The sequence below is a fragment of the Legionella wadsworthii DSM 21896 = ATCC 33877 genome (genome assembly GCF_000701265.1).
GTDB classification, from domain to species: Bacteria; Pseudomonadota; Gammaproteobacteria; order Legionellales; family Legionellaceae; genus Legionella; species Legionella wadsworthii.
Window position 1 is genome coordinate 1 of the sequence record NZ_JNIA01000025.1, and the last position, 57671, is coordinate 57671.

The window sequence follows — 57671 nt, forward strand, 5'->3', positions numbered from 1 at the left end:
GCTTGAGTTTCCCCAAGTTGTCCCCCACTTCAAGGCATATTCCTACGCGTTACTCACCCGTTCGCCACTCGCCATCAGTCTAGCAAGCTAGACCATGCTGCCGTTCGACTTGCATGTGTTAAGCATGCCGCCAGCGTTCAATCTGAGCCAGGATCAAACTCTTCAGTTCAATTCCTGTGCCAGTTTAAAACCAGCTTCTTACTTCTCTTTATATACTTCTTAAGCACTCAAAGTTCTTCAAAGTGCCCACACAGTTTGTCTTCTCTCTTCTTAATGAACCTGCCCCGAAGGCGTGCTGCGTATTCTACTGATTTCCCTCCCTGTGTCAAACACTTTTTTCATTTTTTTTTAAATGTTTACTTTTGCTTATCTACCTTAATCCATATAGATCTTAGGATGTCCATGTTGGACATTTTTTTGCTCATGAGGATTCGTTTTGGCGTGTTTATTTAGGAGATTATTACTGATGTAGGTTGTTTTGCCATTGTTTGGAACGCTCGTAGAGATAAAATGTCATATCAAACTTATTTTTATCATCTTGTGCCGTAAACTGCTTCTCACGACAATGCCACACCGATTCATCTATTTTCGGAAAATAGACGTCTGCTTCAAATTGATGATGTATGCGAGTGATGTATAAACGATCGGCTCTGTTTATCCCTTCAGCAAATATAGCAGCCCCGCCTATGATCATAATTTCTGGAAACTCACTCATTGTATCAATTGCTTTGTTTAATGAATTAAATATGATTACTCCCTCAATAGAGTCTACTTGATGACTCAGTACAATATTTATTCTTCCAGGTAGAGGTTTCCCTATAGAAGTGAAGGTTTTTCTACCCATGATGATGGGTTTACCCATAGTGATGGATTTAAAATGTTGTAAATCAGCGGGAAGATGGCAAAGAAGTTGGTTGTTTATTCCTAACCCATCGTTTTCATCAATCGCAGCAATTAAACTTATCATTGTGTCATCCTAGAAGAGGCCATTGATTTTGCCATCTCAACAGCAGCAAGCATAGAACCTGTATCAAGCAGATTTTTACCAGCCAGCTCCAAAGCGGTTCCGTGATCTACTGAAGTCCTGATTATAGGTAATCCCAAAGTGACATTCACTGCGTTATGAAAATCAGCATATTTTATCACTGGTAAACCTTGGTCATGGTACATCGCGATGAAAGCATCGCAATTTTTTAATTGATTGGAAATAAAAAGGGTATCTGCAGGCAAAGGTCCTAAGACATTCATTCCTTTTTCTTGTAAGAAATTTAACGCAGGAGTAATCACTTCAATTTCTTCTCGTCCCAAATAACCAGACTCACCAGCATGCGGATTTAGACCAGCCACCTTAATACATGGATTTTTAATATGAAAATCTGAAATTAATGAACGATGCACCTGAGTTATCACTTTAATAATTAATTCTGCGGTAATTGCATTGGGGACTTCATGTAAAGGTAGATGTGTTGTCACTAAAGCTACTTTCATTGCCGGACACGCCAACATCATGACTACATCGGTATTGAAGAATTGAGAAAAGAATTCCGTATGTCCGCTAAAAGAAATACCTGCTTCATTAATGACGGCTTTGTGGACTGGCGCAGTTATTATTCCAGAAAATTCCCCGCGTCCACATAGTGTAGCTGCTTGATGAAGTAATTCTATGACGTAGGAAGCATTTCTACAATTAAGGTGTCCGGTCTGGACCTTTTCTGGGCAGTTGATTGAAAGCACCGTTAGGTGCCCTGCTTTTGGTGAAATCACTTTACCCCTTTCGTAGGGGATAAAACAGACATCAGAATTTAGTTCTTTTGCCCTGCTCTCAAGTACTCTTTGATCACCTAGAATGACGAGAGGAAAATCGTAATTTGCTAGAGCCAAGCATAAATCTGGACCAATCCCTGCTGGCTCTCCACTGCTAACGAGAAGTGGCTTCACGCCAATTCCTTCTCAATAATATTGATATAAGCATCAGATCGGATATGCTGTTGCCAATTTTGTACTGCTTCAGCAAATTTTCGTTGCTGTAAAAACTGTCTCACCTGTTGTTTTTTAAATGCCTCTGAATCATCTTCTTGTTTACGGCCAAGCACTTGAATAATATGCCATCCGAATTGTGATTTTACAGGTGGGCTTATTTCATTAACCGCCAGCTTGTCCATAGCTTTCTCAAACTCGGGAACGAGCACCCCCGGGGCAACCCATCCTAAATCTCCACCTTTTACAGCACTCGATGAGTCCAAAGAGTATTGTTTCGCCATCAATGCAAAATCTTTGCCTGTCTTTACTTGTTGATAAATATTAATCACTTGTTTTTTGGAATCTTGTGGCAGCATACTGGGATCTGGTTTTAACAGAATATGTCGTACGTGTGTTTTTGTGATGACATGGTGTTGTTTGTCTCCGCCAATAGAAACAAGCTTAATTAGTTGAAAACCATTTCCTGCCCGTAAAGGCCCAGAGACTTGGCCAGCTTTCATATTCACTACTTCCTTAGCGAATAATTCAGGTAGTTCTGCTAAATGGCGTTCCCCTAAATCCCCTCCTTCAAGGGCAAATTCACCGCTAGAATTCTCTATAGCCAAACGACTAAAATCCTCACCTTTCTTTATTTTAGATAATAATATATCGGCTTTACTTTTAGCCTTTTTTACTTCTTCGGATGTAGGTTCTTCGTTTAGTGGGATAACAATATTTTGCAGATGGTAAGTAAGCGCAGCACGGTTAACAATCCCTCCTTCTGTTTTCAAATATTGTTCCACCTGTTCATTGGAAACCGCAGCTTCTTTTCCAACTGCTTTCTGTTGGAGGTGAGAAAGGATCATTTCTTTGCGTATGTTTTCCCGATAGCCTTCCCAGGTCATGCCTTGTCGAATAATCTCTTCCCGCAATTGGGTCAGCGTTGCGTGATTTGACGAGGCTATTTTTTCAATTGCCTGATTGAGTTCAGTATCATCTACAGTAATGCCATGTTGCTTGGCCATTTGCAGTTGTACATGCACGTCGATTAAATGCTGAAGTACTTGTTTACGCAATATCGAATTTGCGGGGACTTGCATTTTTTGTGCAGCAATTTGTTTTTTTGTTAACTCAACTTGTTTGTTGAGTTCGCTCGCAGTAATCACTCCATTATTAACCACTGCCACCACCTTATCCAATAATTGTTTTGCTTCAGTAACGCCGACTGCCGCAAACAAAATGCATATAAGTGTTATTCTTTTCAACATGCCTCAATCCTTATTCACTTTTTTCGAGCAATTTAGGTTATTTTTAAGCAAAATACAAGCTGCATTGCTTCAACGACCATCTTAAATTTAAGAATGGAATGGATCATTATATCCGGGAACGTACGTATGCAATATACTTCCTGGATCGCTATTTGCTACTGATCCTAAGCCTTTTAATAATATTTGCAAATAAATGTTGTTATTATATTGAGGAGAAAATTCAGAATTCAAACTCTTAAAGGTCCTTCCCCCCAAAATTCGTAAAGCCCAACAACAACTATCATATTGCATTCCCAGTAAAGACAACATACTGTAATTTTTACTGATATTATGACTGTAGGCACCAATAGTGCTCCATCGCTCACTGAGGGGCCATGACACCGATACCAATCCTTGATGCAGGGAATTATTTACCCCTGTTTTATTCAAAATCCTGGTGACATCTCCATTAACAAGATAGCTGTAACCCAAATTAATTATTGCATTCGGTTGGGGTTGATAATGCACATTTAAACCCGCATTATTTGTCGAAGAATTTGCCGGGTTCCATACGTAATTACCTAGAATTTTTAAAGGAGGACTAAAATGATAAACCGCCCTGGAAGCAATTGGTGAAAATCCATAAAAGGGGGATAATTGACCAATTTCCAGAGAACTTGCAAGGCAATCTCCCGTAAGACTACGACAAAGCTGTACTTTTCTATCTCTAAAATACTTAATTTGCCCAATGGAAAAACTGGCCCGCTCAGCGCCTGTACTTTCAGACAGCCAACGGGAAGTCAGTGCATAAGATAATTGATTTGCATCACCAATTCGGTCAAATCCAGAAAAACGGTTGGTTCTAAAAAGTTGGTCAAAGTTAAAAATCATATTTGCCGAATCATATATCGGCAACTGATTTTGGTTATAATACGGAACATACAAATAGAATAAGCTCGGTTCTAAAGTCTGGTTGTAAGACTCTCCCATCCAATTAAAATATCGGTCAAAAAATAATCCAGTTCGTGTACTAAATCGTGGGATAAAACGATTATATTCAGCATGATTATCATTCCAATTATTTTGCACTTGATAATAGTTTTCGACGAATTCTGCTGATGGAGTAATAAATCCCCAATTATTGCGGAGGGGCAAAGAAAGTACTGGATTAAAATGGAACCGGGGTCCCTGGGGCATTTCCACTATTGAAGGATTATTTCCAAAAAATTGGCCTGTTTCCAATGTTTTATTAATGCCGCGTATTTGCCATTTTGATGTGGGCCAAAAAAATTGATCGTATTGGCCCCTAATATTTAAATCAGCATTTCCAGGTAATTCAAAGTAATAGCCGCGGGCATATATTTGAGGCAATCGTTCATATTGATCGGCGATGGGTGTTTCATTAATAGGATGTAATGTTTGGAAACTTTGAACCATTCCTCTAAAAGTCCAATGTTCCGTGGAATAGGTTAAATCAGCTTGACGTAATAATTGCCTCTGAGTAATCAAGGCCAGATTTGTACTGAAATCTTGAAAATAATAATCATCGGAGACTTGTTGCAGATTCAGGTTTAATCTTAAAGCAGGTGTAAATTGAGTGGTGTCAAGAAAACCTATTAGCCATCTATTTGAAGATTTATCTCTAAAGGATGGAAATTCTTCGGAGTGGCTATTTAAAAAATTCCGGTAAGCAGCATCATTCGGCAAAAAGCTGCCGGTGAGAACTCCAATACTGTTCGCCGTTAGATAACGAAATTCTCCACCAAGCATGACATTACGCTTGGTATAAACATGGGGAGTAAGAGTCAAATCATAGTTGGGTGCAATATTCCAATAATAGGGAAGTCCTAAATCAAAACCCCCTACATTGGAATAGCCCGTTAAAGGCATTAAAAACCCAGATTTGCGTTCTTTTGTCGTAGGAAAGCTTAAGTAAGGAACATACAGTACTGGCCATTCATGGAGGCGCAGTTTTACATTTCTTGCGACCCCCATTTTTTTGGTATTATCAATCACAATCGACTTTGCTTCGACATCCCACGCTTTGTCCTGGGGGGAACAGGTTGTGTAAGTTGCCTGTCGTAATAAATAATCCGAATTGGGAAAACGTTGCATTAAACCTGCTCGTCCCCACGCAGGTAGAAGGGCAGCTCGTTTATTGATATTAAAACGATAAAGGACATCTTCAGTTTGGCCAGATTTATCCTTGGGATTTATTGTAGCCTTACGAGCAATCAAAAGTTTATCAGGTTCCAAATAATGTACATTACCCAGGAATTCTATATGAGTAATATCCTTACTCTTGGGATCCCGGTATACATAGGCTGTTTGTGCATTAACGATTCTTTCTCCTTGCTGTATTTCTATATGTCCTGTCAGCTTGGAGGGTTTATCCTGATAAAACGAGACTCGATCTGCCATGATTCTTACTTCGTCAGGGGAAGCAAGCGGAGTCACTGTAAGTGGCTGGTATGATCCAAGACAAATAGGTGAACTTTGATCGGCGTGCCATCCCAAGCATTGGGCAAACTTTGACCTTATTGCATCAGTTAAATCAACATCGCGCGCTATCACACATGCTTGTACTGGTTCATTGACGACCGAAGCAGAGTAAGCGAATGCATGATAAATTAACATGATTAAAATGAGTACTACCGAAAAGATACTCATCAAGAACCATTTAAATGAAATCTTGTTCACGAATGATAAAATGCCTTATTATGCACATTAACTTTGTAACTATCACTTGGGTCATCACATCATTAGGGGGGTTATGGCATCATCCCTCCTGCGATTGAAGACCTGGATCCTAAGTTACAGCCAAAAATAATGTTGGGAAGTATACCATGCATGCACGAGAAAACGCACTGAAAGAATGGTTAAATCAAACGCTGAATCTGAACGATTTCCAGCTGGTGCCTTTAGCTGGAGACGCCAGTTTTAGAAGATATTTTCGCCTCAAATATAATGGCATAACACGAGTTGTTATGGATGCACCTCCTGAAAAAGAAGATCTCAAGCCATTTATCCATATTGCAAAGCAACTAGAAAAAGCAGATGTTCATACCCCCAAAATTTTAGAGAAGAATTTAGAAGCTGGATTTTTATTGTTAAGTGATTTAGGAAATCAACTTCTTTTAAATGCACTCTCTTCTGAGACGGTAAACGGCTATTACGAGCATGCAATAAAAACTTTGTTTAAAATCCAAAACTGCCCGATTGATGCTCCTCTGCTTGCTCCTTTTGATAAGGCCCACATGCTTAAAGAAATGAATTTATGCGTGGAATGGTTTTTTAAAGCATTTCTTGCTTTGGAATTGAATCAAAATGAATACAATCTCATTCAAAACACCATGGAATGGGTTGCAGAAGAAGTCAGTTTGCAACCTTTAACTTTCATTCATCGTGATTATCATTCTCGCAACTTAATGATAGTGCAAAACCAAACAGACTGCTCTTTGGGCGTCATTGATTTTCAAGATGCGATGCGGGGTCCAATAACCTATGATTTAGTATCTTTATTAAAAGATTGTTATATTTCCTGGCCCAGACATAAAGTTCTGGAATGGGTGACGTTTTACTATCATCAAAGTGCTTTAACCCGGGACTATTCTTTAACCGAATTTATCCGTGCTTTTGATCTGTGTGGATTGCAGAGGCATCTAAAAGTTTTAGGAATCTTTTGTCGCTTACATTTACGGGACAACAAACCAGGATATATTAAAGATTTACCTTTGACCTTAAAATATGTGCTTGAATGTACGGAAACTTATGCCGAATTACATCCGTTTTTCCAATTTTTACAAATGAGAGTTCATTTAGCATGAAAACTGCCATGATATTATCAGCTGGACGTGGAGAACGGTTAAAGCCGCTTACTAAGCTTTATCCCAAGGCATTATGCTTGGTTAACGACAAACCTTTGATAGAATATCATGTTATCAATTTAGCCAAAGCTGGTTTTGAGCGACTTGTAATCAATCATGCTTATCTGGGTGGACAAATTCGCCAGCACTTAGGCAATGGATCCCGTTGGGGAATTGAAATATGCTATTCACCAGAACCTCCTGGTGGATTGGAGACGGGTGGCGGTATCGTCAATGCTTTACCACTTTTAGGCAAAAAACCATTCATTACTGTCAATGCAGACATTTTTACTGATTTTGATTTTACACAATTGGATATTGAAAATACCCAAGCGATTCATGCCATACTAGTGAATAAAAATCCTTCTTTGAATCATCATGGTGATTTTGGTTTAATGAATCAATCACAATTAACGAATGCAAATCCGGAGTATACCTTTGCTGGAATCTGCTGTTATCACCCGCAAATATTTGCAAACTGCAAGCAAGGACGTTACTCAGTTGCGCCTCTAATCCGTCAATATGCCCAACAAAAAGAAGCGACTGCAAGTGTTTATTCTGGTCTTTGGTTTGATATAGGAACCATAGAAAGGCTCAATGCGGTGAATTAAAGAGCTAAAATAAATTCAAAAGTGTGTCGTACGCGAGACTTATTTGCCTTGCTGTACAACCCAGCCCCATTATCTTGGCGCAGTACTCTGACTTTGCTGTGGAGTTGGTTCTGGTGCTTTTTCCTCCCCTATTTCAATAGCCCTTTCTACTGCTTTTTGAGCAGCTGCTTTCTTGACTCGATGCTCTTCACCAGGATAATCACGGTGTTTCGATACAAGTGAGGTTTCCACATTTCTATCTGCCAAATATCTTTTGAAATCTTCTGCTGAGTCTTGCATCAGCTCTTCCACTTCTTCTGCGGTTAGGGCTTTATTGTCTCTATTGCCATTGGCATCCGCTCTATAAAAGTAGCCGTTGTCTGTTGCAATCGGTGGATTTTTACTGGCTAACCAAGCATTAAACAAGCGATCTAAGGAGGCAACTGTATCCTCGCCTAAAGGTCCTGCCTGATTGTCCGTCGAAGCATATCCCCGAACAAAATGGCCCTCTCTGCTGATTGCAAAATCGAAGCGAATACCCGGTAATTGTTTTTGGGAGATAGTACCAACAGCTTCCTGGGCAATACCTTGTTGCATTCTCTTGAAGTCAGATTTTTCTGGCATTTCACCAGACCACGGTTTCACACCCTGCTCAAACTTATATTCAACAAATTTAGTAAATTCATCTACTGCTTTTAGGACTTCTTCTGCTACTTTACGAGAAGCTGGGGATTTATTAATAAATTTTGAACTATCTACGATTTGATGGACACGCTCACTTAAATACCGCGCTGCTTCTGGGGAACGTTCTGCATTTTGCATGGCTTTTAATAGATCTTCTCTTGGGGGCAAGGTCACATCTTTATTGGATATTAAGGAAGGGGCTTTATCACCCATATTAAATCTCTCATGAATTCAGGTTATTGCAATGTCTTTATTATAGCAAATCAAAAGAACCAAGTGTAAAACAGTTTCATTCGGTCGCACGTTAAGAATGAGTAAAAACCCGCGTTTACCCGCGGGATTTGAAATTATGAAGAAACATCCTCAGGCATTTTTTTTGATTTCACCTCTCTCTCCCCCTGCATAAAAGGTGATTTAATCTCATCAGTGATGGATTGAAAGGTTTGCTTTTTCATAGAGTCAAAAGAAAATTCATCCACTAAAATTGCATCCCATCGGGCAGCTTCGGTAGCAAGTAGTGCATCCATTTCTTCCTGTGATAGCTCATTCTTCGAAATTTTTTCAGTTAACTTATCCTTGAGTCGGCCGAATTTAACACGTTTCAGATCACCAAATTTTTGAGTCAGCTTGTCCGTTTGGATGATTTGTTGTAATGCGTTTTCTACCCTATCTATAGGCTGTTTGGAGTCCCCGCTGAGATACACCATATTTTTTAGGCGATCACGATATTGATTATTTTGAGTCATCAAACGAGCTAATCTCTGCTCCAGTTTGTCGGAAGGATAACGCATCGTTTGTCCCAGAGGGAATGCAAAAATACGCGCAAAAATGCCCAAAAAGCGATTTGGAAAGTTGTAACACAAGGAGATCATCGCTTTTTGCGCATGATAAAAGCAATAAGAAACGGCCCAGCGAGCATGTAACATATCATCTGGATTTTCATTATTTAATTGTACATTGCGTAAAACAGCCATCGCCATGTAAAGGTAGGACATTCCATCAGCAAGTCTAGCGGATAATCGCTCTTTGCGTTTTAGATCACCCCCTAAAACGATCAAAGATAAGTCGGCCAACCAGGCGTAAGCGTGGCTTAATCGTGCCAATCGCTTGTAATCCCATTTCATTTTTTGTTTCGGTGCGATAATAAATATTCCGCCAGTCCAACCAGAACATATCGCTTTCGCAAAATTCTGCAGGAAGTATTGGATGTGTTTCCAGATAATTTCTCTAAAAGCCGGTTTATCCTGATTGGAAATTGCATAAAATTCATCGCGTATATAGGGATGGCATGCCATGGAACCTTGACCAAAAATCAACAGATTTCGTGACATCACATTTGCTCCCTCCACGGTAATAGATATAGGGACTCCGTTATAAAAATTGGTTAAATAATTACGTGGACCGACCACTACAGCGCGGCCTGCATGAACATCCATAGAAGAATTAACTACGATTCTTGCCAGCTCCGTATTAAAATATTTAGTGATCGCTGAAGCTACTGATGGTTTTTTATGTTCATTCACGGCAGCTACAGTTAATAGCCGATTTGAAGTGATCAAATAATTTAAACCAGCGATTTCAGCAAGCTTTTCTTCAACTCCTTCGAACTGCCCGATTTCCACATTAAATTGGCAACGTACCCGTGCAAATGCACTGGTAGCTAAATAACAAGAAGAAGAGGAACCAGCTCCCAGAGCAGGTAAAGAAATGGAACGACCAATAGACAAACACTCCACCAGCATTTTCCAGCCAGTACCTATGCGTCTCTGTCCTCCTATCACGGTTGTTATAGGGACAAAAATATCTTTACCACGAATTGTTCCATTCATAAAAGGTTGATCAGAAGGCAAATGACGATTGCCGATTTCCAAATTCTCTGTGTCCCTGGGAATCAATACGCAAGTGATCCCCTCTGTTCCTTCGCCCTGCAATAAGCCCTCTGGATCTTTTACGTTCACCGCAAGACCGATTAATGTCGCTACAGGGGCTAAAGTTATCCAGCGCTTGTCTAAAGTGATGTTTAATCCAAGCACCATTTTATTGTCTATTTTTTTCTTCACTACGATTGCCGTAGATTGAATCGATGTGGCATCACTTCCAGCCCCTGGCTCAGTTAAAGCAAAACAGGGAATATCGATACCTTTTGCGAGACGCGGTAAGTAATAATTTTTTTGCTCTTCGGTTCCATAATAATTAATCAATTCTGCAGGGCCTAAAGAATTGGGAACCATTACCGTAACCGCAGCGACTCCAGATCGGCTCGAAATTTTCATCACAATCTCGGAATGAGCGCGCGCTGAAAATCCCTTTCCGCCATATTCTTTAGGAATAACAAGGCCGAAGAAACCATTCTCTTTAATATACTTCCATACCTTTTCAGGTAAATCGCGTGCCTGGCTAATTTCCCATTCATCAATGATGCTACACAAGGTATGGGTTTCATTATTGAGAAATAATTGTTCTTCTTGCGTCAGCTCGGTATATACATGAGACAATCTGTCCCAATCAGGTGTTCCAGTGAAGATATCTTGTTCTAACCAGGTGTCACCCGCATTGAGCGCTTCTTCTTCTGTTTTTGATAATTTAGGAATCGATTTACTGGCTTTATTGTAAAGCCGGTCGGCAATAAAAGCACGCAATGGTTCCAGGTAGACAACAAGTAGCGCCACAATAATTACAAACCAAAGTATAAACCCGATGGTCCAAGGCAAACCAATAGCAAAAGTGGCAACTATTAGATATAAAACACTCCCCAATTCCCATACTAATGGATTCATTGCTCTATAGAGTACGATTAGGGTAAAGATTAGGTAAATTAAAAAGAACAGAATGGACATCATATCAATACCTTCCCTTGCTTTGGATAATAAAGGTGTAGTATATACTCTTTATTTTGAGAGTAGCAATTGAGAATGAACCAACGATTGGTTTGGAATTTCGAATTCACAACAAATGGAAATGCTTCTCTGACGGATTTTGTGGATGTAAAAGACGAACATTTAAAATGGGAAATTCGTTATTTTTGGCCAGAGAATAAAACTATTGTTTTAAACAATATTGATATGGCCTTACTTGAATTAGGAAATTATAAGCACAAAATTAGAGAAGACTATTATTATTTAATCGCTGCTCAAAATTACAATATAAAAAAACGTAGAGATCAATTACTTTACAAACCATTGCTAAAGCAGACAAAACAAGCGGTAGCTTATGGACCAAAAATAGCTCTCGGCGGTCATGACAACTCAGGACTTCCAGATTTAAAAGAAATCAGAGAGCATGTCGAAAAAGAAGGAAAAGAAATTTACGTAAAAAAAGAAGCCTTCATTTATAAATTACCAACCATTCCAAAAGCTAAAATTGAACTCTCACGTCTTGAAGTACACCACAAGATTTACTTTAGTGTTTGCATCGAAGGAAAATCCCTAACTCTGGTCAAGAAGATTTCTAAGCTCTTGCTGGACGAGCCCGTTTCCTGCGATTATGTAACTTTCCTGAAAAATATAACTAAATTATGATGAACACCTTTTTTGCGATTATTTTAAGCTTTGGAAAAATAGGCCTGATATCACTAGGTGGCGGTAATTCCATGTTGAAATTACTGGAATATGAGGCTGTTGATTACCGGCATTGGATTAATCAGGAAGAATTCGTGGCAATGGTAGGTTCCAGTTTTATTTTTCCAGGATTAACTGGTGTGAAATTATCAGCGCTCATAGGGTATAAGGCTGCTGGAGTAACTGGGTTAATTCTTGCAGTTCTTAGTCTTAATTTACCGGGATTGTTCATGGCTTTGTTAGGGTATAAGTGGTTGACCAGCCATAGTGGGCCAGGAATTCGGAAAATAATGGTCGGGGTACAATATGGCGCATTGGCTTTACTTGCTGCGGCGAGTTACTCAGTTGCACAAGGCGTTGTGGGCATGTATTTTTCAATTCCAATAGCGGTATGCTGTTTTATATTTTTCCTTGCTTTGGTTTTTTGGAATTTATCGCCTTTTTATGGTTTTTTAGGGTTTATCGTGGTTTGTTTTTTTCTGGTTCGATAAGGCCTTAAAGCTGGCCATTCGGTAGATGGAATCAGTCCCTGAAAATTTTTCAGGCGTGTTAATTAGAAATATGGAGATCCCCTTGGAAACGGTATTGGATAATCCAGAATATTATATCAATCGAGAATTTTCGATTATTGCATTTAATCAGAGAGTTCTTATGTTAGCGAATGATGAGCGTGTCCCTTTGCTGGAAAGAATGCGTTTTCTTAGCATTTGCAGCAGTAACCTCGATGAATTTTTTGAAATAAGGGTAGCTGGTCTTAAAGAGAAGATTGCCATGTCCCCAGGCAAATTAACCATTGATGGTTTACGTCCTGATGAAGTTTTTAGTCTTATCAGTCAAAAAACGCATAAACTCATTGATCAACTTTACTCAATATTTAATAAGCAGCTTTTGCCTGCTTTGGCAAAAGAAAATATTTTCTTCCTAGACAGGGATCAGTGGACTGATGACATTCATTTGTGGGCAAAACATTATTTTAAACATGAAATTCAGCCGGTAATCAGTCCCATTGCTCTTGACTTGGCACACCCATTACCGCAACTTATTAATAAGAGTCTTAATTTTATTATTTCATTAAGCGGTAAAGATGCCTTTGATCGAAAAATTAATTATGCTGTAGTCCATGCACCCCGATCGATTCCAAGAGTCATCCATTTACCTTCTGAATTATGTGGTGACGCACATTATTTTGTACACCTCTCCTCGATTATTACCACCCATGTAAATAGTTTGTTTCCAGGAATGGAGATAAGCGGCTGCTATTCTTTCAGACTCACACGTAATAGTGATTTATTTTTGCGAGAAGAGGAAATTGACGATTTAGCTAAAGCCGTACAAAGAGAGATTTTCTCAAGGCATTATGGCCATGTTGTGCGTCTTGAAATTGAGAAAAACTGTCCAGAAAACATAGTTGATTTTTTATTACAAAAATATCATCTTCGCCATGAAGATACTTATTATTGTGATGGACCTGTTAACATTCAACGCAATTTAACTGCCATAAATAGCATTGATCGGCCTGACTTGAATTACCCGGTATTTACAGCCCAGTATCCTATATTTTCGAAATCAGAGCGTAATTTATTCAATGTCATTGATGAACAAGACATCCTCCTACATCATCCCTATCAAAGTTTTGATGTAGTCATTGATTTTGTAAGGCAAGCAGCAAGTGATCCGAATGTCCTGGCAATTAGCCAGACTTTATATCGAACGCGCTCACAATCCGTGATGGTTGATGCTTTGGTTGATGCGGCTCATTCAGGCAAGGAAGTTACCGCGGTCATTGAATTAAGGGCGCGATTCGATGAAGAATCCAATTTGAAATTGGCCAATCGCTTACACGCGGCAGGAATTCTAGTGCTTTATGGAGTGGTTGGTTATAAAACCCATGCCAAAATGACTCTGGTGGTTCGCCGCGCACACGGGAAACTTAAGCGGTATGTTCATTTAAGTACAGGAAACTATCATGAGTATACGGCAAAACGATATACAGACTTAGGTTTGTTAACTTGTGAAGCGACCATTACCTCGGATATTCAAATTATTTTTCAACAATTAACCGGTTTAGGTAAAGTGGTCAAACTAAAAGCGCTCAGTCACTCGCCCTTTACTTTACAAAAAACCTTACTGCATTACATTGAATTATGCACAGCAGCGGCATTGAAAAAAGAAGATACCGAAATACTGCTTAAAGCTAATGGTTTAGCAGATAAAACAATAATCCAAGCCCTATATAGGGCATCACAAGCTGGAGTTAAAATTAATTTATTGATTCGGGGGGTCTGCTGCCTTAAACCAGGAATACCCGGGATCTCGGATAACATACGGGTACTTTCTTATATTGGGCGGTTCTTGGAACATCATCGTGTATTCTATTTCCGTATTCGTGAAGAAGAGTATTATTTTTGTTCGAGTGCCGATTTAATGGAAAGAAATTTGTATCACCGTATTGAAATCATGTTTCCTATACTTGATGAAAACTGTAAAAAGCGGATCAAACAAGAAATTATCAAGCTTTATCTAAAAGACAACTGCAATACTTGGGAGATGCAAAGTGATGGCAACTATAAACCAGTAACCCAGGGAAATACTTGTGCCCAGGAAAAACTAATAAAGATTTATCAAGATGAGGAGCAGCGTATTGATTATTAACAGTCTTTATCGCTCTATTTGATCAAATCTTTAATGAGCGATAACACGTTAATTGAGCATTTTGACCCAGTTGTAGATGGCTTTCCGTACCCAAAGGAATTGGAAAATTGATGTAACCATGGCCTATTCCCTTAATTCTTAGTACTGGAACCTGAATGCTGTCTGCAAATCGCTGTAGCACAGGATCTATTAGAGAAGTCCCATTGGGTTCAGTACCTTCTAAAAAATCACCTAAAAGGATTGCTGCTGCGTGGGCCAAAAGATTCGCTTGACTTAAATGCTCCAGCATGCGATCCACGCGGTATCCTCGCTCACCAATTTCCTCGAGTAAAATAATTTTATTTCGACTTTCTATTTGCCAACATGTGCCAATTCCCGCCTGTATCAATGCTAAGTTACCGCCTGTAATTGCAGATTTTATTAAGCCTTCTGCTTTAGCTGACTTATTCAGAGGAATTAAATCTGTATATTGAACGGGTTTGTTATCAAATAAAAGCGCCTTTACAGCTGAAATGGACTCATGAGAAAATTTATCAGGTGCAGCAGCACCATGAATTGTAGGCCATCCCCAGTGCTTCTGAAAATAGAGATGCAAACAAGTAATATCACTAAGACCGATAAAAATTTTATTCTCTTTGGGTCGATGCATGTTCATCAATCTTGGAATGAGGCGTGTCGCGCCATATCCACCACGTACACAAATGACTGCTTTTGATTGTGGATTAAGCAAGGCATTTTTTAGATGCTGAAAACGCATCTCATCCGTGTTCGCACAGAGTAAATCCTTACTAAAAATATCTTCTTGAACAATACAATTTAATCCCCAGGATTCCAATAAATCCTTCAATCCATATAATTGACTGTCTGTACTTCGAGATGAGGGCGCAATGATTTCTATAAAATCTCCAGCACATAATAAAGGTAATTTATTCATTCTTTATTCTCTTTTTAGGATATAAAAGCATCTTATTGGTGAGTAAGCCAAACCCTTCCCTATTTAAATTAATAAGGTTTTGCTCAATTTTCCAGGTTCTTCACATGCGAGACGAGGTAATAAATAACCCGGTAATATTTTTTGTAATTGTCCATAAATGGTTTTGATTCGGTTTAAAGACAAATCAAAATGAGCCGCGCCTTTTACTTTATCCAAGCAATGTAAATAATAAGGTAACACGCCATAGGCAAATAACTGCTGACTTAAATTGGCTAATATTTGCGGATCGTCATTGATGCCGGCCAATAATACTGACTGATTCAATAAATGACATCCTGTCTGCTTTAAATTATTTACAGCTTCTTGTACTGATTCATCCAGCTCTTGGGCATGGTTACAATGCAATACGACTACTTTATTCAAGCGTGTGTTTTTTAAAATTCCAAGAATGCCATCATCTATTCGCTCAGGAAAAACCACAGGAATTCGGGTATGGATACGCAACGTGTGAAGGTGCGGAATTTCTTCCAATTGGTTTATTAAATCAGCAAACACCACATTGGATGCCATCAAAGGATCTCCACCACTTAAAATCACCTCAGTGATTTGCTGATCTTTCCTGAGATAGTTGCAAATTGTTTTAAATCCATTACGCCCAGAATTATTGTCGTGGTAAGGGAAGTGCCTGCGGAAACAAAAACGACAGTTTACCGCACAGACTCCTGTTAAAGTTACTAAAACTCGGCCATGGTATTTATGAATCAACCCTGGAACGGGATTGTTACTTCGTTCATCCAAAGGATCCTGGCTATATTCTTCTCTTTCATCTAATTCCAGGCCCGTAGCCAACACTTGAAGTAAAAGAGGATCATTAGGGTTTCTTTTTTGCATCCGCTTGGCAAAACCTAAAGGGATACGGCTTGGAAATTGCTTTTCTGCATTTCCATTCCCTACTGACAAGGGTAACTCCAGAAAGTTCAATAATTCCCTAACAGAAGTAAAACCTTGCGCCAAATTTTTTTGCCAACTTAAAGACGTATCTCGCATTAATTACACAGACTTGATAAACTGTACGAACTTTAACTAAAACCCAGAAAAATCTCAACTGTGGAGCACTAATGGCAATTTATAGTACTAATGAATTTAAAAATGGTTTGAAGGTAATGGTTGATGACGCCCCCTGTACTATTCTTGATTGTGAATTTGTTAAACCAGGAAAAGGACAAGCATTTACCCGAATTAAAATTCGTAATTTAAAAACAGGCCGTGTGGTAGAGCGAACATTCAAATCCAATGAATCTTTACCCTCAGCGGATGTTGTTGATATGGAAATGCAGTATCTTTATAACGACGGGGAACAATGGCATTTTATGGTTCAAGATAATTTTGAACAATATGCAATTAGCCAAGAAGTTCTTGCTGATGCAGCACAATGGTTAAAAGAACAAGACATATGCATCGTGACCCTGTGGAATAATGAACCCATTCAAGTCACCCCCCCGAATTTTGTCATTTTAGCGATTACTGAAACTGACCCAGGATTAAAAGGGGATACCTCTGGAGGCGGCGGCAAACCTGCGACTTTAGAAACAGGGGCTGTTGTTCGTGTTCCATTATTTGTACAAACTGGGGAATTAATTAAAGTAGATACACGTAAAGGAGAGTATGTAGCTCGCGCTAAAGAATAAGAGAAATCTATGGAATAGAAAAAACAGGTGGATAATCATTCCATTGTCGGTACAAATGATTAGATCCTCATGGATTTACCACGAGGATCTTACGCAAAAAGGGCTTAGGATTCCAAGCGCTTCGATTAATAAACTTGATAAGTATTATACATACCCCAATAACCTACATCTCCTAAATCATTATAACCATAATAATACGCATCAGAATCATTATAATAATCTATATCCCAATAGGGGCTGGTATGGTAGCTGGCAGTATAAACATAATCTGGACTACTGTATGCAGGAGTATAATAGTAAGTCTTGGTGACGGCTGGGGCAGCAGCATAAGTGGTCGTATAGGCAGTGGTACTGGGAGTATAATATACTCGTTCCGTAGCACAGCCAGTGACTAAAAGTATGGTGCCCAAACCCATTAAACCCAATGTTAATCTGTTCATAATAATATCCCTATTTCTTGACATGAATAAGTGCTGAAAGATTAGTAGCGGTGCCAATGACGCCAATGATGCCATCGATTCCAATGGTTCCGGTGGTGCCAACGATGCCAACGGTTATAATGGTTATGATGCCAACGATGCCAATAAGCATAATTGGTTGTTTTTGAAATATTTTTATTCACTGCTGAAGAATCGGTTCTAACAGTAGGATTCTCAACACCTGGGGGTGGCGCCGAAAACGCTGGTAACCCAGTCAGTAAAAATGGGATACTTAAAACCACAGAAATAATTAGTTTCTTCATAATAGCCTCCTGGCTCTTATTGCAATCTAATCACTGTAGGTTAAGTATACTACATGCTCAATTTTTAATCAAAATGATTAATTTTAATTTTGGAAGGGGTACAGGCAATGACTTCCCGTACCTGAGCCCGTTTCTATTTTTCACGGCGGAGGTCTATGGAGAGCTTTAGGCTTCCTGGTCAAGCAGGCTTGCACACCACTCTTCAACTCAACCCCCTTAACTGAAGTCAATTAAATGGTTCAGTCAGGAAGAGTCATCACCTAATTTTAAGAATAGACCAGAAGAAGCTTCATCATTTCATTTTGCGCAAACTTTACTTTTTATTTTCCCTAAACAGATGATTCGCTGAAGCTTGTACCGTAGGCATTATTGTCATTTCTTCAATATCCATATGCTGAGGACGAGTAATACAAAACACAATTGCATCTGCAACATCTTCTGCAGATAAAGGTTGGAAATCTTTATAAAATTCCTTTGCTTTTTGTTGGTCATTCCATCGTACTTCACTAAACTCTGTTTCTACTGCCCCTGGGGCAATTTCAGTGACACGTATCGGGCTACCAAGCATATCCAATCGCATGGATTTAGAAAGTGCATGTACAGCATGTTTTGTTGCACAATAAACGTTTCCATTGGGATAACATTCATGCCCCGCCACAGAACTGATGTTAACTACGTGGCCTCTACCCCGCTCCAACATACCCGGTAATACGGCACGACTGACATAAAGCAAACCTTTGATATTTGTGTCAATCATGATATCCCAGTGCGCTTCAATCCCTTTTTGTAATGGTAAAGTATCTAAGGCCAATCCTGCATTATTTATCAAAATATCTATCGGCTGCCAACCTGGGGGTAAAGAATCTAATTGTTTTTTAACTTGCTCCTGGTTACATACATCTAAAGGCAAAATAAAATGCTTTGTCCCATAATTTTGGTTCAATTCTTTTGCCAAATCTTCCAGACGCCCTATTCTGCGAGCACTTAAAATCAGCTGCGCGCCATGCGCTGCACACAACCGAGCACAAGCTTGACCTATACCGCTTGAAGCCCCTGTAACTAATATAATTTTATCTTTTAAATCATACATGTCAGTCCCGTTTTCTTATCACAAATTGAATGTTTATTACTTTAATCAAAAAAATACAATAAGAAATTTGAATAGGTTTCTTAATCTGCAAAATAGATGGTAAGAGACTTATATTGTTATTTTTTTTGTAGTAATTGCATGACTTCCTCGTCAGATGTCTGTAAAAAATTATTGTACCATAAACCAACTGCATAAAAATTAGCCGGACGCATCGGGCAAATGAGCTCATCAACTAAGGGGGCAATTTCATCGCAAGTTGAACGCGCAGCTACTGGAACTGCAACAACTAACTTTGCTGGAGTTTTTTGTTTTAAAGCGGCGATCGCAGCCCGCATGGTATATCCTGTAGCAATCCCATCATCCACAAGGATTACTGTTTTTCCTGACAATTTAGGAAAAGCTCTTTTACCGCGGTATACTTCTTCACGCCGGGATAACTCCTCTTGCTCCGATTTCTTAATTTTGGCGATCGCTGATTTTTGAATATTTAAGGTATTCACTATATCTTCATTAAGGACAGTAATTCCTCCTGAAGCAATAGCACCCATTGCTAATTCTTCATGTCCAGGAACTCCCAGCTTGCGCACAATGAAAATATCTAGCGGGAAAGACAATCTATTTGCAATTTCATACGCTACAGGAACTCCTCCACGGGGAAGTGCCAATACAATCACATCAGCTTGCTTCGCGTATTTCTTTAAAGAGTCTGCTAGTACACGGCCTGCTTGATAGCGATCAACGTAGTTCATCCCAAATTCTCCAAAAAGGATGGTTCAAATAAGTTTAGTCTATCCTTTTTAATGCCTCAAAGTTTAACCAATTCAATGAGCAACACACCCAGGCACTCAACATGACAAAAAGATTTTTTACGCAAGTAACCCAATTTTTTGTATCAAAGTGTCTTTGACAGCCTGTGCTATATTTTAAAAAGCTGTTCTCACGGAGGAAATAGCAATGAATGTGACTGAAAAAATAATCAAAGCACATCTACTTGAAGGTAACATGGAGCCTGGCAAAGAAATTGCCTTAAAAATAGATCAAACATTATGTCAGGATGCCACCGGAACCCTTGTGATGTTAGAACTGGAAGCAATCGGTCTGGAACGTACCCAAGCTGAAATTTCTGTTCAGTATGTCGATCACAACCTGATTCAAGCAGATAATAAAAATCCTGAGGATCATTTGTTTTTGGCAAGTGCTGCACGACGCTTTGGTTTTTATTTCAGTAGACCTGGAAACGGTATAAGCCATGCAGTTCATATGCAATATTTTGGTAAACCCGGGAAAACATTAACCGGCTCCGATAGTCATACCTGCGCGGCAGGATCTTTAGGAATGATTGCCATTGGATCTGGTGGATTGGAAGTAGCAATGGCTATTGCGGGTTATCCTTTGTATATCAAAATGCCGAAAGTCATGGGAATTCATTTATCAGGTTCTTTACCAGAATGGGTTAGTGCCAAAGACGTTATTCTGGAAATGCTTCGCCGATACGATGTCAAAGGCGGTGTAGGCTATGTCTTAGAATATTATGGGGAAGGATTAAAACATTTGAGCGCCATGGACCGGCATGTAATTGCGAATATGGGCGCAGAATTAGGAGCAACTACCACTGTTTTTCCTTCGGATGACATAACTAAAAATTTTTTAAAAAGCGAAGGCAGAGAACAAGACTGGTTAGAATTAAAAGCGGATAAAAAAGCCTCTTTTGATGAACATGTCGAAATTAACTTATCTCAATTGGTACCTTTAATTGCAAAGCCGACAAGCCCTGGCAACGTCGTTCCTGTCTCAGAAATTGCCGGTGAAAAAATATATCAAGCATATATCGGATCTTCAGCGAACCCAGGTTATCGGGATTTTGCAATTGCAGCTGAAATTGTCAAAGGCCAAACTGTCCATGCCGATGTTTCATTCGATGTGAACCCCACTTCTCGAACTATCTTGGAAGAATTAGTCCAGGAAGGATATTTAGGCAACCTCATTCATGCAGGAGCGCGAATACATCAAGCCGGCTGCAATGGATGTATCGGCATGGGACAAGCACCTGCCACAGAAAAAAACAGTTTACGCACCGTACCTAGAAATTTTCCTGGCCGCTCCGGGACCAAAGAAGATAAAGTCTTTCTTTGTAGTCCAGAAACTGCTGCAGCTTCAGCAGTGACGGGAGTAATAACGGATCCAACCACCTTGGAAATCCCCTATCCTCAAATAAAAATACCCAAAAAACGAATTATTAACCGTGCATGCCTGGAGGAGCCCCTGCCTTTAAAGGAAGCGAAAAAAATTAAACTGGCCAAAGGTGCCAATATTGTTACTTTGCCAGAATTTGAACCAATGCCCAACTCTTTGGAAATTCCCATTTTGCTCAAAGTAGAAGACAATATTTCAACAGACGAAATTTCACCAGCGGGTGCCAAGGTTCTTCCATACCGAAGTAATATTCCTAAAATCAGTGAATTTACTTTTAGCCTTGTCGACCAAGGGTATGCAACGCGTGCTAAAAGTCAAAAGGAAGGACATGTGATAGTCGGAGGAGAAAATTATGGACAGGGATCGAGTCGGGAACATGCTGCATTAGCCCCTCGTTTTTTAGGATTACGGGTTGTCATTGCAAAAAGCTTTGCTCGCATCCACTGGCAAAATCTGATTAATTTTGGCATTTTGCCTTTAGTATTTAAAGATCCTAATGATTATGATCTAATCAGCATGGGCGATATGGTGATCATTAAAAGCCTACCCACAATTTTAGACAATGAATCCTTCAAAATTAAGATAAATGACAAAGACATAGAAGTAGTACAATCTTTATCCAAGAGACAAATAGAATTACTGATTGAAGGCGGGCTGATTAATTGGGTTAAAAAAGACATAAAAAGGAAAGTAAAAATCGAATAGCTCCCATCGATGAAACCGCAAGGATGAGCAGCTCAGTTAAAGATGAAGAAGGATTTCATCACCTTCTTTTCATCTATTTTTGTTAGGGGTTCTCATCACGCGCCCAAATTTGGATAAAAAATAAGCTATACTTCAAATAAATTCAACTGGGTAAAAGAGATGAATACAGTTTATCTTCTAATTCTTTTTATCTTAAAGATTTTAAAATTTGCCGTTTGGTTTTTAATCTTTACGGTTATTTTTGGAGCGCTTTCTCCTTATATAAGCCACTTATCCTCCTATCCTTTCTTACATCCATTTCTTGATTTGGCCAAAGGCATTCATACCGGTGTCAAATATTTTATACCGACTAAAATTGCAGGCTGGGATCTGTGGGCATTGATTTCCGTTATTATTTTATTGTTTATCTCAGCTACCCTTTCCAATTTTATTTTTTCACTGCAAAAAGCGAAAATGAGAGCCAGCTTGAGAGAGTTCGAAAGTAAACCAATGACCGCACAACAGCAAACTTTAGTCAGAAAAATGGAGGAAACTATAGAAGACTCAGGTAAAAATAAAGAAAAAACCAGACAAGAATTACTAAAAGAGTTTGCGCAATTGAAAAAAGAACTTGAAAAAACCGGTAGAGATCTCTCATTTTTAGCAATTGACGTCGTGGATTCAACGAACATGAAACTCGGGGAAGAACCAGTCATCGTAGAACATGATTTCAACCAATACCACGATTTCATTACCAACAAATTTAAAGAAAATGGGTATATCAAAGCAGCTTGGACTCCTGATGGGGTAATGGCTTGTTTTAACACTACCCAGCAGGCCATCGCAGCTGCAAAAGATATTATTTTAAGCCTCCCAGATTTTAATAAATCCATTAAAATGATGAAAAGGGATTTTCATATTCGTTGCGGAATCAATAGCGGATTCGTTTACTATGATTTATCCACTCCTCTAGAAGAATTTAGCGATAGAGTCATTGATATTGCAGGACACATGCAAAAACATGCTGATGTAGATACTGTGCAGATAGCGAAGCACATTGTAAAACCAATTGAATCCTATCAAATATTTGAATCCACTAAAAACATAGTAGATGGATTTGAAGTATGCGAGTGGCGCTCCCAAAACAAAGAAACATAAGAATACTGTTGCCTGCATTCCTATGTGACTTTTTCTGGTTTTATTTTTATTTAAAATTTAGTTTAGGCCCTAAAGGTACAATTTGGGTTGGATTAATCTTTTTATGACTAAAATAATAATGTTGCTTAATATGTAAAAAGTTCACTGTCTCTTGCACTCCAGGATAAGAATACAATTTTTCTAAATAAGGCTGGAGTGATTTATAATCGCTTATTCGCTGCTGGTTGGTTTTGAAATGACTGTAATACACTGCATCAAATCGAATCAAACTGGTAAACAAACGCCAGTCTGTTTCAGTTATTTGTTCTCCCATTAAGTAATTTTGGTGACGCAAACGCTCATCCAGCTCGTCCAGCAAGAGAAATAATTGAATGTAAGCTTCTTCATAAGCTTCCTGTGTGGTCGCAAAACCACAACGATATACTCCATTATTAATCGCATGATAAATACGATCATTTAATGCATCAATTTCAGTACGGAGCGTTTCTGGATAAAAATCCTGTTCATCCCCTGTCAAATGGTTAAACGCTTGATTCATTTGACGGATAATTTCTGCTGATTCATTATTCACAATCGTTTTTTCTTTTTTATCCCATAAAACCGGTACTGTGACTCTGCCATTGTATTGATTATCTGCCTTTGTATACAGTTCATATAAATAATCTAATCCATAAAGTAAATCACCTGTGGCACCCATACCCTTTTTAAATTCCCATCCATTTTCTAGCATGTGAGGGTGTACGATAGAAATATCGATGTAATCTTCTAATTTTTTTATTTTTCTGAAAATCAAGGTACGATGCGCCCAAGGACAGGCAAGAGATACATACAAATGATAACGCCCCTTCTCTGCAGGAAAACGAGCATTTGGTTCACTACTTATTGCTGTATGAAACTGGGTCGGTTCTCGTTTGAAAGCGCCACCAGATTTTGAAGTATCATACCAAACATCATGCCATTGGCCATCCACTAAAAGTCCCATGCTTTTCCTTTTCATTTGAAACTGAGAATAAAAAATAATAGCATACAGTTTTTGGAATCTTTCTAATTTTTTAAAGGACTAATGAATAAAATTATTTGTATTGGGGGCATCACCGTAGATCGGAAAATAACCCCTTCATATTCCTTACACTTGGCTACTTCCAATCCGGTTTCCTCAACCTATACTTTCGGCGGTGTTGCCCATAATGTGGCTAAAAATCTTTCTTTACTAACAAGTAATGTGCACCTATATAGTGTAGTGGGTCCTGATAATTATGGATTTAAAGTTAAGGCTGATTTAAAAAAGTTCGGTATTCATACCCAGAATATTTTTACCTTACCGAACAAATCCACTGCCCAATATGATGTGATTCTCAATCAGAATGGGGAATTGTTTCTTGCCCTGGCCGATATGGAAATTTTTGATCATGTGCCTGCCGATCAGTTTACCCAATCTTGGCATGAGTGGAATCAAAATGAGCTTGTTTTCCTGGATACCAATTTACCCCAAGTCATCATCGAGCAAGCGTTACAAAAAGCACGTACGGAAAATATGAAGCTTTGTATTGATCCCGTATCGGTTGCCAAAGCGAGGAAACTCCCTCCCTGTCTTGAGTCTATTTTTTTAATAAAGCCAGATCGTTTAGAGGCAGAAGCTTTAGCCCAAATTCCTATACGTTCCTTAGCAGATTGCATGAAAGCGGGCCAATTATTATTAGATAAAGGAGTTAAAAATTGCGTGATCAGTTTGGGAAAACACGGCTATGTACTCATTAATGAAAGAATAAAAAAACATGTTCCTGCTTTTGATGTTGATCCCATACTGGACGTGAGTGGCGCTGGGGATGCTTTTATTGCAGGAATTCTTTTTGAATTGCAAAAGGGTTCATCCATTGAAAATGCATGCCAAACAGGGGCAGCTATGGCAGCTTTAACATTACAATCGACTCATACTGTACACGATAAAATAAATCTCGAAGCCATTAAAAATATTATATCCAAATCTGAATTAAGAGAACCGAACCATGAATCCATTTTTTGATTATTCACCCGAAGTAAAAGACGCACTGGATCATAAAAAACCTATTTTGGCCTTGGAATCCACCCTTATTTCTCATGGAATGCCTTATCCCCATAATTATGAAACAGCTAAGGCTGTGGAAGATATTATTCGGGAATATGAGGTAATACCGGCTACCATTGCTGTCATCAATGGAAGAATAAAAATTGGTTTAACCGCCGATGAATTAAGACAATTTGCCTGTAATAAAGATGTATTGAAAGCCAGCCGACGTGATTTACCATTCATTGTCACCAACAAATACTCAGCTGGAACTACGGTTGCTGCAACCTTGTTTTGTGCTGCAAAAGCAGGAATTCAATTATTTGCCACAGGCGGCATTGGTGGTGTCCATCGTGGTGAAGCACAAGATATTTCTGCTGATTTAATTGAAATCGCAAGGACTCCTGTTGCTGTGATTTGTGCAGGTGCTAAAGCAATCCTGGATCTGCCCCGTACTTTAGAGTTTTTAGAAACTTTAAGCATACCGGTGATAGGATATCGCACTCAGGTATTGCCTGCATTTTATACTGATGTGACAAACTATTCTTTATCCAATTGGGTCGAAGATGTACCTTCCCTTGCGTCACTGTTAAATGCTCATTGGCAATTGGATACATCTTCTGGCATTCTCATCACAAATCCTATTCCAACAGAATTCAATATTCCCATGGAAGTGATTGAACCAGCCATAACGAATGCCCTGCAAAAGGCAGAACAAAATCACATATCAGGGAAAGCATTAACCCCATTCCTATTGTCAGAAATTTCTCATCTCACGCAAGGCAAAAGTTTACATGCTAACATCGCATTAATTAAAAATAATGCGCGTCTAGGTGCTGAGCTTGCGCGTGTTGTTGGTTCATTTAGCGAAAAGTAATTGATCCTGGTTGCAAGCAACCAGGGTGTACTTCCAGGACATACTGGCTAAAATACTAAAAAATTTATTTCATCGTTGCCTTTACTGAAGGATCTGAGGGAATTTCTACTTCTTTTTCGGAATGAGTTGATTCTTGTAGCCAATATTTTAAACGTTGAATTCCATGGGCAATTGCTCGGTATACATCAGGAAGAACAGTGATAATTGCATCAAGAAAATCAGTGGCGCCGCCTTTATTAAAACCGTAAATGCAACGACTAAATTCAGCACCTTTTTTACTTAAAGCAATTTTGTTGTCTTCTTTAGAAAAGAAACGTCCTGGCTCAAAACCTAAATTGTACTTATTTTCATAGTCAATTAATTCATTGGCAAAGACATCTTCAACATCATTGGCAATCAAATGTCTTACTTGAGCTTCAGTAAGTACTGGATAAAGCTGGGCCATCATTTCCCGTATGGCCTCATTTTTAGTTAAATCTCGTGCCCTCTCTTTGCGAATTTCACGTTTTTCACCAAGACTCCAGTTACATACAGCCACCAAAAGTGTTAATGATTCATGGTAGTCTGTATAAGCAGTGGCTCGTTTATTGATAAAATAAGCTGCAGCTGCCCAACCTATCCATCCGATAAAACCTATAACAGGTAAAAAAGACAAAGCTGTTGCTGTGACACCAAAGGCGATACATCCCAGGATTTTTGTATCAATACTTTTAAGTTGCGTGGATTTTTCTTTAAAGAGCTGGACGCTTTGATTTAAAAAACGGATATGATGTGTATTACTGATTTGAAAATTTTGGCCTCTTTTAACCTCAATGGCGAGTTGATTGTCGTCTGCTTGTGCCTCTTTCTTGAGAGTAAAAAAGATTTGAGAGTCTAATTGAAGTCGATTTAAATCACTGCTGATACCCAATTGAGGAATTGATGTAGCGGATAAATTTTTTTTTATACCAAAACTCTCCAGTACCGATGCCATTCTTGTTCACTCCTAATCCAAAAAAGGCATTCTAAATTTAATTTTTAACAATAACAATAAATAAAGAAATAAAAGAAGGTGCTTAAAGGGTTCTCTTTGGAACCAATTATGGGTTTAATTAGGTATGGCGATTCTAATTTTTTTTAGAAATTAATTCTCGAATATCCAAGGCGATTTCACGGATGGTTTGAGCCTTGTTGATTTCGTTACGCATATCAAGATCAAATTCATCTTCTAAATCAAAATATAAATTGACCAAATCCAAAGAACGGGGGACTACCTGATCTATAGATTGATCTAAATCAATTTCTTCTGGGGAAATATCTTGTGTCCTTGCAATGAGATGCACAACTCGATGCTCTATGGTTTGCTCCATTTAAAATCCTTTTCTTCCTTAGGGTATATCTCCTTTATATCTCTTTATCGAGTATAAAGCCAGCGCTCATTCAATACCAGTAACTATTTATCCTAATAAAAATAAAGCGGTTATTTCTTTAAAATCCAAAACGTTTGAAACACTGGGCGCCCAGGGATTTCATTGCATTACATGGAATAATTGTTTTCGTGGCCGCCTCATCATTAGCTATTTGAATGACAAAAGCTTTTCCATTAGAACAAAATACATTCCAATAAGCAGCATCCTGGCGATCCACGCCTTGATAGAATGATTCTATCGGACTACAGGGCTCACCAGCTGCATTAATGATGCCGCTTAAAATGAGCATCTTTTGTTCTGTTGTCCTGCTCAATAAAATATCATTGGCAATATTCGCATAATTACAGGAAGTAAATACCCATAGGACTAGTGTCATCATAGACTTATTCATCATGCATCCTTTTATTGACATACCTCGTGCAGCAAATTTTGGTCTATATGATGTTTATTGTAGAGTATAGAATGGATTTCTCCATTCTCACTGGTTGAATGATGAATCCAATAATAGTTTAGCGCTCGTCACAAACTGTATAATATCCATGGCGGAATGGATTACTGCGCGATCTAAATTTATAATCTCGACAGCGTTGTCCATGGTCATCCGAATAGCGTCTGTCCAGCCGAAATGAAAAATCTCCAAAGTTCATATCTTGTTGCCATTCCCGTTCTTGACGCGCTCGATCTTCCTTATCCAGATCTTTGAAAAATTTACTCAGTTTACTGGCATGCACCACCGAGAATAGACAGGAGATAAGAAGAAGAAGAAAGACTATTTTTTTCATAGTTAGGTACCATTAAACACAATAAGCTCGTTATTAAACCATAAAATGTCACATTTACCAAAAAAATGAGTGAAATTATTGCGAAAATGTATACTATGAGATTCATTTATTTTAAATAAATTAGGATTACAAATGCTAGGACAGCCTTATAAAATCACCATGCCATGTGTTTTGCTTTGCATCATCTTGTATCTTTTGTTACTTCCATTTATTCAATATCCTCTGACAACAATTATTAAACCTATTCCTATCGCTTTGTTGATGCGATTCACATGGCAAATAGATTTCGATAAACGGATACATATCCTTTTGCTTGTGGCATTAGGTTTTTCCCTGATTGGTGACATTTTGTTAACGCTTCCAACAAAGATATCATTGCATCTGGGAATTTTAGCTTTCATGTTAACCCATTGTTTTTACATTGTTATTTTCTTAAGAAAAATAGTCTTTAAAATTCAAAATTTATATTCCTTTTTACCTGTTTTAATCTTCGTGAGCATCAGTCTTTTTTGTTTATGGCCCTATTTAGGAGATATGAGAATACCAGTAATAGTTTATTTGCTCCTACTTACATCCATGGTATTTTGTGCTTTCCAGGTCAAACAATATTCCATGGTGGTTCGTTTTGGTGCTTGCCTTTTCTTGCTCTCTGATTTTATTTTAGCATTATCTTTATTTGTACTGCCGAACAACAAGTTGATGGCCATTGTTATTATGCTGCTCTATTACTTGGCACAAATCTTTTTAGTCTTGGGCATCACCGAAACAAAAGACAAATTATTTCATGAGTTACAAAAATTATGTCGCAATGTCACCCCGGTTTCCCTTTAAGATGATTATGTAGTGAGAGAAAACAATTTTATAAGATGTAGCAGCCATGCTACTGAAGCGACAATGAGTATGTTGGCAGCCAAACCGAGCCGTTTTTTTCGGAGGACAAAAATAAAAAAAAGCCGCAACAGTTCGGAAAGGATAAACAAAAGAATAAAGGTGGCGCAGATGGCGAAAGTAGCCCAATAGATACAGGGCGCATTGAAATAAAAAGACACGAACACCATGGACAGGCCCCTGCCTTTTTCATAACATAAGTTAAAAAAATAATGCCAGTCAAAAATAATTAATAAAAAGAGCGCATAAAGTCGAAGATAATTGATCGTATAAAACATAGATTAAACTCCGATTTAATTAAAATTTGACTGGTTTTTTATCCCTGCCAGTTAGCCCACTTTTTTATAAGAGTCATGTCCTATAAATCGTGCCCCAGGACCTTCGCGAGTAATATTATCTGCTTGTTTATTGAGGATGGAAATGGTGTCAATCGCTTGCTGATCTTTATCAAAATGACCACTGACACTCAGCACTGATTCACACATGGGATATACCACACTGAAGGAGATCGCATTGCCTACCATATATCCTATAATCGGTCTTTTTTGATTGATTGCTTGTGGACAGGTTTTGGATGCAACTGCAGTAGTAAAAAAGCCTTCTATTTTATTATCGGATTGAATATTGAGTTCTAAAATTGAGCCTCTCTCATTTTTAAAACTTATCGTTTTTTGGACAGCAAAAACGGATTGAGTCATCAAAGAAGATGCTGCGATGGTAACACAAAACAACGATTTAAAATTCATTTGATACTCCTTTGTTTTATAAATAAAGCAGATTTTAAATTGCGTTGTTGTGTAGCATGTTACTGCCCTAAGGTCAATGATTTATCCTAAGGCTGCCAAGTTAAATCCTGAGCCATTCAATTCATTTCCTTTTTTGACACACTGGGTGCTTGGGCTTAATATACCCATTTACTGCTAATCATTAAAAGCGGATGTTTCTCAAGTAATTAGCTCAGGATGGGTTGGAAATGCATAGATTACTGATTGTTGGAATAGCTCTGTTACTGCTCACCGCCTGCGGAAAAGAAAATAAATATTTTAGTGGATATATTGATACGGATTTGGTTTATTTGTCTGCGGATTATAGTGGACGCCTGACCGATTTAGCAGTTCTAAGAGGACAGTTAGTTACAAAAAAACAATTTTTATTCAAGCTCGAGCAAACCAGTGAACAGTACGATGTTGCGATAAGTAATCTAAATCAAAAAGATTTGTTGGCCCAAAGAGAACAAATTCTGACACAACTCCGCTATAACGAAATTAATTACCGACGTATTTCAGGAATGCAGAAACAAAATGCGGCAAGTCAAAATGATCTTGATGCAGCTCGAAGAGATTTGAATATTTCGAAAGAACAGCTTAATGCAATCGATGTCAAAATTAAAAACAATGAAGTAACAACCAATGACAAAAAATGGCAAATGACTCGCAAGGAAAATTTTGCACCACAATCTGGGATAGTATTTGATACATATTATACAAAAGGTGAATTTGTCCAGGCAGGAGCCCCAGTGCTTTCCCTAGTTACCCGCGATAATATTAAAGCGGTATTTTTTGTTCCTGAAATAAAACTATCCCAATTGCGCCTCAACCAACAAGTTAAAATAAAGACTGCGGCAAATGAAGATTTTACGCAGGGTCATATTAATTATATTTCTAATATTGCGGAATATACACCTCCTATTATTTATTCTCGTGAGGAGCGCCAGCGGCTAGTATTTAGGATTGAAGTAAAAATTGACGCGCCTGATGTCGAAAAAATACATCTTGGGCAACCTGTTACTTTGGAATTAGCTTGATGCGTGATCTAGCCATTGATGTTACAGATTTAACCAAAAAATTTGATGAAAAAGTTGCTGTAGATCATATCAGCCTGCAAGTTGAAAAGGGATCCATTTTTGGCTTTCTTGGCTCTAACGGAAGTGGTAAAACCACCACCATCCGAATGATTTGCGGTCTATTAACACCGACGGACGGGAAAGGAAACTGTCTTGGATATGATATACGTACCCAAAGCGATGAAATAAAAAAACATATTGGTTATATGCCTCAGAAATTTAGTTTTTATACGGGTCTGACAGTATATGAGAACTTGCGTTTTACGGCAGATATTTTTCAAGTCAATAATCCGGAAAGCGCGATAGAAGACATGATTGATGATCTGGGGTTGGAAGATTATAGGAAAATCCAAGCAGGTAATTTATCCGGTGGATGGAAGCAACGTTTGGCTTTGGCCTGCAGTTTACTTCATAAACCTCAGCTACTATTTCTGGATGAACCCACCGCTGGAGTGGATCCTAAAGCCCGCAAAGAATTTTGGGATTACTTACACAGAATTTCTTCCCGTGATGGCACGACAATTCTAGTCACCACCCATTATATGGATGAGGCTGAAAAGTGCACCGATCTCGCCTATATCAATCTAGGGAAATTGTTATATATAGGAACTACAAATGATTTAATCCCTGAATCCAAGGTCATAACCTATATAGTACAAGTTGATAGAAAAGAACAAATTTCTGTTATTGAAAAAATACAACATGCTTACCCAAAGATTTTGGCCTCAATTGTAAACAATGAATTGCGCGTTTCATCACGGGATCATGAGCTATTACATCGAATGGTTCAAGAAAATCCTAATCTTTCTTTCAAAGAAAAGACACCCTCTTTTGAAGAAGTTTTTATTGGGTTAATGCGATGAAAACCCATAAAAAACAAAGAATATCCTTAGCGCGTCTTAGCGGATTAATCCATAAAGAATTTATTCTGATTGGCAGGGACCGTGGCACAATTGCCATGTTGGTTATCTTACCTATCATGTTATTAGTTCTTTTTGGGTTTGCTATTGAATTTGACCCCAAACATTTGCCTACGACCATAATTAGTTATGATAATTCCCCATTAACTCGAAATTATATCAGCTCACTTGAAGCCTCTGGATATTTTAAAGTGATCCATGAGGATTATTCAGAAAATCAAAAAAACGAAGATTTTGCCAATGGTAAAATAAGCTTTGCGTTTACGATTCCACCTGATTTTACTCGTAAATACATTCGTAAAGAAAACCCTCAGTTATTGGTGGAAATCGATGGGTCTGATCCAGGAAGTAGTGCCAGTGCGCTGAGCAATGCCCTGCCCATCCTCAATCAAAGTTTAAATTCTTTCAATAAGCAAGGCTTAGGATCCCCTTCGACTGCCGCAAAGAGCCGAGGAATTAATTTGACGATCCATCGATTGTATAATGAATCGAACATCAGCTCTTATAATATTGTTCCTGGACTAATTGGCGTATTACTGACTTTAACTTTAGTGATGCTCACCTCAACGGCCATTACTTCAGAAAAAGAATCGGGTACTATGGAAATGCTACTTAGCACGCCATTGAAGCCCCTCGAGATCATTCTTGGAAAAGTAATCCCTTACATTGTCTTAGGTTATGTACAGCTCACAAGTATTTTGATTTTTGGAAAAGTTCTTATTCATATTCCTACTGAAGGGAGTATTTTGTTGCTTTATATAGCCGCAGCACCCTTTCTTATTGCTAATTTGATGGTGGGGATGATTTTTTCCACCCTCGCGCGCAAGCCGATGCAGGCCATGCAACTGAGCGTCTTCTACCAATTACCGTCCATGTTTTTGTCAGGTTATATATTCTCTTTTTATGGAATGCCTTCGTGGGCCCAATTAATTGGATATTGTCTGCCAATGACTTATTTTACTCGAATTGCTCGTGGAATATTACTCAAAGGAAATACACTAAGCCAAATTGTTCCCAATATTTTACCTATTTTATTAATTGCTTTTATTCTGATTATTTTGACTGGAAAAATATTTAAAACAAAACTCGACTAATTTATATTTATTTTAAATGGGCACCCATGATGAAATTAAAAATTATTTTGCTAAATCTATTTGCCCTATGTATTGGGGGATGTTGCAAAAATTGTATTATTCATGAAAAGGTGAGTTATCCCCAGCAAACACGTAGTGGGGTTAAGTACATTAATAGCCTGGATGACTTAAGCCGACTCGCATGGTGGAAAAGGCTCCAAGATCCAGAACTCAATGCCCTTGTTTCCCAAGCTCTTGCCTGCAATAATACCATCCGCAGTGCCTATGCCACCATTGATCAAGCTCAAGCGCAATTGAAAGCTGCCCAATATGCCTGGATACCCACTCTTGATGCCTCTGCGAATGGTTTTGCAGGAAGGACCTGGAATACCCACATCACACCGCAAGGACAATTAGCGAATACTACTTTTTTTTCAAATGTTTCTTCTTTGAGGTTCAGAGGATACAATGCGGGGTTTGTTCCGAGCTACACCGTTAATATTTTAAATAACATTTCTAATGTGAAATCAGCCAAAGCATCCTTAGTTATAGAAAAAGCCCAAGCCCAGTCCGTAAAATTAAGTATTATCGGACAAATGACAGGAGCATATTTCATGCTCTTAAGCCAACGAGAACAATTATTGGTTCAAAAAAATCTGATCGCGGATTTGAAAAAACTTCGTCATCTTGAATTCATCCGCTTTAAAAAAGGAGCAAGCAATATAGAAACCACCAACAACTTGGATCAACAAATAGCCCAGGAAGAAGCCACGGTTCCTCTAATTGAAAATGTCATTGCACAAAGTGAGAACACCATACATCTTTTATTGAACCAAAATCCTGGAGGCATCGCAACTCATCGTTCCTTACTTTCCTTAAATCTAAATCGTATGATACCGAGAGTTTTACCCTCATCTGTTTTAAAAAATCGACCCGATATCATGATTGCTTTAAATAACTTGAAGGTAGCTCAGGCTCAGATAGGGGTGGCTTATTCTGCGTTTTTCCCCTCAATTTCATTGAGTGGGTTGCTTGGTGGGGCTTCCGTCGATTTAACCAACCTCCTTAAATTAAGTACGAACCTTTGGATAGCTCAAGCAGCTGCTTCTACTAAAATTTTAAATGCCAGCGCCTATCAAAAGATTAAAGCAGCTAAGGCTGGATTCAAAGCAACTTATTATAATTATCTTGAAGCCCTTCATGCAGCATTCGCAGATGTGGATAACGCCCTGACGAGTGAACAGAAAAACTATCTATCCTATTTACAATTTCAAAGGGGATATGCAGCAGCACGCAACGCCTATTCTATTGCCTTCAATCAATATAAATCAGGAGCAAAAGATTACCGTAATGCAATGAATGCCAAGGTTAATCTTGATCAAAGTAAATTAAATTTAATTCAAGCAAAGGCCCAATTATTGGACAGTATGATTCAAGTGTATCATGCCGTTGCGGGTGGCTATGATGCGGCTTAAAAATTAGTTTCATCAAAAATCGATAATTTTATGCCGTTCCTACCTATGCTGGTACCTCTAGATTCGTGCACTTTTCATTGCCAGAAGCGCTTGTGCCCCAAAGGTAGGTCCACCCCCCTTAGGAGGTTATTCTTCTTCATTGAGTGCTTTTTCTACCACTTTGACCAACCGTCCTGCTTCAGGGGACGTCGTTGAATAAAAATAATCAATGAGTTCTCCTTTACGGTTTATCAGGTATTTATGAAAATTCCATTTTGGTGCGGTACCAAATCCTAATTGTTGTTTTGCCCAGAGATAAAAGGGATGTGCATTTTTTCCAGAAACAACTTCTTTAGCAGCCATTGGAAAAGTAACCCCATAATTAACCTGGCAAAAATGAGCAATTTCCTGTTCATTCCCAGGCTCTTGACCACCGAAATCATTTGAAGGAACACCCAGTATCACCAAACCGCGATCTTTATATTGTTCGTATAATTTTTCCAAGTGGGCATATTGGGGGGTAAAGCCACATTTTGATGCGGTATTGACTATCATTAACACCTTCCCCTTAAAGGAAGACAGGGGCAAAGACTCATGCCCTTTTAAAGTATGAAAGGAAAAATCATATGCACTGTCATGATGCATCGGCTCTGCTGGTAAGTTAGTGGCCATAATAAACCATCCTAGTAATATGAGTGAAAAAAAACGCACGGCTGTCTCTATAAAACGAAAACTGCTCCATAGTACACCATGACCTCGTCAATAAGATAGAAACTGACAACAATAATAAAATAAATTAGTTTTGGGTTAATTGATATCTAATTTTTTCTTGTACTTCAAGCATATGTCCTTCATTTTCATAACGTGTGCGAGGCCAAAAAAATCCTTTAAGTCCATCCTGCTTATTCCTGGGAACAATATGGATGTGGAGGTGAGGAATACTTTGGCTAATCGTATTATTCATCGCAATAAAGCTTCCGGATGCATTCATTGCTTTTTCCACGGCCTTTCCTATCTTTTGCGTCAGAAAAAAAAGAGGAGGAATAAGGGAGTGAGGCACATCATATAATGTTTTAAAATGTATTTTTGGCGCTAATAAAGTATGACCCGGAAAAAGAGGCCGAGTATCCAAGAATGCGATAAATTGCTCGTCTTCAAAAACAATAGATGACTTTTCTGACTTTGCTACGATTGAATCTATAATACAATCTATTGCCATTTCATGCTCCCATTTTATAGACAATCTCAGCTATAGGATTTTAATTCAATTTCCAGGATTGAAGTGGAGATTATCTTTAAACCTTTAAATTCTTTTAAAGCTTTTTTTCTGTCTAGATTATAGCGTGCTGAATCCAAATTACCCAGGTAAACATCCATCACTAAACATTCCAGTATCTCTTTTACATGGATAGGAGCATTTCCTATAATCAATTTATTACCGTTTATAAGTTACCAGGGGGTACAATAATCATGATAAAAAATTCTCTACTTGCAGGCATGATGATTTCGCTCTTTTGCTGCAATTCTTTTGCAAATAAATTCAGCTTGGAAAGCTCAGCTTTTAAAATGAACGCATTGATACCCGATCAATATACTTGTAAAGGAGCAGATCAATCTCCTCCTTTAGAATGGAACAATATTCCACCAAATACCCAATCACTGGCGTTGGTTGTTGATGATCCTGATGCGACGGAAGGTGTCTGGACCCACTGGATTTTATTTAATATACCCCCTACGGTAAAGGAGTTGGGGGCTGGAAGTCCCGTGCCTCAGGGTGCTGCAAATGCACAAAACAGTTGGGGTGGTTTGGGATACCGCGGGCCTTGTCCTCCTTTGGGACTCGCTCATAGTTACCATTTTAAATTATATGCCCTTGATACGGTACTCACGTTTGGTGAAGGTACCACACGAGATTTATTGTTGAATGGGATGACGGGGCATGTTATTGGTGAAGCTGAATTAATTGGGCTTTATCAAATTTTAAATAAACAGCCTCCTGCTCAATAGTGATGATATAAAGTAACCTGGGTACAGCAAAATGGATTCCGGGTTGCTTTTCTGATTGATTCATTGAATTGGTGTGTTGTTCCAAATTTCAATACAAATCATAGTGTCAATTGGCCTATAATTGCCCATTTTTGACAAATTTCAAATCTGAATGGATAATTAAATATCAATACCCCCTGTTTTACTCGGACAAACAATGCGAGCTGAATTCTTCTATATCATAGAAAACGTTAAATCTATTCCCCTTTATTTAATGTCTCCGAAACAAATGGAAGAACAAAGATCGGGATTTACGCCAATAGAATGCAATTATCTGAGTCAAAGCCATTTTAATGGAGCATTGGGTGACTGTTGTTTGTTTTATAATGTGGAAGGTTTTTTAGAAAAAGCTTTTATAGGTAGAGGAGACGAACAAGATTCATTAGCTATAGCTCATGCAGCACTCTTGTTGCCTCCTCATATTTACCAACTTCAAAACTGCGGTGCCCAAGAAGCGCTATCCTTTTGGGCTTTAGCACAATACCAATTTGAAAAATATAGAAAAAGCTCTGAAATCCCTCGCATTCTGGTTATTGACCCGCTAATTTATTCCGATTTGATTCATACTGTTCAAACATTATTCTTTGTTCGGGATCTCATTAACCAACCTGCTGGCGACATGGGCCCCCAGGAAATGACTCATATCGTTCAGTCCTTAGCTGATGAATATCAAGGTAAATTTGAGCAATGGGTTGGAGAAGAACTTTTGGATGCTAATTTTCCTGCCATCTATGCCGTGGGTTGCGCTGCAAAATCAAAACCGCGTTTACTTTCTTTGACTTGGGGCGAGAAAAAAAATCCTCTGCTTTCTCTTGTGGGTAAAGGAGTTTGTTTTGATACGGGTGGTCTGAATATTAAATCCGCTTTTAGCATGCGCATCATGAAAAAGGACATGGCTGGTGCAGCCCATGCAATAGGGCTCGCGCAATGGATTATGAGTCGAAACTTACCTGTTCGATTACATTTATTAATTCCCGCTGTAGAAAACGCTATAGGACCCGATGCTTTTAGACCTGGGGATGTTCTAAGGATGCGCAATGGTTTAAGCATAGAAATTGATAACACGGACGCAGAAGGACGATTGATCTTAGCAGATGCTTTAGTAAAAGCATGTGAAGAAGACCCTGATTTGCTGATTGATTTTGCCACTTTAACCTCCGCAGCCCGAGTTTCGGTAGGGGCGGAAATATCGGCATTTTTTGCCAATAATGAATTGTTGGCAGAGGGAATCATCGATGCATCTTATCAAACCGATGATCCCGTGTGGCGTTTGCCCTTATTCTCCCCATATGAAAAATATTTACGATCAGGTATTGCGGATATGACAAATTGCAGTGATTACCCTTATGGCGGAGCAATTATCGCAGCATTATTTCTCCAGCGATTTATTTGCAATACAACACCTTGGGTTCATTTTGACATTATGGCTTGGAATGAACAAAGTAAACCTGGAAAACCTGAAGGCGGTGAAGCAATGGCTTTACGTACAGTCATGGAATATTTGTTACGCGTCTATGGATAACTAGAGGCTGTTCTTGCCTCCTTTCATTTGTAAACGGGTTCCAGCCAATGTCAATTCGGCCAACGGTTTATAATTTTGACCGCCCTTTTCTGGCTTACTTTGTAAGAGATAAATGTTACTAATTGTAATTGGGGGTATAGCAACCAAATTGATTTCATCCAAGATGATACCAGGTGTTCCTCGTCGCATCAAACGTCCAATGGTCAAATGTCCTCGAAAGGGACGCGCTTCGATGGGAATATTTAAAGTGGTCAGAGCTTCTCCAATTAGCTCGGACATATTTTTTAATTCGGACTGAGGTTGGACAAAACATGACAGTATTTTGGGATGCCGAAAGTTCGGAAACCATTCCAAATGACAAAACTGCAACTGGAACGCAGGTAACTTCTCTATCGCAATTTTTGTTTGAGCTTCCACAGAAAGCAACTGCTCTTCTGGCAAAGCGCCGATAAATTGCAAGGTAATATGCATTTTTTCTTCCGGGATCCAACGAATGTATTCAGATAATGCTGTTTTTTTTAACGTCGCAACCCAATTGGAAAGTTGATCCTGTGTTTTTTCTGGAAAGAGTATGGCGAAAAATACGCGTAGATGATGCATTTTTTCCCTCTTGGAATGAACCCATACGCACGTCTCATAAAGAAACATTCCTGCTTCTATGATCTATTCATGCAGCTATATACTATAATAGTATAAAAATTAGCCAAATTTGTGGATTACCAAGAACACAAAAAGCCAAGGATGGTGGAGGATTAAAATGATCCTTAAAAATGAACAGGAAAAAATGGAATTTTTAGCAGAATGTTTTTTTCATATCAATTATATTTTCAAAAAGTTCATTCAGAACAAAACATCATTGAATCTTGCACTGGATCAAAAATACAATCGTGTGGTGCACAGAAATATCCTGGATGAAAAAAAGCTTCCAAGCCTAATCCAATTAAAGGGAGATCTACCAATACAAAATATGGAAGCAGGTAAACTTATGGTACTGACTTCTCTTTATAATCATCTTGCCAGTTGTATTGAAAAGGGACAGGAGCTTGATTTGGAAATTGAATTCAATCATGTAAAACAAAAGTTACATTACACTTTGTTGAAGAAAGGTCTTCCGAGCGCCGATATTTTAATGAAAAAGTATCGATATTCCTTTTTAAAAGGTGAAATTCTCGAGTACCTTCTCAGTTTCGTATGGACTCCTCCTTCATCAGAATTTCTTAGTAAATATGAATTTTTTACTCAGGACGCTCATTCTGAGGATGAATTTAATTTCCGATATGAACTTGCTGAACACTGCCAATTTGACGTGAATCTGATTTCTAAAATAGAACCTATAGGTAAAGGTTTGGGCTATGTCATTCGTGCAAAATCATCGAAAGAAGCGACTATCATGATGAATGCCATTAGAAAACAGCTAAGCAGGGAAAAACTAGAAGATTCCATTCGGTATATCGATGACTTTGAAATTCACGCAGATGAAGGATCATCCACAATTGAAATATGGGGACAGGCCATGGATCTGTTTGCCAATTTAAAAGATAAAACCATACGGAAATTTTAAATTGTAGTGTATTAAATGGATTTGTGTACATAAAAAAAACTTATTTATTGCTAAAATAAGTTTATATAACAACAATACTGGCTAAGCCTATTATGAAACTTATTAGAATCAGTACCGAGAAATTCCAATTAAAAATAAAACAACGACTGGTTCGATTTTTCGGATTGTTGTTAATAGCAGGGTGTACTATTGGTTTTTTGCTTCTTACGATGCAATATGAAATTCATTGCGAAGTAAAAAAATCCAACCTGGCTAACCATTGTATTTTAAAACGAACTATTTTTGATTTTTATCAGAGAACGACCAATATAGGTCAGTTAAAAGAAGCTCGAGTGGAAAGTAGTCATAGCAGCAAAGGCAAAGACCTATTTGCAGTATATCTCTATACAGATTCTAATCCGATTAATTTATCAGTGGGCAGTTCAAGCGGCCGCGAGGATAAAGAAAACTCAGCCCAGGCCATCAATAATTACATCAAAACGAGCATGGAGAAAGAATTTTCCATCCCCTACCCTCCAAATAAATTATTTCTATTTTTAGATGCTATTTTCTTTGTTGTCGGTTTGTTATTGCTCTCTATAAAAGATGCAAATATCATTTTTGATAAATCCATGGAAAAAGTCACTGTAAAGCAAAAAAACATTTGGGGCCAAACTGATGAGATGAGTTATCCCTTAAATGATGTGGATCAAATTATTGTCGAAGAAAACAAAGATACTAAAGGTTCCAGTGTTTACAGACTGGCGATTAATCTCAAGGACAATGGGTGCATACCGCTCATCTCTACTTATGATTCAGCCTACCTCAATAAGAAAAAAATTGCGGATGAATTAAACCAATTTATTCATAGCGCATGAACACGGTTCAATAAGATGAAATATAGATAATTACGAAACAAGATGATAGGATTTAAATTTTTTTAATCCTTCATGAAATACCGACCCGATATTGATGGACTCCGAGCCATTGCGATAATTCTGGTATTAATTTATCACAGCGGCTTCTCCTTCTTTCCCTCAGGTTTTATCGGAGTGGATGTCTTTTTTGTTATCTCTGGATTCCTTATTACTGGCATCATTCATGAAGCACTCAATGAAGGTTCCTTTTCCTTTATAGATTTTTTTAATCGAAGGTTATGGCGTTTACAACCTGCTTTTATCTGCTTCCTTCTGATAACTACTGTCATAACAATATTGTATTTTTTACCCGATGATCTGATGTACTTCAGTAAAAGCGCCCGCAAAGCATCTTTATTTTTATCAAATTTATTCTTTGATAAAACAACAAGTGGCTATTTTGCACCGAATACCCAACAAATTCCTTTACTCCATACCTGGTCGCTGTCAATAGAATGGCAATGCTATTTATTCTTACCTTGCCTGATTTATTGTTTGAACCGGTTTGTTGCTAAAAAATATTTCAAACCCTTGCTCCTGTTTCTGACTTTCATAACTTTCTTAAATTCCATGTATTATGCGAAAATCTTACCTGCTCATACTTATTACTTATTCTCCAGTCGAATTTTTGAGTTTCTCATCGGCTCCTGTATCGCACTCTTCCCCAGCCCTTTTTTATTATTGAATCCATTCCGTAGCGCCCTAATTGGCAGTTTGGCATTGATAAGTATTTTGTACCTCGCTCATCTTCAATTCCTCTTGCCTGGATATCCTAATCTTTATGCTTTGATAGTCTGTGCTGCTACAGGATTTCTTATTTGCATTGGCAGTTTTTCTTCGGAAAACTTTCTTAGCAAATTTTTATCCAGCAAACCATTGGTATTCATAGGATTGCTATCTTATTCACTTTATATTTGGCACTGGGGTGTTTTTTCTATTTTAAGGTATGAAGAAATCAATGAAACGCTACCCGTTTTAGTTGGGGCAATGGGAATTACATTTATTCTAGCTTATGTATCCTGGCGCTATATTGAAAACCCTTTACGGAAATTCAATCATATAAAATTTCATTATACTTTGGTATTTCTATGTATAGTCCCCCTTGTATTTTTTCATCTTAACGATTCAATTATCAGAAAAAATAGAGGGTTTCCACAACGTTTTCACCAGGAACTCAGGGCTGTTTACCAATATTTAAATCAATACAATAGTCCACAGCGGGCTCTATGCATTACCGATCATCAATATGAAATTAATGAACAATGTATCCTCGGTTCCAAAAAAGCAGATAGCAAACATGCATTGATGATTGGGGATTCATTTTCCAATCAATATTGGGGCTTTGCCGATGTATTAGGGCAAGCAGCAAATGTTTCTATTTTAATGCAAACTGTTTCTTCTTGTTTAACTTTGCCAAATATTTATCTGTACAACTGGTGGCACTTTAAAAATCAGGTTTACCAGATATGTTATGATCTGACGCAAAAATATTATCAAATGATTGAAAAGAACCACTATGACTATGTGATCATTGGCGAATTATGGGGTTCTTATCTGTCTTCGAGCGTAATCAATAAACCTGGGGATACTCGTTCCTATCTTCTCGCCAGGGAAAGAGTTGAAAAAGCCTTGGACGATGCGCTAAAAATGATTATTAAGTCTGGAGCAAAACCCGTTTTAATTAAATCCACAGCATTTATGCAAGAGAATTTCCATCATTGTTTTTTCAGGCATATCAAAAAAAGAAAACCCTATAACCCCCACGAATGTGATTTTACTTTTAATGACAATGAATGGTTTAACCGATTATTTGATAAGATGAAAGAAAAATATACCCAACTCATTATCATTGACCCTAAAAAAGTTCAATGCCAAGAAAAAAAATGCATGGCAGACATACATGGTATTCCCATTTATCGAGATGTCGGCCATATAACGGATTATGCTTCTTATCAATTTGGTATGATTTATTTAAAAAAATTTCCCAATCCTTTTGGATAATGGGAGGGAAGAAATTTTTTTAAATAAATTTTTTAAATTATTTATCCTCAATCCATTTTCTCCACTGCCCCCGCAACTGAAATGCCTACATCCGTGTATGCAATGAAGGTACATCATTAATTCCACCGCCGATATATCCCACTACATGTCCGCGCGCGCAGCGCATTAATAATACGCTGTTTTTGCAAGGGAGAAATCCGCGCAAAGACATGAACATTTCCTGCAAGCTCACCGCGTGCAGGATCAGTGATAAACTGTAGCTGCAATCAGTAATATAGCGACCAATGGGCTGGTTGAATGGGAAATTGCTTTTATTATAAGAAGACTATATGGACTTTTAGCAACCTCGTTAAAACCATATCTGCTTTGTCTTTTTTCACTTCTAATTGAGATAACCCATCTAATGAACTATCAAGCGTCTCGAACACTGCTTTATGATTTAAAAGGGTTATCGATTTTAAATCCATTTTATTCGGCCTGTTACTGAGCATTCATTAATACATGTTTATTTATAATGAGTTTAACCAATTGTATATTTTTGCAGTAAATAATTGTGGTGCTAAGGGTTGGCAATGACCACCGGTTCCTTCTTCCTCATGAAACAAAATGTATTCTTTTCTACATTTTAAATGATCATAAAGTTTTTTTGCCTGTCCTAGTGTAATGTACTCCAATGTATTATCACAAACTAACATCGGACACTGGATTTTTTCGGCAAGCCCATTTAGTGTATAGGCACGAGTTTTATCCAGCATTTCTTTAATTGTTGTTGCACCGAAACGCCACATGCGGCTTTCAATCATAAACCGTAAGTTCTCATCTTTTTTCATAACCTGGGATAAAGCATCTTCTACAGAAGTATCTTTTAAATCGGGAAATTGAGCCACAAGCGAGTCAATTTTTTCTGCAAAATTACCGCTCGCATCGAAAATACCAGGATCAACAATACAGCCTGCAATTCGTCTTTCTTTTGTAACTGCTCGCGCAGCAAGATAGCCTCCAAAGCTACGACCGATTAAATAAATTCTTTGCGGATCTATTTCTGGACGGTTGATAAAAAAATCCACAACTTTTTCCATGACCCGCTCCCAATCTGGAATAAAGGGAATTTTATTGAAACGCAGCATGCTGCCCTGACCAGGGCCTTCAAAAGTGAAACAATGAAATCCACGCTTTAGTGCTTCAGCCGCGGTTCCAAAATATAATTCCTCCTTGGTGCTGTCGCCACCTCCAGTATCAATTAAAAGCGGTTTAGGATTGTTGTTTGAAGAGGAATTATTTAAATAAAAATAGCCAGGCATTTTAATTGTTTCAAAAGGAATTTCCACTTTTTCAACTGGGTTTTCAAAATATTCCAAGGCTTGGTGAAAAGCACGAATACTGTATTCCAAAGTGTATTCAATTCTTGAATCAGAAGGTTTATCCTCCAGGAAGAAAAAGGCTGTTCTGAAGTAGGTGCAGGCGCGGAAAAAAGCAAACTTAGCGTCTATATGAAGCTTTCGACTGCGATAATTTTCAGCCATGGTGTAATTTCGATGTGCAAAGTCCGTCCAACGTTCATACCAGCTCTCTTTATTACCAGGCTCTATTTGGTTCGCTATGGCAAGGCATTCACCAATTTCGGCACCTTGATTTGAGGTACATCCTAAGCTTCTTAACAGTTGAGCATTAAAAAGTGCCGGTTTCATTATTTCTTGCATCTGAAATTTCCCTCCATCCAACCTCTTTTAGAATAAGTTCCTTTCCAATAATACTTCAAGCCTTTTGCATAACTAAAAAACTTAAATTACTCATTTTGTTTTTGAATTAAATAAGACAATCTTTTCAAAATCAATTATATTTTCTGAAATATTGTTTTTATTTTAAATTTTATGTATCATTTTTTTTCTTTTTGATTCATAAGAGAAACTCATAATGTCCAGGGATTTTATTAATCTGATCGATAAACTTGAAAAAAAATGGGATGACGAAATTGTTCCCGCTTATGATCAAATGAAACTCATTTTTATCAACAATATAAGAACAAACCACTTGGCTCAAAAGGCTTTAGCTGCATTAGGAGCTCAATATCGTACTTTTTATAACCATGCGCAAAATTCATTTGCTACATGCAAGATGGATGTGGCCGAGCGTCCAAAGGCCCTAGAGTTTTTAAAAGAAATTGAAGAAAGTTACAATGCAGATATCCAAGAACTTATGGGTATTTATAATAGGAAAGCAGCTCACCTAAGGGCTAACTTTTTCCAAAATGAAGCCATCCACTTGCCTATGCCAACCTTGGAAGAACAAATTCATTGGGAAATCTTTCCTAGTGATCCAGAAAATTATCCCCAATATTACACCTATGATTTTAAATAATAAAACCTTATATCTCACTGGAACAGCTGGCAGTCAAGAAATGCTCCTGATTAGAATTGCTACTTCATACAAATTCGCTGATGCCGACTGGGATATCACCATTTTTCAAAGAAGACTACAGGAGGAACCGTGCAGCTTTTAAAATTCATGATAAGCATGTTGGTCGGTGTTTTCATGGTACACGCTCACGCAACCATAGTGCATGTCCTCCAGGCCAACCTTTATTCCTGGAATACCATGGACAAAAGTAAAAACCCTCCCCCAATCATCCGCATGTCTGCATACATTAATGAACATAATTTTGATTTTATTACCACACAAGAAAACGATTATTTATTGACAGAAAGTATTTACAAACTCAATGCAAAGTATAAATTAGCGGGCATCAGAGAAGATGCCTCTATTTTTTACGACAGCTCCCGCTGGTCTGTTGTAAAAAACAGCCAAAAAACTATCCCTATGACTTCGGATGGAGGGGGAAAACGACTTGCAGTTTTTTCAAAATTTAAAAATCTAAAAAGTGGGGAAGTTTTAGCTATTGGTACGACTCATCTATGTATTGCTTGGGGTGGTCACGCAGACTGTACTGGGGGCCAAGTGAAAGCACATAGTGAAGACGTACTGAAAATAAGCAAATTTATAGAAGAGTATTCATCACAAACAAGAATCCCAACATTTGTCACCGGAGACTTTAATAATTTGCAAGACAATTTAAATCAGGCACAAATATTAGAAGCCACATTTGTCAATTATGGATTGGCAGCTGTAAAACTTAATGGAACATTCCTTGGCCCGACATTTGGAAATTCGATAATTGATTTTATTTATTTCAAAGATGCAATGTTGAACACGGCATTCCTTTACACTCAATCTCAAGGCAATCCATCCGATCACTCTGCTATTGATGCTACCTTTAAAATAGGTACTGAATGATGCGTTTAAGATGATGAAACATTCTGTGATTCACTGTTATTATTTTTGAAAAATTTATCCCCGAAATAAAAATAATAAGCGCTTACGACATAGGTGCAAGCAATTTTTGATACCATTATGAGGTGGGAATTGGCGTGGTACTTTCTACCAGGGTGTAGCTGACAAAAGCCTTTTCAGCAAACCATTGGGCATATGTATCCATATCAGGAGTCAAAAATGCTTTAAAATCCCATGCCAAATCTTCTTGATTAAAAGGTCCTAATTCAATTCCTTTTTCTTTCGCCAGCCCCCTTATCATCCATTCCACTATGGCTGAATTTCCGCGTCCTACGGGTTGTAATCGCGCCAGCTTGTAGGCAATTTTTCCTGCATCTCTTAAAAAATCTTGAATATCCTGTTCAGCGCTCCAATGCAGACTTGAATGAAAATAAGGTTCAATTAAATCAAATTGTACCTTAAAATAACTGGATCGCTCACGGTAATTTTGATCAAATGGGGTCGGGCAATGGTCAATGACAATTGCTGTCCTACTGTCCTCTAATCCATAATCACAAAATGTAATTGTCAGCACTACATCGTTTTCTTCAATAAAAGGAAACTCTGAAGACGCATTTTTTTGATGCAATAACTCACGTTCATAGGGGGGCAATTTCATCTGAATTATGTATTGGGTCCCCTCAGTTTGATCCTGATTGACCCGAACCGATACATTATTGGGGTGAGCCAGTAAGCAGCTTTTAAGCTGCGCATATATTAAATTTTTTTGGCTCGGTAAATCTTTTGCTAAATTAAAATTATCAGTAGACATAAAACCTGCTTTATTAATCAACCCAAATTGATGTCTGAAAGGACCGTGTTTTAATGCTTTAGCTATTTCCCGACGCTTATCAGCCAACCATGCATAAGCACAGCCTATTTGAGAGCTGAGCATATCAGGTGGGCAATGGACGTCTTTATGTACCTGAGGGGGTACTTGAGGAAAAGAACGGATTTGTTCACCCAATCCCTGTATTACAGTGCTACTGAATTCAAGCCAGGCGCTTTGTTTCGTAGCATCAAAATCCTTCAATCGATCCTTAGACGAAGCGGTACTCACTTCATTGGAATTGGAAAATAAAGTGTTGGGATGCTCACCTAATAATTCAATTTTTTTATCTGCCATATTCTATTCACCTATTCATTATAATTTAATTATAGATGTTTAATTTATGCTCAGATCAGCAGAGAAGCGCTTCAATTTTTTAAAAGAAGATGGCAAACTTAAAAAGGATGAGGTATCAAAAAAAGGAACTGTACCAGGTATTGAAGAAAAAAAGGAAATATTCAAGATCCTGAAACACCTCTTTATTGAAAATTTACCTCGCCACTTCTATATTTATTTTGCCTTTCTTTTTCAAAAAGATAACAGCTGTATCCTTGTTATCTCTTTTAAAGCCAACAAAAATAAGAAAATGGAGCTTGCTTATGAATACCACCGAACATACTGAACTTGGAAATGCCTTACGTTTTCTGGATTGGAATACTCTCGAAGGCAATCCGTACGTCACTTTTGATAAAGAAGGCACTTTACATTTAGACTTACAGACCATTAATGAAAGCGGGTTGCCAGAATCTGTTGGGCTTACTGTTCCAGCTGGTGTGATTATCGCGATGTCTGGAGATTTTTTTGGTGGTAGTGAAGTCTCCTTTGATTTACCCAGCCTTTGTCAATATAAAGCAAATCCAAAAGCTTTCGATAGCACCGGAACCTGCGAAACACTGGGTCAATATTTGATTAAAGAACCGGTTACCGAAGATGAAGTAAAAAAATTAATGAGTTCGTACCAGCGTTTGGCAAATAAGCAAGTCACTCAAAGAGATATTGATACCATTTATAAAATAAATGACGCCAATTACATCCCATTTTCAAGCACGCTAAATTTTTATGTCCAGCAGGTGATGTTTGCACTTCGGGTTAAAAATTACAGTGAAATTTTGAATCGGAATATCGCACATTTTACTCCCTGGTCCGTTCGTGTTTATACTATTGGCCATTCCATAGCACTTAAATATGCCCGTTTATATTATGATCTAACCCAACTTTGCACCCACTCCGATTATCAATCCGACAACAAGGATTTTAATTCCTTACTCAGAGTACTTGAGCAAACCAAACAGGGGGCAAGTCAAGAGCAACTACAAAATTTGGCTCACCGCTACCAGGCCCTGGCTTTAGCTATGGAATTTTTTTGTTTCCATTATTACACCGATCATTTTGCTGCTGGCCATGTCTCATTTGTGGGTGATTTACGTGCATTACTTCCGCAACGGTTTGGTGTTTGGGGCAGTATTTTAGTGAATAATTTGCATGATGAGCTCAACCGGATTACTGTTTACACGAGACGGGTATTTGATCCTACACCCGATAAAACAGAGCCTCCTGTTGCAGCAGGTGGAGATAATGATTTTGATGTTTCAAATAATTATTATAATAAACAAGCTTGCTTACAGGGGATGAGGACTTCATTATTTGATTTAAATGGGGTATTTCAGGGGGGGAAACTCCCAGAACAGGTACAATTCGGCGGATTGGAACAATTACCTGATATTGATGAACAATATCGGCAACCTCAACCGTTATTTATTTTAGGCCACGATAATAAAATATATTATCGCTCAGACCTGAACAATATAGATATGCTATCCCCCTCCCAAATGCAAGCAACGTATGCTGCACCATTACAACATGGTTATACTGAATTAAAAAACAAATTTGAGGCATTTTCTTTAGTATTCAAGCTCCGTCTTCTCCCCTATATTTATTCCAGTAAACTTAAAATACTTAATGCCGAACAAGTTAAATTACTTGAGGCAGAAGAACAGGAGCTTAATCCTGGAAGAAGACCAATACCCCAACCTCCAGTGTATGTTGGCCCAAAACCAGTCACGCCTATTACAATTCCGATATGGCAACAACCTGTAACAAACAATAACGTAAAACAAGGATTGGAAAAGTATGGCTTTTTAGCCGCAGCCAAGGAAATGGGAAGACAGGTGAATCAGGAACTTATCTTAAATCCAGAAAAGCAACAAAACGCTACAATATAATCATTTAAAACTTAAATGCTATAGAATGAACAGTCTATGGCATTTAAGTTTAATGATCAAAGGAAGAAAAAGAAGCCGATTTATCCTGTATAGCCTCTAAAAGATTCCCTGTGGATTTTACTCTCCTGAGCGAATGAAACATCGAATTACGGACATGAGCGGATTGTGAAGGTTCATCATCAAAATGAATGGGAACCACTTTGTGCTTGGGTGACTCCTGTACTTGCTGGAGCGTCTCTATTTCTTCACTTAATTCAGAAATTTGTCTGGAGGCGTGTTCTAATTTCAAATGGTCGCTTACCTTTTCTGACTCTAAAATTTCAATTCTTGATTTTGCCTGACTAAGCTCTTCTTGCAATTGACTAATAATTCCTTGGTCTTTTTCATGATCAGCTAACAACTCTTTACTGTGTTCTTGAGTACTTACTAACTCTTTAACTTGACCTAACAAATAGCCATTTTCTAATTTTAAACTTTCAATCTGAGCTTGTGCTTCTTCCTCCTTGTCTAACAAGTTTATATTTTTTTGAATTCCTGCAATTAAATTTTCAAGCTTGGCAGTTTCCCGATCCACATATTTGTCTTCACACAATTGATCAATTTTATCCTTATCCAAGCCTTTCCAACGGCTAATCAAATTTTCAATCCCCGGACGTTCAACAAACCAGTAAACACTCAATGCCGCCAAACCAACTGCAATACTGGCAACAATAATCGGCCACGCAGTTGCAGCAATCGATGCTACAAATAAGCTCGCAATAGCCAGGGCTACTGTTTGACCGGCAAAAAAGCCACCACTAAAGAAAATAATGCCTGCTATCGCAGCAGTAATCATTCTCCCTGCCCTTAAATACGGGTTATTTAAAGCTTTTTTTAATTGCTCTCGATCATGCTGTAAATCATTATGTCTTTGCAGCAGCATTTGCGCAAGGAGGAGGTCATCTTCTAATTCCTTTTTAGACTTTTCTTTCTTTTGTTGGCTTAGTTTTAATCGAATGGCTTTAATTTGTGTAAACTCATCCAATAATACATCAATTAGTTTGGGCGCATCGGAAGATTTGACGCCTAAATTTTTAGAAATTTCTACGAGATCAAAGCTATAGAAGACAATAATTGAGAGAATTGAAAATAAGGTTCCTGCGGCAAATATTGCAATTGTAGGAATTGAAGAAAAAACGCCCATTATGGCTGTAACACCATCAAATCCTTCACAACCAAAATAAATCGTTCCTGCAAGTGCCAGCAATAGATATTTGGCTTTTGCGGAAAAACCACCTTCTTTTGATTCATTTGATGTTTGATTTGGCGATAAAGATTGATTCAAATCATTTAATAAAGAAGCACGCAACGAAGCGATTAAAAAAAACTCTTCATCATCACTCTTGATTTTAGAAGCAGTACCGAACCAATCTATTAGGGCAGACCTATCGATTGAGGTTTTATTTTCAAGTGCGATCACTAAGTGGGGTTTTTTCTTACTTAGTTTGATTATTAAATCTTGGCTTGGTTTTCTTAGATCAATCGTCATATGTCTGCCTCAATTACCTAATTGCTACTCCGGCAAAAGGAATACTCTCTATGATAATGATCTTTTATTAAACAAATATTAAATGGAACTCAATAATGTGTAAAAAAATAGGTTTATTTGTTAAATATTAGAAAAAATTACGTTTTTAAATGTGCTTCGCGATAATGTTTGGATAAGAATGTTTCCTAATTATATTTCTTTTAAAGAAAAATAATTTGATCTGAAATTTAAGAATTACCTTAAAGAGTTTCCCCTATTCTGTATTTACTACTAATATGAAATGAGTGGAATAATCAAATCGAAAGAATATTTTAAGTCATCTGGTTTCTTTCTATGGAATTTTAAAATTGAGGGGGTTTTCAATGATTATTTTATATTCTTACCCAGAGCTCTTTGGCCTACCTGACAATAATCCCTTTGGCTTGAAAGTAGATACTTTTCTTCGATTGGCCAAAATTGAATACCAGCATGAGCATATAATTAATACAGAAAATGCGCCTCGGGGACAATTACCCTATTTAAATGATAACAATGTCATTATTTCCGATAGTAATTTAATCCTCCAACACCTCTCGCAAAAATATGTGAATTTAGATGAGGATTTGACCAAAGAACAAAAAAATATTCATTTTTTAATTACCAGAATGCTGGATAATCATTTGTACTGGATTATGTCCTATTCTCGTTGGCAAGATGATCAATTCTGGCCATTATTTAAAACTGAATTTTTAAATCAACTTCCCGACTTATCAGAATCAACTTTAGAGCGCGTAAGAGCGTATAATATTGAAAAATATACCTATCAGGGGATTGGCAGGTATTCTGCTACAGCCAATTACGAAGCAGGTATTGAAGATTTAAAATCCATTCTTTTCATTTTAGGAGAAAAAGAATACATTTTCGGCAATAAAATCCATTCTCTGGATGCTTGTTGTTATGGTTTCTTAGCCAATATTGCCTATTTTGAAATAGAAACCCCGCTTAAAAATTATATTATGAAAACTTCCCTCGGAGATTATACCCGCCGTATAAGAGGGTTACTGGGTTATTAAAGTGCGTGTGCTGGTTTGGGACAGTCGTCCCAAACCAGCATTTAAAGGATTAAATTGAGTCATCCAGCATATAAGGTTTATAAATAGGTTCCCATACATTTTGGACAAGCTCTTCCTCTAAACCGGCCTCATCCACTCCAGCCAATCCTTCGGCTATGGCTTTCTTCCCCACAGCTCTCGCAACGGCCAAACTGATTTCTCTTAGGTCAGCGATTGGCGGAAGAAGGGTTGCTGATTTATCTTCTCGGGCAGGAGAACAGGACGCAAGAGCAAGCGCAGCCGCCATGATCATCCCGTCGGAAACCCGTTTTGCCTTAGAGGATATAGTACCTAATGCTAAACCTGGAAAGATATAGGAATTATTGGTTTGATCAATATGGAATTCTTTACCTTTGTATTGAACCGGTTCAAAAGGACTCCCGGTTCCTATCAGGGCTCGGCCTTCTGTCCATTCCAATAAATCTTGAGGAATGGCTTCACTATGAGAAGTTGGGTTAGAAAGAGGGAAAATAATGGGCCGCTCCGTGTATTGAGCCATCGTACGAACAACTTCTTCAGTAAATGCACCCTGCTGTGTCGAGACACCGATGAGTGCTGTTGGTTTGACATGGCGCACTACATCAAGCAACCCGATTTCACCAGAATTTGATACCTGCCATCCAGCGATTTCAGAGCGTTTTCGTGCAAAAATGGATGATTGCTCAGTAACATCTTGCCCACCCTCTACAAGCAATCCGTATCGATCAACGGCATAGATCCGAGCCCCGGCTTCTTCATCGCTTAACCCCGCATCCTTAAGGGCTCCCCGGATTAAATGGGCAATCCCCTGGCCCGTTCCCCCGAAACCAAGAAAAATAATCTTCTGCTCATTCAAGGGAATGCCTGTCACATTGATTGCAGATAACAAAGTACCTGTCGCCATAGCGGCAGTACCTTGAATGTCATCGTTAAAAGTACACAGTTGATCTCGATATCGTGCCAATAAGCGGGCTGCGTTCACCCCTGCGAAATCCTCCCATTGTAAAAGAACATCAGGCCAACGGCGTTTTACCGCAGATACAAATTCCTCAACAAACTGATCATAGTCTTCCCCTCGTATCCGATGATGCCGCCATCCAATATAAAGTGGATCGGCCAGTCGCTCTTCATTATCTGTTCCAACATCCAAGAGTATGGGCAAGCAATATTGGGGAGGGATTCCTGCTAAAGCAGTATAGAGGGCCATTTTGCCAATAGGGATTCCCATACCGCCCGCCCCTTGATCCCCTAAACCAAGAATCCGCTCACCATCACTGACAACGATACATTTAATTAAATCATAACGTGGATGAGCAAAAATTTGATCTATCAGTTGTCTATTGGGATAACTGATAAATAACCCTCGCGGCTTTCGAAAAACTTCACTAAACTTTTGGCAACCTTCTCCAACAACAGGGGTGTAAACAATAGGCAGCATTTCTTCAATATTGTTAATGATTAATGAGTAGAATAGCGTTTCATTATTGTCTTGGAGTTCGCGTAAAAAGCTGTATTTTTCTAAAGAGGTTGGTAGTTCCTTTAAACCATCATATCGGCGTTTTTGCTGGTCTTGTAACGTACTCACCTGAGGCGGCAACAGGCCATGTAAAGAAAACGCATCTCGTTCCGTGTTGGTAAACGCAGTGCCTTTATTTAAACGCGAATTATTCAGCAGATCATAACCATTTAATGAAGTTTTAATACTGCCATCTTTAAGGTATTGAGTGAGTTGGTTAGCCTGTTTCATTTCCAAAGTCCTTTTATGGTAAATTCAATCTCTTATATAAGATATAGCCTAAAACTGGGAAAATCTGTAAGTGACTTATTGAACTGAAAGAATACGGGCTTAGCTCACCAACAGGTATTCTATACCATCTTAAATCATGACAATTCAAAGGGATAGACGTGTTCCATAACGATATCGGCAGGATGGCATTTAAAATAATAGAATAATTACACCTCTCGACAACTCCACTATTTTATTTTGATTCCTTACAAGTTTTCTCAAACTTAAGTGCAAATTCATGCAGTATGTCTTGCGTCAATTTGGTTTTCCCAGCCTGAATATAAGAAGTGAGTAACTGATTGAAACAGGGTTGTAGTGCACCCTGTTCAGGAAGCTCTTTCGCATCTTTTATATTGCCTAAGTCCACATATCTCAATTTCAATTGGGCATTGGCGTCTAATTCATAAAATGCATCAGCGACACAACATATAGCACAAGCAGCCAAATCATCATAGGCTTTAACAGTGGGTTCAGAGGTACTGGCTAAAGCAAGCAGATCATATGCGGTAAGATTTTGGCTAAAGCGCAATTGATCTTGATACTGGGTTACATCTTGTAAACCTCCATTACAGCGATCTCCACCTGTCAGTGTTTTAATCTCTAGCGTATTCTCATTTTTTCTTTTAACTTGGTGAATGGCAGTGAAATTCCCGGTTCCCCCGCCACTGTTTAGAGTGTAGAGCCAATACTGATTCTCTCCTGCAGAAAAAAATTTATAATAACTATAACCCTGTGCTGAATCAGGGAATAGAGGATCTTGCCAATTAAAGCCTATGTAACCTTTTGCGAGGAGACTGGAGTCATGCCCCTTAACGAGATATTTTTCTTTTGCCAAGCCACAATGCTGCAAATCAAGATCTTTCCCTTCAAAGTTAAAAAAACACAGTGCATCAATAGGCTCGTTATGAAACATTAAATCTTTGGGAATATCCGCATTTATTTTTTCAGCTAACAGAAACGTACAAAGTAAAAAACAAACTATTCTTTTTCGCATGAAAACATCCTCTAATCTTAATAAATCTTGCACCTGGTCAATACAATGCTGTGATGCACCACTTAAGGCTTCATACCACGGAATAAATCATACCGGTTTGGGCACCTTCCACACTTTTGCTGAAAGCCAGGGCAACACGACTCACCGGTACTGATTCAAATCCGCGGAAGAAAGGAGCGTATCGACTCATTGCTTCAGAGATAACGGTTGGGCTTACTGCATTGATACGAAGACCATGGGGCATCTCAATTGCTGCACTTTTTACGAATGAATCTATTGCTCCATTGACCATGGATGCAGAGGTACCCATGAGAATTGGGTCATGGCTCAAAACCCCGCTCGTTAAAGTAAATGAGCCGTCTTGATTGATGTATTTTAGACCTATCGATACAAGTCTGACTTGCCCCATTAACTTACTGTTTAGGCCAACGGTATATTGCTCTTCAGTGAACGAGGTAAATTTTTCAAAATATACCTCTCCTGTTACAGCAACAACAGCATCAAATGAGCCTATGGCTTTATAGAGTGACTCAATGGAGCGAGTATCTCTTATATCTACTTGGAAATCACCCTGGGTATGCCCGACGCTTATTACAGTATGACGTTGCGACAGTTCCTCACAAACAGCACTACCTATGATCCCGGTACCTCCAACGACAATCACTCTCATCTGAATTTCCTTCTTTTATTAACCCTCATGGGTTTTGATTTATCTATTCCAATCCATAGATTTGGTCCAAAATGACATCAATTCCTTTTTGGGCAATCGAAAGATCCAAAGCTTTTTTACAATTCAATTGATTGGCATCTTTTAATAAACGATAGGAACGATGCAGATTGGTTCTGGCATTAAACCAATATTCTTTTAAGATGAATTGTCCGCCATGCTCGACTAATTTTGCCGCTTCCTGGATGATAGATGAGCAAGAATTAATTTGATCAAGTGTTAACTTTTCAATATTTAGGGACAATTCGTGGCATTGATTGGCAAGATATGTTTTTTCCGCATCAGGCATGCAAAATGCCAGGCAGGAAAATAAAAAAATAAATGTACCGGTTATAATTTTTTTTAACATTGAGATAGTCCATTATTCATGACGCATCAAGATTTTTACATGGTATATCTCTCATTTCAATTGTATTACCGCCATTATTTCATAAAAATTACTAATGACTAAAAATTTAAAACTATGTACAATTACCCTACATTTATAGGGAAAATTTTTACCATGTATGATTTTGATTTCATCTATCAAGCCGCACTAGAAGCTAAAAGCTTAAATGAGCTTGCACAAAAGCTCAGTGGATTTCCTCTGGATGTAAGAAAAAGAGGCTGTCCTTTCATCACCCCAGCAGCCCAGTTAGCGGTGCAGGGGCATGATCAGGCTGTAGAGTGGATGCGGCAGTTGGGATCAAACGTCGATTGTATCGCACGCGCTTATGCTTATAAAAAAAATCATCGCCAAGTAGCATCTTATCAAAAAAATCATCATGCCAGTGTGGATGCGATTGCTGAAGGTTATGCTTGGGCAAATGACACTTTAACAGTGGAAAGATATCGAACTGAATACAAAGCCAGTGTACACGCCATTGCCAGAGGTTATGCGTCTACTGGCAATCATGATCGAGTGAAATATTACAGAGAGATACTCCATGCAAGTGTCCATGCCATTGCTGAAGGCTATGTCTATGCGAATGACATCGAGATGGTCGATTTGTATCAAGCTCGACATCATGCCAATGCCAGTATTATTGCTAAAGCATTGGCAGCTACTTCTCAAGCATTGGATAGCGGAAAATACTCTCCACATCAAACAGATAGCGCAGTGGTTGTCCAAGGATATGTTTTAAATGGCCATCACAAGAAAGTAGAAGAATATCGTACCGAGTTTCCAGGATGCATTGATGCAATTGCCCAGGGATATGCCCTGGTAGGCGATCATACTAAGGTGGAAACCTATAGAACCAAGCACGGAGCAAGCGTCCATGCAATCGCTGAGGGTTATGCATTCGCTGGAAATCATGCCAAAGTTAAAGAATATCAAAAAAAATATGGTGCAAATCCGCTTATGCTTGTCAAAGGGTATATTCTGGCGGGAAATCATGAACAAGTTCAGAAATACGAGAAAAAATACCAACTCAATCCATTTGCTCTTGCTAAATATTATGCCTTAGCGGGCAACTATGAAAAAGTTGCCCATTTTGAAAGACGTTTTTTGAACTCTCCCCATAATAATTCACTGATTGTAGCAATCGTTCAAGGATTTGCCTTAGCGGAAAACTTCCAAAAAGTTGAAGAATATCAAACCCGATCCGGAGTCAATTGTATCGATGTGATAGCACGAAGCTATGCAAGGGTTGGAAACCACAAATTGGTTGAAGATTATCGTGTAAAGCATGGAGCCAGCTTAACAGCGATTATTACAGGATATGTTTTGGCAGGAAACCATAAAAAAGTTGAAGAGTACCGCGACGAGTTCCAAATCCATGTGGATAAGATAGCTGAAAGCTATGCTTATGCAGGAGATCATGCCAAGGTAGAAGAATATCGAACCCAGCATGGCGCCAGTATCAAAGCAATCATCCAAGGTTACAAAATGGCCAATAATCAGAAAAAAATCAGGGAATATGACATTAATGAACTCTTTAAAGGTTATCTTGAAGACAGAAAAAAAATTGTACATCCTTCAGGAACTATTAAAGAATATTTCCATAGTTTTTTTACATGCCTGCAAATAGGTTATAGCCAAAAGCTTAAAGCCGTTAATGCAGTACTTGATGCTTTAAAGGAAGAGCCTGTTGATGTAACAAAGCATATCTCCATTTTACGCGATGGTAACTTGGGAAAAGAACTAAGGGCATTTATTAAGGCTGGAAAGGCCGATGAACTTTTTCCGAATGAGAAATTGCATACAGTGCGAGATTTTGTAGCTGCGCTTCAAAGAAAAGTGACGCCCACCAAAACATTGTGAATTGATTGAGCATCACGCTCCGGACTTATCAAAGATTATTCCGCTTCATCATAAATTATGATGCTTTGTGAGTTCTTCTGTTCCTATCCATTTTTTTTAAATGGTAATTTTCGGGGTTGGATTGCTTTACCTAAAATTTCGCTTTATTCTTTGATTTCATTATCGCCAGAGTGAATCCGAGGATGTTATGAATGCATTTATCCATCAATTAGTCGTGATTTTCGTAATTATAGCGAGCCCTTTTGTTTACTCCTCAAGCCTTGCTCCTGTTGAGATTACTTTTGATCCCAATAAACCCATTATTCTAACCAATACCAACAAACAAATCCTTTCTTTATTATGTGAACTCCATTTGGTTTCGACTGTAAATAATTCAATCTCTATTTATGTTCTTAATGGAAAAGGTTCTTTTAACGGAACAACATTCAAACAAGGGGATTTTTCAGTATGGACTTTATCTAACTTCCAACAAATTCCTGTGATGGCTTATCCCGGTACAAAAGCTCAGGTTACCAATTTAGGAACACGTCAAGTTAAAGCGGTATGTATTTAAAATTTTATGTTCCTGTTTCGCACTTCTCTG

The 57671-nt window shown here is 38.3% G+C and carries 55 protein-coding genes and 1 rRNA gene; 26 read left to right on the plus strand and 30 right to left on the minus strand.

Annotation, left to right across the window (positions count from 1 at the left end):
• The 5 genes from BU07_RS0104565 to BU07_RS0104585 form a co-directional block, all read right to left on the minus strand.
• Window positions 1-169, minus strand: a 16S ribosomal RNA gene (locus tag BU07_RS0104565); the annotation flags it as partial.
• A 291-nt stretch (window positions 170-460) separates the two neighbouring features.
• Window positions 461-967 carry a dihydrofolate reductase gene (locus BU07_RS0104570; RefSeq protein WP_031563920.1) on the minus strand — a complete coding sequence of 169 codons (507 nt, stop codon included), beginning with the start codon at window positions 965-967 and terminating at the stop codon, window positions 461-463.
• Window positions 964-1938 (minus strand): 4-hydroxythreonine-4-phosphate dehydrogenase PdxA, encoded by a 975-nt coding sequence (pdxA, locus tag BU07_RS0104575; protein ID WP_031563921.1) that lies wholly within the window; start codon window positions 1936-1938, stop codon window positions 964-966. The genes BU07_RS0104570 and pdxA overlap by 4 nt, the downstream gene beginning before the upstream one ends.
• The gene (locus BU07_RS0104580) at window positions 1935-3227 is read right to left on the minus strand and encodes a peptidylprolyl isomerase (RefSeq protein ID WP_031563922.1); all 1293 of its coding nucleotides are present in this window, start codon (window positions 3225-3227) and stop codon (window positions 1935-1937) included. The genes pdxA and BU07_RS0104580 overlap by 4 nt, the downstream gene beginning before the upstream one ends.
• An 87-nt stretch (window positions 3228-3314) precedes the next feature.
• On the minus strand, window positions 3315-5876 hold the full coding sequence (locus BU07_RS0104585) for an LPS-assembly protein LptD (RefSeq protein WP_031563923.1): 2562 nt from the start codon (window positions 5874-5876) through the stop codon (window positions 3315-3317).
• Window positions 5877-6052: 176 nt separating this feature from the next.
• On the opposite strand from BU07_RS0104585, the gene BU07_RS0104590 reads away from it, so the two are divergent.
• The gene (locus BU07_RS0104590) at window positions 6053-7033 is read left to right on the plus strand and encodes an aminoglycoside phosphotransferase family protein (protein WP_031563924.1); all 981 of its coding nucleotides are present in this window, start codon (window positions 6053-6055) and stop codon (window positions 7031-7033) included.
• Window positions 7030-7683, plus strand: a complete 654-nt coding sequence (gene murU, locus BU07_RS0104595) for an N-acetylmuramate alpha-1-phosphate uridylyltransferase MurU (RefSeq protein ID WP_031563925.1) — start codon at window positions 7030-7032, stop codon at window positions 7681-7683. The genes BU07_RS0104590 and murU overlap by 4 nt, the downstream gene beginning before the upstream one ends.
• 69 nt (window positions 7684-7752) lie before the next feature.
• Here the strand turns inward: murU and BU07_RS0104600 are convergent, their stop codons facing one another.
• A complete protein-coding gene (locus BU07_RS0104600; RefSeq protein WP_031563926.1) occupies window positions 7753-8559 on the minus strand; it encodes a hypothetical protein in 807 nt (268 codons plus the stop codon).
• A 134-nt stretch (window positions 8560-8693) separates the two neighbouring features.
• A complete protein-coding gene (locus BU07_RS0104605) occupies window positions 8694-11183 on the minus strand; it encodes an acyl-CoA dehydrogenase (protein WP_051635466.1) in 2490 nt (829 codons plus the stop codon).
• Between the two features lie 75 nt (window positions 11184-11258).
• Between BU07_RS0104605 and BU07_RS0104610 the strand changes: the two genes are divergently transcribed.
• From BU07_RS0104610 to ppk1, 3 genes are all read left to right on the plus strand, one after another.
• Window positions 11259-11864: a hypothetical protein gene (locus BU07_RS0104610; RefSeq protein WP_031563928.1), complete on the plus strand. Its 606-nt coding sequence runs from the start codon at window positions 11259-11261 to the stop codon at window positions 11862-11864.
• Complete coding sequence (locus BU07_RS0104615) at window positions 11861-12394, plus strand: chromate transporter (protein WP_031563929.1); 534 nt, start codon at window positions 11861-11863, stop codon at window positions 12392-12394. The genes BU07_RS0104610 and BU07_RS0104615 overlap by 4 nt, the downstream gene beginning before the upstream one ends.
• 82 nt (window positions 12395-12476) lie before the next feature.
• A complete protein-coding gene (gene ppk1 / locus BU07_RS0104620; RefSeq protein WP_172459794.1) occupies window positions 12477-14555 on the plus strand; it encodes a polyphosphate kinase 1 in 2079 nt (692 codons plus the stop codon).
• A gap of 22 nt (window positions 14556-14577) precedes the next feature.
• On the opposite strand, the gene BU07_RS0104625 is transcribed toward ppk1, so the two are convergent.
• On the minus strand, window positions 14578-15489 hold the full coding sequence (locus BU07_RS0104625) for a S66 peptidase family protein (RefSeq protein WP_031563931.1): 912 nt from the start codon (window positions 15487-15489) through the stop codon (window positions 14578-14580).
• 63 nt (window positions 15490-15552) lie between these two features.
• Window positions 15553-16536 carry an EF-P beta-lysylation protein EpmB gene (epmB, locus tag BU07_RS0104630; RefSeq protein WP_031563932.1) on the minus strand — a complete coding sequence of 328 codons (984 nt, stop codon included), beginning with the start codon at window positions 16534-16536 and terminating at the stop codon, window positions 15553-15555.
• A gap of 71 nt (window positions 16537-16607) precedes the next feature.
• On the opposite strand from epmB, the gene efp reads away from it, so the two are divergent.
• A complete protein-coding gene (gene efp, locus BU07_RS0104635) occupies window positions 16608-17177 on the plus strand; it encodes an elongation factor P (RefSeq protein ID WP_031563933.1) in 570 nt (189 codons plus the stop codon).
• Window positions 17178-17302: 125 nt separating this feature from the next.
• Here efp and BU07_RS0104640 read toward each other — a convergent pair whose 3' ends face one another.
• From BU07_RS0104640 to BU07_RS0104655, 4 genes are all read right to left on the minus strand, one after another.
• Entirely contained in the window at window positions 17303-17617 is a 315-nt protein-coding gene (locus BU07_RS0104640) for a hypothetical protein (protein ID WP_031563934.1), read from the minus strand.
• A gap of 41 nt (window positions 17618-17658) precedes the next feature.
• A complete protein-coding gene (locus BU07_RS0104645) occupies window positions 17659-17919 on the minus strand; it encodes a hypothetical protein (RefSeq protein ID WP_031563935.1) in 261 nt (86 codons plus the stop codon).
• Window positions 17920-18232: 313 nt separating this feature from the next.
• Window positions 18233-19009: an SDR family NAD(P)-dependent oxidoreductase gene (locus BU07_RS0104650; protein ID WP_031563936.1), complete on the minus strand. Its 777-nt coding sequence runs from the start codon at window positions 19007-19009 to the stop codon at window positions 18233-18235.
• A 116-nt stretch (window positions 19010-19125) separates the two neighbouring features.
• Window positions 19126-19758, minus strand: coding sequence for a phosphoribosyltransferase (locus BU07_RS0104655; RefSeq protein ID WP_031563937.1), 633 nt, complete (start codon window positions 19756-19758; stop codon window positions 19126-19128).
• A 205-nt stretch (window positions 19759-19963) separates the two neighbouring features.
• Here BU07_RS0104655 and BU07_RS0104660 point away from each other — a divergent pair, with 205 nt between their 5' ends.
• Both BU07_RS0104660 and BU07_RS0104665 read left to right on the plus strand, forming a co-directional pair.
• Window positions 19964-21907, plus strand: a complete 1944-nt coding sequence (locus BU07_RS0104660; protein ID WP_031563938.1) for an aconitate hydratase — start codon at window positions 19964-19966, stop codon at window positions 21905-21907.
• 159 nt (window positions 21908-22066) lie between these two features.
• Window positions 22067-23044 carry an adenylate/guanylate cyclase domain-containing protein gene (locus BU07_RS0104665; protein WP_031563939.1) on the plus strand — a complete coding sequence of 326 codons (978 nt, stop codon included), beginning with the start codon at window positions 22067-22069 and terminating at the stop codon, window positions 23042-23044.
• Window positions 23045-23090: 46 nt separating this feature from the next.
• On the opposite strand, the gene BU07_RS0104670 is transcribed toward BU07_RS0104665, so the two are convergent.
• Window positions 23091-24026: a glutathione S-transferase family protein gene (locus BU07_RS0104670; RefSeq protein ID WP_031563940.1), complete on the minus strand. Its 936-nt coding sequence runs from the start codon at window positions 24024-24026 to the stop codon at window positions 23091-23093.
• A gap of 81 nt (window positions 24027-24107) precedes the next feature.
• Here BU07_RS0104670 and BU07_RS0104675 point away from each other — a divergent pair, with 81 nt between their 5' ends.
• Together BU07_RS0104675 and BU07_RS0104680 are read left to right on the plus strand one after the other, a co-directional pair.
• Entirely contained in the window at window positions 24108-25067 is a 960-nt protein-coding gene (locus BU07_RS0104675) for a carbohydrate kinase family protein (RefSeq protein ID WP_031563941.1), read from the plus strand.
• Window positions 25051-25965, plus strand: coding sequence for a pseudouridine-5'-phosphate glycosidase (locus tag BU07_RS0104680; protein WP_031563942.1), 915 nt, complete (start codon window positions 25051-25053; stop codon window positions 25963-25965). The genes BU07_RS0104675 and BU07_RS0104680 overlap by 17 nt, the downstream gene beginning before the upstream one ends.
• Window positions 25966-26029: 64 nt before the next feature.
• Here BU07_RS0104680 and BU07_RS0104685 read toward each other — a convergent pair whose 3' ends face one another.
• The 4 genes from BU07_RS0104685 to BU07_RS0104700 form a co-directional block, all read right to left on the minus strand.
• Window positions 26030-26938, minus strand: coding sequence for a hypothetical protein (locus BU07_RS0104685; protein ID WP_031563943.1), 909 nt, complete (start codon window positions 26936-26938; stop codon window positions 26030-26032).
• A gap of 133 nt (window positions 26939-27071) precedes the next feature.
• Complete coding sequence (locus BU07_RS0104690) at window positions 27072-27314, minus strand: phosphopantetheine-binding protein (protein ID WP_031563944.1); 243 nt, start codon at window positions 27312-27314, stop codon at window positions 27072-27074.
• A 118-nt stretch (window positions 27315-27432) separates the two neighbouring features.
• Complete coding sequence (locus BU07_RS0104695; protein WP_242601908.1) at window positions 27433-27753, minus strand: hypothetical protein; 321 nt, start codon at window positions 27751-27753, stop codon at window positions 27433-27435.
• A gap of 130 nt (window positions 27754-27883) precedes the next feature.
• Window positions 27884-28156 carry a hypothetical protein gene (locus BU07_RS0104700; protein WP_031563946.1) on the minus strand — a complete coding sequence of 91 codons (273 nt, stop codon included), beginning with the start codon at window positions 28154-28156 and terminating at the stop codon, window positions 27884-27886.
• Window positions 28157-28288: 132 nt separating this feature from the next.
• Here BU07_RS0104700 and BU07_RS0104705 point away from each other — a divergent pair, with 132 nt between their 5' ends.
• Window positions 28289-28987 (plus strand): lysoplasmalogenase, encoded by a 699-nt coding sequence (locus BU07_RS0104705; protein WP_031563947.1) that lies wholly within the window; start codon window positions 28289-28291, stop codon window positions 28985-28987.
• A gap of 386 nt (window positions 28988-29373) precedes the next feature.
• On the opposite strand, the gene BU07_RS17180 is transcribed toward BU07_RS0104705, so the two are convergent.
• On the minus strand, window positions 29374-29790 hold the full coding sequence (locus BU07_RS17180; protein ID WP_172459795.1) for an avidin/streptavidin family protein: 417 nt from the start codon (window positions 29788-29790) through the stop codon (window positions 29374-29376).
• Window positions 29791-30017: 227 nt separating this feature from the next.
• Here BU07_RS17180 and BU07_RS0104720 point away from each other — a divergent pair, with 227 nt between their 5' ends.
• From BU07_RS0104720 to BU07_RS0104735, 4 genes are read left to right on the plus strand one after another with little or no spacing between them, the layout of a single operon-like run.
• Entirely contained in the window at window positions 30018-30848 is an 831-nt protein-coding gene (locus tag BU07_RS0104720; protein ID WP_031563950.1) for an HlyD family secretion protein, read from the plus strand.
• On the plus strand, window positions 30848-31750 hold the full coding sequence (locus tag BU07_RS0104725; protein ID WP_031563951.1) for an ABC transporter ATP-binding protein: 903 nt from the start codon (window positions 30848-30850) through the stop codon (window positions 31748-31750). The genes BU07_RS0104720 and BU07_RS0104725 overlap by 1 nt, the downstream gene beginning before the upstream one ends.
• Window positions 31747-32901: an ABC transporter permease gene (locus BU07_RS0104730; RefSeq protein WP_031563952.1), complete on the plus strand. Its 1155-nt coding sequence runs from the start codon at window positions 31747-31749 to the stop codon at window positions 32899-32901. The genes BU07_RS0104725 and BU07_RS0104730 overlap by 4 nt, the downstream gene beginning before the upstream one ends.
• 26 nt (window positions 32902-32927) lie before the next feature.
• On the plus strand, window positions 32928-34355 hold the full coding sequence (locus tag BU07_RS0104735) for a TolC family protein (RefSeq protein ID WP_031563953.1): 1428 nt from the start codon (window positions 32928-32930) through the stop codon (window positions 34353-34355).
• A gap of 126 nt (window positions 34356-34481) precedes the next feature.
• Here the strand turns inward: BU07_RS0104735 and BU07_RS0104740 are convergent, their stop codons facing one another.
• A complete protein-coding gene (locus BU07_RS0104740; RefSeq protein WP_031563954.1) occupies window positions 34482-35006 on the minus strand; it encodes a glutathione peroxidase in 525 nt (174 codons plus the stop codon).
• Between the two features lie 124 nt (window positions 35007-35130).
• Window positions 35131-35553 (minus strand): HIT family protein, encoded by a 423-nt coding sequence (locus BU07_RS0104745; RefSeq protein ID WP_031563955.1) that lies wholly within the window; start codon window positions 35551-35553, stop codon window positions 35131-35133.
• A gap of 251 nt (window positions 35554-35804) precedes the next feature.
• Between BU07_RS0104745 and BU07_RS0104755 the strand changes: the two genes are divergently transcribed.
• A complete protein-coding gene (locus BU07_RS0104755; protein WP_031563956.1) occupies window positions 35805-36341 on the plus strand; it encodes a YbhB/YbcL family Raf kinase inhibitor-like protein in 537 nt (178 codons plus the stop codon).
• A gap of 196 nt (window positions 36342-36537) precedes the next feature.
• On the plus strand, window positions 36538-37902 hold the full coding sequence (locus BU07_RS0104760) for a leucyl aminopeptidase family protein (RefSeq protein WP_031563957.1): 1365 nt from the start codon (window positions 36538-36540) through the stop codon (window positions 37900-37902).
• Here BU07_RS0104760 and thpR read toward each other — a convergent pair whose 3' ends face one another.
• Window positions 37903-38502: an RNA 2',3'-cyclic phosphodiesterase gene (thpR, locus tag BU07_RS0104765; protein WP_051635467.1), complete on the minus strand. Its 600-nt coding sequence runs from the start codon at window positions 38500-38502 to the stop codon at window positions 37903-37905.
• Between the two features lie 157 nt (window positions 38503-38659).
• Between thpR and BU07_RS0104770 the strand changes: the two genes are divergently transcribed.
• From BU07_RS0104770 to BU07_RS0104780, 3 genes are all read left to right on the plus strand, one after another.
• Window positions 38660-39463, plus strand: coding sequence for a hypothetical protein (locus BU07_RS0104770; RefSeq protein WP_031563959.1), 804 nt, complete (start codon window positions 38660-38662; stop codon window positions 39461-39463).
• A 92-nt stretch (window positions 39464-39555) separates the two neighbouring features.
• Complete coding sequence (locus BU07_RS0104775; protein WP_031563960.1) at window positions 39556-40320, plus strand: hypothetical protein; 765 nt, start codon at window positions 39556-39558, stop codon at window positions 40318-40320.
• Window positions 40321-40392: 72 nt separating this feature from the next.
• The gene (locus BU07_RS0104780; RefSeq protein ID WP_031563961.1) at window positions 40393-42360 is read left to right on the plus strand and encodes an acyltransferase family protein; all 1968 of its coding nucleotides are present in this window, start codon (window positions 40393-40395) and stop codon (window positions 42358-42360) included.
• A gap of 243 nt (window positions 42361-42603) precedes the next feature.
• Here the strand turns inward: BU07_RS0104780 and BU07_RS17865 are convergent, their stop codons facing one another.
• Together BU07_RS17865 and BU07_RS0104795 are read right to left on the minus strand one after the other, a co-directional pair.
• A complete protein-coding gene (locus BU07_RS17865; RefSeq protein ID WP_084157797.1) occupies window positions 42604-42765 on the minus strand; it encodes a cation-transporting P-type ATPase in 162 nt (53 codons plus the stop codon).
• A 104-nt stretch (window positions 42766-42869) separates the two neighbouring features.
• The gene (locus BU07_RS0104795) at window positions 42870-44060 is read right to left on the minus strand and encodes an alpha/beta hydrolase family protein (RefSeq protein ID WP_031563962.1); all 1191 of its coding nucleotides are present in this window, start codon (window positions 44058-44060) and stop codon (window positions 42870-42872) included.
• 214 nt (window positions 44061-44274) lie between these two features.
• On the opposite strand from BU07_RS0104795, the gene BU07_RS0104800 reads away from it, so the two are divergent.
• The gene (locus BU07_RS0104800; RefSeq protein ID WP_031563963.1) at window positions 44275-44718 is read left to right on the plus strand and encodes a hypothetical protein; all 444 of its coding nucleotides are present in this window, start codon (window positions 44275-44277) and stop codon (window positions 44716-44718) included.
• Between the two features lie 129 nt (window positions 44719-44847).
• On the plus strand, window positions 44848-45651 hold the full coding sequence (locus BU07_RS0104810; protein ID WP_242601907.1) for an endonuclease/exonuclease/phosphatase family protein: 804 nt from the start codon (window positions 44848-44850) through the stop codon (window positions 45649-45651).
• A 115-nt stretch (window positions 45652-45766) separates the two neighbouring features.
• On the opposite strand, the gene BU07_RS0104815 is transcribed toward BU07_RS0104810, so the two are convergent.
• Window positions 45767-46813: a hypothetical protein gene (locus BU07_RS0104815; protein ID WP_031563965.1), complete on the minus strand. Its 1047-nt coding sequence runs from the start codon at window positions 46811-46813 to the stop codon at window positions 45767-45769.
• 302 nt (window positions 46814-47115) lie between these two features.
• Between BU07_RS0104815 and BU07_RS0104825 the strand changes: the two genes are divergently transcribed.
• Complete coding sequence (locus tag BU07_RS0104825; RefSeq protein WP_031563967.1) at window positions 47116-48738, plus strand: hypothetical protein; 1623 nt, start codon at window positions 47116-47118, stop codon at window positions 48736-48738.
• Window positions 48739-48787: 49 nt separating this feature from the next.
• Here the strand turns inward: BU07_RS0104825 and BU07_RS0104830 are convergent, their stop codons facing one another.
• Window positions 48788-50266, minus strand: a complete 1479-nt coding sequence (locus BU07_RS0104830; RefSeq protein WP_051635468.1) for a hypothetical protein — start codon at window positions 50264-50266, stop codon at window positions 48788-48790.
• Between the two features lie 362 nt (window positions 50267-50628).
• Between BU07_RS0104830 and BU07_RS0104835 the strand changes: the two genes are divergently transcribed.
• Complete coding sequence (locus tag BU07_RS0104835) at window positions 50629-51318, plus strand: glutathione S-transferase family protein (protein ID WP_031563969.1); 690 nt, start codon at window positions 50629-50631, stop codon at window positions 51316-51318.
• Between the two features lie 49 nt (window positions 51319-51367).
• Here the strand turns inward: BU07_RS0104835 and BU07_RS0104840 are convergent, their stop codons facing one another.
• The 4 genes from BU07_RS0104840 to BU07_RS0104855 all read right to left on the minus strand — a co-directional run bounded on the left by BU07_RS0104840 (window position 51368) and on the right by BU07_RS0104855 (window position 55192).
• A complete protein-coding gene (locus tag BU07_RS0104840; protein WP_031563970.1) occupies window positions 51368-53083 on the minus strand; it encodes an NAD-dependent malic enzyme in 1716 nt (571 codons plus the stop codon).
• A 232-nt stretch (window positions 53084-53315) separates the two neighbouring features.
• Window positions 53316-54116, minus strand: coding sequence for a hypothetical protein (locus BU07_RS0104845; RefSeq protein ID WP_031563971.1), 801 nt, complete (start codon window positions 54114-54116; stop codon window positions 53316-53318).
• Between the two features lie 70 nt (window positions 54117-54186).
• Entirely contained in the window at window positions 54187-54786 is a 600-nt protein-coding gene (locus BU07_RS0104850; protein WP_031563972.1) for a short chain dehydrogenase, read from the minus strand.
• A gap of 43 nt (window positions 54787-54829) precedes the next feature.
• A complete protein-coding gene (locus BU07_RS0104855) occupies window positions 54830-55192 on the minus strand; it encodes a hypothetical protein (RefSeq protein WP_031563973.1) in 363 nt (120 codons plus the stop codon).
• A gap of 153 nt (window positions 55193-55345) precedes the next feature.
• Between BU07_RS0104855 and BU07_RS0104860 the strand changes: the two genes are divergently transcribed.
• The gene (locus BU07_RS0104860; protein ID WP_031563974.1) at window positions 55346-57088 is read left to right on the plus strand and encodes a hypothetical protein; all 1743 of its coding nucleotides are present in this window, start codon (window positions 55346-55348) and stop codon (window positions 57086-57088) included.
• Window positions 57089-57275: 187 nt separating this feature from the next.
• Complete coding sequence (locus tag BU07_RS0104865) at window positions 57276-57641, plus strand: hypothetical protein (RefSeq protein ID WP_031563975.1); 366 nt, start codon at window positions 57276-57278, stop codon at window positions 57639-57641.
• Window positions 57642-57671 lie beyond the last annotated feature (30 nt).

Bases quoted from the DNA above. Each gene is read 5' to 3' on its own strand.
- BU07_RS0104570 (WP_031563920.1), bottom strand. From the start codon at position 967: ATGATAAGTTTAATTGCTGCGATTGATGAAAACGATGGGTTAGGAATA.
- BU07_RS0104580 (WP_031563922.1), bottom strand. From the start codon at position 3,227: ATGTTGAAAAGAATAACACTTATATGCATTTTGTTTGCGGCAGTCGGC.
- BU07_RS0104585 (WP_031563923.1), bottom strand. From the start codon at position 5,876: ATGAGTATCTTTTCGGTAGTACTCATTTTAATCATGTTAATTTATCAT.
- BU07_RS0104590 (WP_031563924.1), top strand. From the start codon at position 6,053: ATGCATGCACGAGAAAACGCACTGAAAGAATGGTTAAATCAAACGCTG.
- murU (WP_031563925.1), top strand. From the start codon at position 7,030: ATGAAAACTGCCATGATATTATCAGCTGGACGTGGAGAACGGTTAAAG.
- BU07_RS0104600 (WP_031563926.1), bottom strand. From the start codon at position 8,559: ATGGGTGATAAAGCCCCTTCCTTAATATCCAATAAAGATGTGACCTTG.
- BU07_RS0104605 (WP_051635466.1), bottom strand. From the start codon at position 11,183: ATGTCCATTCTGTTCTTTTTAATTTACCTAATCTTTACCCTAATCGTA.
- BU07_RS0104610 (WP_031563928.1), top strand. From the start codon at position 11,259: ATGAACCAACGATTGGTTTGGAATTTCGAATTCACAACAAATGGAAAT.
- BU07_RS0104615 (WP_031563929.1), top strand. From the start codon at position 11,861: ATGATGAACACCTTTTTTGCGATTATTTTAAGCTTTGGAAAAATAGGC.
- BU07_RS0104625 (WP_031563931.1), bottom strand. From the start codon at position 15,489: ATGAATAAATTACCTTTATTATGTGCTGGAGATTTTATAGAAATCATT.
- epmB (WP_031563932.1), bottom strand. From the start codon at position 16,536: ATGCGAGATACGTCTTTAAGTTGGCAAAAAAATTTGGCGCAAGGTTTT.
- efp (WP_031563933.1), top strand. From the start codon at position 16,608: ATGGCAATTTATAGTACTAATGAATTTAAAAATGGTTTGAAGGTAATG.
- BU07_RS0104640 (WP_031563934.1), bottom strand. From the start codon at position 17,617: ATGAACAGATTAACATTGGGTTTAATGGGTTTGGGCACCATACTTTTA.
- BU07_RS0104645 (WP_031563935.1), bottom strand. From the start codon at position 17,919: ATGAAGAAACTAATTATTTCTGTGGTTTTAAGTATCCCATTTTTACTG.
- BU07_RS0104650 (WP_031563936.1), bottom strand. From the start codon at position 19,009: ATGTATGATTTAAAAGATAAAATTATATTAGTTACAGGGGCTTCAAGC.
- BU07_RS0104655 (WP_031563937.1), bottom strand. From the start codon at position 19,758: ATGAACTACGTTGATCGCTATCAAGCAGGCCGTGTACTAGCAGACTCT.
- BU07_RS0104660 (WP_031563938.1), top strand. From the start codon at position 19,964: ATGAATGTGACTGAAAAAATAATCAAAGCACATCTACTTGAAGGTAAC.
- BU07_RS0104665 (WP_031563939.1), top strand. From the start codon at position 22,067: ATGAATACAGTTTATCTTCTAATTCTTTTTATCTTAAAGATTTTAAAA.
- BU07_RS0104670 (WP_031563940.1), bottom strand. From the start codon at position 24,026: ATGGGACTTTTAGTGGATGGCCAATGGCATGATGTTTGGTATGATACT.
- BU07_RS0104675 (WP_031563941.1), top strand. From the start codon at position 24,108: ATGAATAAAATTATTTGTATTGGGGGCATCACCGTAGATCGGAAAATA.
- BU07_RS0104680 (WP_031563942.1), top strand. From the start codon at position 25,051: ATGAATCCATTTTTTGATTATTCACCCGAAGTAAAAGACGCACTGGAT.
- BU07_RS0104685 (WP_031563943.1), bottom strand. From the start codon at position 26,938: ATGGCATCGGTACTGGAGAGTTTTGGTATAAAAAAAAATTTATCCGCT.
- BU07_RS0104690 (WP_031563944.1), bottom strand. From the start codon at position 27,314: ATGGAGCAAACCATAGAGCATCGAGTTGTGCATCTCATTGCAAGGACA.
- BU07_RS0104695 (WP_242601908.1), bottom strand. From the start codon at position 27,753: ATGATGACACTAGTCCTATGGGTATTTACTTCCTGTAATTATGCGAAT.
- BU07_RS0104700 (WP_031563946.1), bottom strand. From the start codon at position 28,156: ATGAAAAAAATAGTCTTTCTTCTTCTTCTTATCTCCTGTCTATTCTCG.
- BU07_RS0104705 (WP_031563947.1), top strand. From the start codon at position 28,289: ATGCTAGGACAGCCTTATAAAATCACCATGCCATGTGTTTTGCTTTGC.
- BU07_RS17180 (WP_172459795.1), bottom strand. From the start codon at position 29,790: ATGAATTTTAAATCGTTGTTTTGTGTTACCATCGCAGCATCTTCTTTG.
- BU07_RS0104720 (WP_031563950.1), top strand. From the start codon at position 30,018: ATGCATAGATTACTGATTGTTGGAATAGCTCTGTTACTGCTCACCGCC.
- BU07_RS0104725 (WP_031563951.1), top strand. From the start codon at position 30,848: ATGCGTGATCTAGCCATTGATGTTACAGATTTAACCAAAAAATTTGAT.
- BU07_RS0104730 (WP_031563952.1), top strand. From the start codon at position 31,747: ATGAAAACCCATAAAAAACAAAGAATATCCTTAGCGCGTCTTAGCGGA.
- BU07_RS0104735 (WP_031563953.1), top strand. From the start codon at position 32,928: ATGATGAAATTAAAAATTATTTTGCTAAATCTATTTGCCCTATGTATT.
- BU07_RS0104740 (WP_031563954.1), bottom strand. From the start codon at position 35,006: ATGGCCACTAACTTACCAGCAGAGCCGATGCATCATGACAGTGCATAT.
- BU07_RS0104745 (WP_031563955.1), bottom strand. From the start codon at position 35,553: ATGGCAATAGATTGTATTATAGATTCAATCGTAGCAAAGTCAGAAAAG.
- BU07_RS0104755 (WP_031563956.1), top strand. From the start codon at position 35,805: ATGATAAAAAATTCTCTACTTGCAGGCATGATGATTTCGCTCTTTTGC.
- BU07_RS0104760 (WP_031563957.1), top strand. From the start codon at position 36,538: ATGCGAGCTGAATTCTTCTATATCATAGAAAACGTTAAATCTATTCCC.
- thpR (WP_051635467.1), bottom strand. From the start codon at position 38,502: ATGCATCATCTACGCGTATTTTTCGCCATACTCTTTCCAGAAAAAACA.
- BU07_RS0104770 (WP_031563959.1), top strand. From the start codon at position 38,660: ATGATCCTTAAAAATGAACAGGAAAAAATGGAATTTTTAGCAGAATGT.
- BU07_RS0104775 (WP_031563960.1), top strand. From the start codon at position 39,556: ATGAAACTTATTAGAATCAGTACCGAGAAATTCCAATTAAAAATAAAA.
- BU07_RS0104780 (WP_031563961.1), top strand. From the start codon at position 40,393: ATGAAATACCGACCCGATATTGATGGACTCCGAGCCATTGCGATAATT.
- BU07_RS0104795 (WP_031563962.1), bottom strand. From the start codon at position 44,060: ATGCAAGAAATAATGAAACCGGCACTTTTTAATGCTCAACTGTTAAGA.
- BU07_RS0104800 (WP_031563963.1), top strand. From the start codon at position 44,275: ATGTCCAGGGATTTTATTAATCTGATCGATAAACTTGAAAAAAAATGG.
- BU07_RS0104815 (WP_031563965.1), bottom strand. From the start codon at position 46,813: ATGGCAGATAAAAAAATTGAATTATTAGGTGAGCATCCCAACACTTTA.
- BU07_RS0104825 (WP_031563967.1), top strand. From the start codon at position 47,116: ATGAATACCACCGAACATACTGAACTTGGAAATGCCTTACGTTTTCTG.
- BU07_RS0104830 (WP_051635468.1), bottom strand. From the start codon at position 50,266: ATGACGATTGATCTAAGAAAACCAAGCCAAGATTTAATAATCAAACTA.
- BU07_RS0104835 (WP_031563969.1), top strand. From the start codon at position 50,629: ATGATTATTTTATATTCTTACCCAGAGCTCTTTGGCCTACCTGACAAT.
- BU07_RS0104840 (WP_031563970.1), bottom strand. From the start codon at position 53,083: ATGAAACAGGCTAACCAACTCACTCAATACCTTAAAGATGGCAGTATT.
- BU07_RS0104845 (WP_031563971.1), bottom strand. From the start codon at position 54,116: ATGCGAAAAAGAATAGTTTGTTTTTTACTTTGTACGTTTCTGTTAGCT.
- BU07_RS0104850 (WP_031563972.1), bottom strand. From the start codon at position 54,786: ATGAGAGTGATTGTCGTTGGAGGTACCGGGATCATAGGTAGTGCTGTT.
- BU07_RS0104855 (WP_031563973.1), bottom strand. From the start codon at position 55,192: ATGTTAAAAAAAATTATAACCGGTACATTTATTTTTTTATTTTCCTGC.
- BU07_RS0104860 (WP_031563974.1), top strand. From the start codon at position 55,346: ATGTATGATTTTGATTTCATCTATCAAGCCGCACTAGAAGCTAAAAGC.
- BU07_RS0104865 (WP_031563975.1), top strand. From the start codon at position 57,276: ATGAATGCATTTATCCATCAATTAGTCGTGATTTTCGTAATTATAGCG.